Here is a 47,972-nt window from a genome sequence, read left to right as displayed (position 1 = left end):
AGCTTCCCCGCGGGGAAGCTTTTCTTTTTATAGGACTCAGCATCTGAAATCCGGAATCTGAGATCTGAAATTATTCGGCGCTGGCGCGGGCTTTCTGCTCCTTGCGCACTTCGTTCCATTTGCGGTAGGTATCGGCGCCCATGATCTCCTTGAGGCGGGTATTCTTGTCGTCGCTGATTTTCTTCTTGGCTTCCACCTTTTGGTCTTCGGTGAGGGCCGTGTTGGCTTTCAGCTCTTTGCTGGCCTTACTGGCGGTTTCGAGTACCTCGCGTACGGAGCTGACCTGCGAATCGGTGAGGCCGGTGGCCTTGAAGGCATCGTTCAGGTCTTGCTCCTGACGGGCTTTCTGGCGGGCTTTTTCTTCCTTGGACACGGGTGCATCGGTGGGGCCCGACTGCGCAAAAGAGGTGGCGCCGAGCACGGCAAAGCAGCAAACGAGCAGTATCTTTTTCATGGCAACTTGTTTCACTAAAAATAAGCGCTCCGCCGCAAATCGGCCGCTCCAACTATGCAAACGTTGCCATGATAAAGGGAAAGCCGGCGCTTTCGCTGCCTGCTTTCGTTCCGAATGCTTTGTGATACATTATTCAGTACGCATTATTCACTATTCATTTTCCACTGCTTACCAGTCGCCGCTGGCGCCGCCGCCGCCGCCCGAGCCGCCGCCGAAGCCACCGAAGCCGCCTCCGCCGCCGCCGCCGAAGCCGCCAAAACCGCCGCCGCCGCCACCGCCGCCGAAGGAGCCGGGGAAGAACATGCCGCCGCCGCCGAAGCCGCGGTAGCCACGGCGCGACATATAGCCACCGCCGCCGCCGCCGCCGCACAGGCCCGAAAAAAGGACCAGCACCACGACAAAAATGATGATCGTGAGCAGCCGGTTGCTGCCGCGGCTTTGCCCGCCGCTGTACCCGCCGTCGGCAGGCTCGCGCGAGCTGTAGCCATCCGGGGCCTTGTATTCACCGGCTGCCGCCTTGAACAGCGACGTCGTGGCATTGTCGAAGCCGCGGTAGTAATTACCGGCTTTGAATGCCGGGATCACATCGGTTTCGATGATGTTCTTGGTGGTGATATCGGGCACGGAGCCTTCCAGGCCGTAGCCCACCTCGATGCGCAGTTTGCGGTCGTTGATGGAGGCCAGGAACACGATGCCGTTGTCTTTGCCCTTCTGGCCAACGCCCCACTGCCGCAGGAATTCGAGCGCCACCTCCTCGCGCGGCAGGTCGCCGATCGTGGGCACGGTGATGATGGCGATCTGGGTCGTGGTGCTGTCGGCATAGTCGAGCAGCTTCGACTCGAGGGCCGATTTCTGTTCGGGCGAAAGCACGTTGGCAAAATCGTTGACCAGGTGCGGGGGCGTCGGGCGGGGGTATTGTTCGCGAACAAACTTCTCCACGCTTTGTCCGAACCCAAAGAGTACGGCCAGCAGCAGGCTGAGGGATAGCAGGAATTTCTTCATGGGCTATTTTCCGAACACGATATCGTCCGGCAGTTCATTCTTATCGGTGGAAGCGTCGTAGGGGAAGTAGGCCTGCAGGGCTTCGCCGAGGCGGCTGATACCCACGCAGATGCCGTCGGCAAGGTGCTCGGCGCGAAATTCGCGCAGCATACCGCCGATGGTTTCCTGCCAGTAGTGCGGCCCCACCTTTTCGTGGATGCCGGCGTCGCCGAAAACGGCGGCCTGCCGGTCTTTCACCGCAATGTAAACCAGCGTGGCGTTGCGCAGCTCCGTTTCGTACATCTTCAGGCTGGCGAAGACTTCCTTCGCCCGGTCGATGGCGTCTACGTACGAGCAATGGCTTTCCACGTACACGCGCACCTCACCCGAAGTGCGCCGCTCGGCCGACTGGATGGCCTGCACGAGCTGCGCTTTCTGGGCGTCGGTGAAAAAGTCTTCCTTGCGGCGGAAGCGGGAGAACCAACCCATGGTTATTGTTTTTGCGGTTGCGCCTGCGGGGCGGTATTGGTGCCCGGAACCGGCGCGGTGGAGGAGCCCGGTGCGGGTGCCGAATTGGTACCGGAGGGAGCCGTGCCGCTGTTGTTGTCGAAATTGACGTTGGGCGCGTTCTTCGCGCCGGGGTCGGCTTCAAAGTAGCCCTTCTGGCTGAATCCGAACCAGCCCGAGTAGATGTTGTTCGGGAACGCGCGGATGGAGGTGTTGTATTGCTGCACGGCTTCGTTGTAATCCTTGCGGGCTACGGCGATGCGGTTCTCGGTGCCTTCGAGCTGCGTTTGCAGGTTGCGGAAGGCGTCGTTGGCGCGCAGGTTGGGGTATTGCTCCGACACGACAAGAAGGCGGCTGAGCGCGCCCGAGAGCTGGGCCTGGGCCTGCTGGAAGCGCTGGATGTTCTCGGGGGTCAGGTTTTCGGGTGAGATCTGCATCGAGGTGGCCTTCGCACGGGCGTTGATCACGTCGGTAAGCGTTCCGCGCTCGAAATTGGCTTCGCCCTTAACGGTATTCACGAGGTTGGGAATGAGGTCCGAACGGCGCTGGTATTGCGTCTGCACATTACCCCATTGCCCGCGTACGTTCTCTTCCAGGCCTACGGTGCGCTTCTGGAAGCCGATGGCGCCGCAGCCGACGCAGCCGCCGAGTACGAGCACGATGCCCAAAATGATCACCAGGACCAAGGTTGAAGTCTTCATTGTCTGTTTGTTTGTTTTAAAGTTAGTTGTTCCAATCAAATAACGAACCACGGCTGCAGAGCTGCAGTTTTGGCAGGTGAGCCGGTCACCGATAGGTAGGCCCTTGCTCACTCGTTCAAACGCTCAGTAGCTCACCAGGGTCACGCTTTCACTGCCGCGATACCCGGCAGTTCCTTGCCTTCGAAGTATTCGAGCATCGCACCGCCGCCGGTGGATACGTAGCTTACCTTGTCGTGGTAGCCAAACTGGTTGACGGCCGCTACGGAGTCGCCGCCGCCCACGAGCGAGAAGGCGCCATTGGCGGTCGCTTCGGCTACGGCCTTGGCTACGGCCTTGGTTCCGTGCTGGAACTTTTCCATTTCGAACACGCCCATCGGGCCGTTCCAGAGGATCGTTTTGGAAGCATGGAGCACCTTGGTAAACATATCGCAGGCCAGCGGGCCGATGTCGAGGCCCATCCAGCCATCGGGAATGGTGTTGCTCAGCGCGGACGAGATGTCGGCATCGGCGGCAAACTTATCGGCGATGATGGAGTCGGAAGGCAGGTGCAGGGTCACGCCCTTTTCTTCCGCTTTTTTAAGCAGTTCGCGGGCCGTGTCGATTCGGTCGTTCTCGCAGAGCGAGGAGCCGATCTTGCCGTCCATCGCTTTGACGAAGGTATAGGCCATACCACCGCCGATGATGATGTCGGTAGCGCGGTCGAGCAGGTTCTCGATGATCAGGATCTTGTCGCTCACCTTGGCGCCGCCAATGATGGCGGTGAAGGGCTTCTCGCTGCTGTGCAGCACTTTCTCGGCGCTCTGCACTTCGCCTTCCATCACGGTGCCGAACAGCCGGTTGGCGGGCTCGAAGTACTGCGCGATGACGGCCGTGGAGGCGTGCGCGCGGTGGGCCGTGCCGAAGGCGTCATTTACATAAACGTCGCCGAGGCGGGCGAGCTTCTGCGCAAAGTCGGGATCGCCTTTTTCCTCTTCTTTATAAAAGCGCAGGTTTTCCAGCAACAGCACCTGGCCGGGCTGCAGGGCGGCGGCCTTTTTCACCGCCTCCTCGCCGATGGAGTCGGCGGCGAAGTCCACTTTACGTCCGAGCAGTTCCGACAGGTGGTCAACGACGTGCTTCAGCGAATATTTATCCGTCGGACCTTCCTTGGGGCGGCCCAGGTGCGACATCAGGATCACCGAGCCGCCGTCGGCCAGGATCTTCTGGATCGTGGGAATGGTGGCGCGGATGCGGGTGTCGTCGGTAATGTCGAAGGATGCATCGAGCGGAACGTTGAAATCCACCCGGACAAGGGCTTTCCGGCCCGAGAAGTTATACGAGGAAAAGTTGGCCATAACAAAGGATGCATTAGTGCGCTCCAAATGTAAGGCCGGGGGCAACAAAAAACCCCGGCGCTTTGGCCGGGGTTGCTATAACGGTAATAAGTTTACTTGCTGATGAGGCCGGCGAAATGCTTCACCGTGCGCACCAGCTGCGATACGTAGCTCATTTCGTTGTCGTACCAGCTAACGGTCTTCACCAGTTGCACGTCGCCATTGGTAAGCACCTTTGTTTGCGTGGCGTCGAACAGCGAGCCGAAGTGCATGCCGATGATGTCGGTGGAAGTGATTTCATCTTCGGTGTACCCGTAGCTTTCGTTAGCGGCGGCTTTCATCGCGGCGTTGATCTCTTCTACGGTCACTTTCTTGTTCAGCACGGTCACGAGCTCGGTGAGCGAGCCGGTGATGGTGGGAACGCGCTGGGCGGTGCCGTCGAGTTTACCCTTCAGCTCGGGGAGCACGAGACCGATGGCCTTGGCGGCGCCGGTGCTGTTGGGAACGATGTTGGCGGCGGCGGCGCGGGCGCGGCGCAGGTCGCCTTTGGGGTGCGGGGCGTCGAGCGTATTCTGGTCGTTGGTATACGCGTGGATGGTGGTCATGATGCCCGACAGGATGCCGTAGCTATCGTTGAGCACCTTGGCCATCGGGGCGAGGCAGTTGGTGGTGCAGGAAGCGCAGGAGATGATCGTTTCGGAGCCGTCGAGGATGGCGTGGTTCACGTTGAACACAACGGTCTTCAGGTCGCCGGTACCGGGTGCCGAGATCACCACGCGCTTGGCGCCGGCGGTGATGTGGGCTTCGGCCTTGGCCTTATCGGTAAAGAAGCCGGTGGATTCGATCACCACGTCTACGTCGTGCTGGCCCCAGGGAATCTGGGCGGGATCTTTCTGGGCGTAGATCTTCACTTCGTGACCATTCACCACGATGGCGTTGTCGGTTGCCTTCACGTCTTCGTTGAAGCGGCCCTGGGCGGAGTCGTACTTGAGCAGGTGGGCCAGTACGGCGGGGCTGGTCAGGTCGTTGATGGCCACCACATCAATGCCTTCCATGTTGTGAATCTGGCGGAATACCAGGCGTCCGATGCGTCCAAAGCCGTTGATGGCAACTTTTACTGACATATTCTAAGCGATTTTTTTGATGAATAATGCGGGGCGAAGGTATTGAATTGCCGGAAATGGGAGCGGTACAGTTGAAGCCGCCCGGAGGTACACAGTGAGCGGTGTGCGTTGGGGCAGGGAAACCCACGGCGGCGTTGCGCGGTCGCTCCCGACAGGGCACAAAAAAGCCCCGCACCTGGTGCGAGGCTGTCTCTGTACCGCGTACGGGATTCGAACCCGTATCGCCTCCGTGAAAGGGAGGTGTCCTAGCCCTTAGACGAACGCGGCATTTTTAAGAACTGTCCCGTTGTTTTCGGGAGTGCAAAGATAAGGGCGTCAGTCATTTCTCCAAAAATATTTCAAAAAAAATCCCATCTCTTTTTAGGGACGGGATTCTTCGCATTGATTCTGAGCGAACCGATGTTAGCGACTCGCGACGTCAAACTTACGGAAGATGCTGCGTATGGCCGACTGGACTTCTTTCGAAGTCAGGTTGCGGCTGTTCACATCGCCGGTGGTCCAGCCCTGCCATACCGTCTTGTCCGTCTTCGCATCCACCAGGCGTACGGTCATCGTGGCCTCACGCACGGCTTCTTCGGTGCGGTCGTAGCCGAGGAACTGCGAGGGGTAATACACCGGGATGTAGCGGCGCGAATAAGGATTGTAATAATACCGGGTGTAGGGCTGTGAATAAACCGGGTTGTTGTTCTCACGCACCGATTTCTCCACCAGCACGTCGTAGGTGATCAGCACATCGGGACGGGCCGTATTTTCCACCCAACCTTCCTTCTGCAGCTCGCTGTTCACGGCGGCCTTGATGTTGCGCTCGGTCAGGTCGGATACCGGCGTCTTCACGGTATCGCGGGCATCCCGGGTTTCCACCCAGGCAAATGAATGATAGCGGCTCAGGTTGGCCGCCGGGTCTTTCTCCACATGGGCTGCACTGCCGCACCCCGCGAAGAAAAGTGCGGATAAGGCCAGCAAGCCGAGTGTTTGTAAACGTTTCATAGGTTGATACTCCTTTGCTTTTAGCTCAACCTATTAACGGCAAAAAGTATGCTTTCGTTTGCAAGGGAATGTGAAATCGTGAGCTGTAAGCCGTGAGCCGTCGCCGTGAGCCGTCAGCCGTGAGCCGTGAGCCGTGAGCCGTGAGCGCTAACGGCTACTACTAAAGAACGGATGCCTTTGGCATCCGTTCTTTTTAGCGCGCATCGCGGGCTGACGGCTGATGGCTCACGCCTCACGAACCCTACGGTTTCTACCCGATGCCGACTTCGAAGTGGCGCTCGGGGATCTGCACATCGCGGAAGCCCTTGGATACGAGGCGACGCTTCAGTTCCTGCTGCACTTCGTATTCTCCGTGCACCAGGAAGAACTTCTGCACCTCGCGCGGCTCCTGGCCGTGGAGCCACTGCATCAGGTCTTCGTAGTCGCCATGGGCACTCATGCTGCGGATGGCGCCCACCTCGGCGTGCACCTCGTGCCGGATGCCATAAATACCCACCTCCTTCTCCCCCGCCATCAGCCGGCCGCCGAGCGAATGCGGCTCGCAATAGCCGGTCAGGAGAATACTGTTGTGCGAGTTCTCAATATTGTTGCTGATGTGGTGCTTCACGCGCCCTGCTTCGGCCATGCCGGAGGCGGAGATGATCACGCAGGGCTTGTCGAGGTAGTTAAGCATCTTCGAGTCTTCCACCGACTTCGTAAAACGCAGCCCCTTGAAGTGAAACGGATCGTCGTCGGTCTGCATCACCCGCTGGATCGTCTTGTTGAAATATTGCGGGAAGCGCTTGATGACGGCGGTAATGTCGGTACTGAGTGGGCTGTCTACGAAATAGTCGAGCGCGGGCAGGCGGTTTTCGAGCTCCAGCTGGTTGAGCGCATAGAGGAGCTCCTGTGTGCGTCCGAGGCTGAAGGCCGGCACAATGAGCTTACCGCCCTTTTCGATACAGGTATGCTCGATCCAATGCAGCAGCTGGTCCACCGACGTCGACACGTTCTCGTGCAGCTTGTCGCCATAGGTCGACTCCATGATGATACAGTCGGCCTGGTCGAAGTCGCCGGGCGAGCGCAGGATGACGTCGCGGTAGCGGCCGACGTCGCCACTGAAGGTAATGCGGTAGGGCTTTCCTTTTTCCTGCACGCGCAGGTGCACGCAGGCGGAGCCGAGGATGTGCCCCGCGTCGGTAAAGCGGCATTCTACGCCTTCCAGCACCGGGAACCATTCGTTGTAGGGACGCGCCACAAAACGGCCGGCGCAGGCCTTGGCATCGTCTACCGTATACAGCGGCTCCAGCAGCGGTTTACCCTGGGCCTTGCTGCTTTTGTTGTGCGCGCGAACGTCGTTTTCCTGGATCTCGGCCGAATCTTCGAGCAGCAGCGTTGCCAGCGCCTCCGTGGCATCGGTGCAGAAGATCTTGCCGCCGAAGCCTTCCTTAACCAGCTTCGGGATAAGGCCGCTGTGGTCGATATGGGCGTGCGAGAGAATGAGCACGTCTACCTCCGATGGCTCGAAGCCCCAGGTGCGGTTCATCGCGTCAGTATCGCGGCCCATGCCCTGGAACAACCCGCAGTCGAGCAGGACCTTTTTGCCGTTGGACAGTGTCAGCAGGTGCTTGGAGCCGGTAACGGTGCGGGCCGCACCGTGGAATGCAATCTTCATGGAAGGGTGTTTAGAACAGAAAGATAAGCACGGTACGTTATCCTACCCGGGCCTTGAAGCTCCACGTAAAGGAAAACGCCGCCACCAGCTCGCCCTGCTCGTTCCGGCCGGTACTGCGCGCGGTAAATATCTGGCCCTCGCCGGTAGCCATGGCCTCGTCGATAGCGGCGGCAATGGCTGCGCCGTCGGCACAGGTAAACTGCGTGATACCGGTAGCTTTTTTAAAGAACTGCGCCTCCATGGCGGTTACCAGCATCGACACCGCCGGCTTGCGGCCGTAGATGTATTGCATGCAAAGCGCGCCGGTGCTCAGTTCGGCTCCCATGGCGAGGCAGGCGAAATAGGTGGAGCGGAAGGGATTTTTGGTAAACCAGCGGAAGGGCACCTCCACCACGCATTCAGTGTCGGTGCAGGCACGCAACTGCAGCCCCGCGAAATACGCCGAGGGTAGCCGCGTGAGCAGGAACATCCGGAAGCGGGTCTTGCTCCGCACGAGTTTCTGAAAGGCATCGTTGACGGGCATGGGCTTAGTTTTCTTGGTACCAGATGGGATCGAGCGCCGCCGGGGCCCAGCCGCGCAGGAAGCCGGTGACTTTCTCGGTATCGTAGCCGTTGCCTTTTTCGAGCTGGGAGCTGTCCTGCGTGTGCAGGCGCTTGCCGGTGGCGTCGAGCACGAGCAGCACCGGGAAGCCAAAGCGCTGCGGGTAGCCGAGTTCGGCCAGCAGGTCGAGGTTCTTGTTTTCCTTACTGTAATTGAGGTGGTACACGACGTAATTGTCGCGCAGCAGGTTGCGGATGGACGTATCGAGCTGGGTAAAGGCGTTGAAGCGGTAGCACCACACGCACCAGTTGCCGCCCACCTGCACCAGCACGTGCTTTTTCCCGGCTTTGGCCCGCAGCAGGGCGGCCGCCAGGTCTTTGCGGGCATTGGCCGCGGGATTGTACAACCGGGTGGTATCGCCCGCCGAAGCCGTCAGCGAGCCCAGGAGCAGGAGGAGAAACAGGAAGCGCATGACGCAGGTTATTTGGAGCAAAATAGCGAAATGCCGCTTTTCGGCGGGCGGCTGCGGGCGTTTGTCCTACCAAACAGCCAATTTCGTAAAGCAGGCAAACCATTTCGTGTAACTTCCCGTCCTGGAAAAAACGAATTTTGAATCTTCGTTCAAACAACTCAAAAAAAATCCCGCAATGAAACAATTTTTTCTCTTTGCCGGCCTTGCCTTCAGCCTGAACGGCTTTGCCCAGAAAGTGACGGTGAAGCCCACCTTTCAGAAGGGTCAGAAAATCGAGGTCCTCTCCAAAATCAACTCCAACGTATCTATGGAGATGATGGGCCAAAGCATGGAAACGAAGGTGGAAGCCACGGTGAACCGCTCTTTCGACGTAGAGAACGTGCAGAACGGAAGCACCACGCTGGAGCACAAGATCAAGCGCTTCCAGATGAACATCGAAGCACCCGGCGGCAACAGCCAGTCTTTCGACAGCGAAAAGCCCGAAGATTTGAAGGGTGAAGGTGGCGAGACGATGGGAAAAGCCATCAAAAGCAAATTCTCGATGCAGGTGGATCCCATGGGTAAGGTAACTTCGGTGAAGGCCGACGACGACTACCCCGGTGCCGACCAGAGCAACCCGATGTCGGGCGCAATGAGCAATATCGGCGAACTGCCCAAAGTAGGCAGCTCGATGGAGCTCGTGATCCTGCCGGCAGCCGGCGTGGAGAAAGGCACTACCTGGACCGATACCACCGGCGGCCACCAGCTGGCCTACACGGTAACCGACGTCACCGGCGACGAGATCGCCCTCAGCTTCACCGACCAGACCAAGACCGACAAGAAGCAGGAGATGAACGGTATGGAGCTTGCCATCAGCACCACCGACAAAACAACCGGTACCGTACGGATCGACCGCAAGAGCGGCCTCGTGAAAGAGCGCGCCAGCAACACCACTTCGGAAGGCACCATGGAAATGATGGGCCAGAGCATCCCGATGACCACGAAGACGACGACTACGATGACCGTTAAGTAATACGCGTGAACAGTAAGAAAAAAGCCCTCCGCATGGAGGGCTTTCTCATTTATAGTACTTCGAGCTGGTTGCGCAGCAGGTCTTCGAATTCATCGCGCTTGCGGATCAGGTGCGGCTCGCCATCGAGCACCAGCACTTCGGCGGGCTTCAGCCGTGAGTTGAAGTTGGACGACATCTCGAAGCCGTACGCCCCCGCGTTGTAAAAAACGAGGTAATCGCCTTCGCGCACTTCCGGCAGCGTGCGGTCCCAGGCAAAGGTGTCGGTCTCGCAGATGTTCCCTACTACCGTATATATACGGGACGCGCCATCCGGGTTGCTCAGGTTGCCGATACGGTGGTAGGCTTCATACATCATCGGGCGGATCAGGTGGTTGAACCCGCTGTTGACCCCCGCGAACACGGTGGCCGTGGTTTGTTTGATCACGTTGCACTTCACTACGAAATAACCGCACTCGCTCACCAGGAACTTGCCCGGCTCGAACCACACCTCCAGGCTGCGGCCCTGCTCCTGCTCGTATTGGCGGAAGGCTTCGGCCACCTTTTCGCCGAGGGCGGCCACATCGGTGCGCACGTCGTCTTCATGGTAGGGCACCTTGAAGCCCGAGCCGAGGTCGATGAAGTCGAGAGCGGGGAAATGCTCGGCGATCCCGAACATCACTTCGAGGCCGGCGAGAAACACGTTGATGTCCTTGATGTCGGAGCCCGTGTGCATGTGCAGCCCCTTCACGTGCAGGCCGGTGGTCTTCACCACCCGCTCGATGTGGCGCAGCTGGTGCACCGAGATGCCGAACTTGGAGTCGATATGCCCGGTGGAGATCTTGTAGTTGCCGCCGCCCATGATGTGCGGGTTGATGCGGATGCAGATCGGGTACGAGCCGCCGTAGCGGTTGCCGAACTGCTCCAGGATGGAAATATTGTCGATGTTGAGCGTTACGCCCAGGGCGCGGCCGGCATCGATTTCATCGAAGTCCACGCAGTTGGGCGTAAACAGGATGCGGTCGGGGGTGAAGCCGGCGCGGAGGCCCAACTGCACCTCGTTGATCGACACGCAGTCGAGCCCGGCGCCGAGGCGGTTGATGTATTTAAGGATGTTGATGTTGGTGAGTGCCTTGCAGGCATAAAAGAAGCGGGCCTTCACCTGTGAAAAAGCGCCGGAAAGGGTTTCGTACTGCTCCTTGATCTTTTCGGCATGGTATACATACAAGGGCGTACCGAATTGCTCGGCCAGGGATACCAGCTGCTGGCGGGATAGGGTCTGGGACATAAGAGTGCAAAAATAGCGTCGGGAAGATGGTGGCGGAAGTTAAAGAAGGCTCGGAACCACGAAGGAAAGAAGAAAAGAAGTCAATACGCTAAGCAGGGACCCATGATATGCGTCTCTTTTAAATACAAACGGCCCCAGCATTGGCGGGGCCGTTAACGTATCTCTTTGCGAAACCCTTATTCACTTCTTTACTTAGTGAAAAAGATGCTTCTCTTTCCAAATTCCTCAGGGCGCGTCGGGCGTGTTTTTATCCGACGGGGAATCATCGTCTGAAAGCGGATCTTCTTCTTCCGTGGATGACGAAGCGCTGTCGCCGGCGGAAGTATCGAGCTCGTCGGGGGTGAACTCCACTTCGTCGCTGGTCTCCTCGATACGGATCTCCTGCTGCTCGTCGTCGGGGAAGTCGGCTTCAGAGAGCTCCTCTCCTTCCGCGTCGTCGGCGTCGGCGACCTCGTTCCCGTTATCGTCGCCTTTGTCGCCGTCAGCCGCTTCGGGCGCAGGTGCGCCGGCGACCGGGTCGCCTTCGGGCTCGGCGCCCGCTTCCGGGGCTGTATTCAGCACTTCGCCGGTTTCCGGGTCCACGGCCTGGCCGTTGACGACGGTGGTACCGGGCGCCGCTTCGGCGGTGGAGCCCGTTACATCCTGCTCTTCCACCAGTTCGCCGTCGTCGGTCACGAGCAGGCCGGAGGTTTGGAAGTCTTCGGGGTTGACGAGCGTACCCTGCACCATCTGGTCGGCCAGCACCTCTCGGATCTTGGGCAGGTCTTCGGGCGAGTTAATGCCGAAGTAGTCCATAAAGCCCTTGGAGGTGGCGTATACCAGCGGGTGGCCGGGCATTTTTTCGTTGCGGCCGGAGATGATAATGAGCTCCTTCTCGAGCAGCTTCTGCACACTGTAGTCGGAAGAAACGCCGCGGATGGATTCGATCTCACCCTTGGTGATGGGCTGTTTATAGGCGATGATGGCCAGCGTTTCGAGGGCAGCGGCCGACAAGCGCTTGAGGAACTTCTCGCCATTGAGCTGCGCCACCGTTTTATGAAATTCCTTTTTGGTCAGAAACTGCCAGCCGCCACCGCTCTGGCGCACCTCGAAGGGATAGAACTCCGAACCGTATTTCTCCACGATCCCTTCCAGGGCGGCACCCACCTGCTCTTCGAGCACCTTGTCTTCCATAAAGCCGAAAGCCTGGTTGATCAGCTCGGTGAGCTCGGCCGGCGTCAGGGGCTTGTCCGATGCAAAGATCAGCGACTCGATATGCGGAATAAGGCTTGAAATCTCCATAATAAAAAAGCCCGCTCCTTACGAAACGGGCAGCTAAAATAACCCTTTTTGGGAAAAGGCCGCAGGCGGCCTTTGAGTGCAACGGCACGACGGCACGACGACACGACGCTTAAATACAAGTACGTTGGCCGTTGACGTAGCATCGTTGCGTAGCCGTGCCTTCGTGGTTATTGGCCACCTGCGGCCAATAAAAAGCCCCGCAGGGCGGGGCTTTGAAAAAAGGTAAAGCGACTCTTAGCCTTGCAGGGCGGCGGCGCCGGATACGATCTCGGTAAGTTCCGTAGTGATCGCGGCCTGGCGGGCGCGGTTGTAGGAAATCTTGAGGTTCTTCAGCAGCTCGTTTGCGTTCTCGGAAGCCTTGTCCATGGCGGTCATACGGGCACCGTGCTCGGAGGCGTGGGCGTCGAGGACGGCCTTGAACAACTGGGTGTTGAGGATCTTCGGCATCAGCTCGGCGATGAGTTCCTCCTTATTGGGATCGAAGATGAAGTCGGCGCGGGCGGCGGAAGCCCCTTCCGTCTTCTCCGCCTTGGCGATCGGCAGGAAACGCTCGGTGGCGAAGCGTTGGGTAGCGGCGTTTTTGAACTCGCTGTACACCACTTCCACGGCGTCGAACTCGCGGTTCAGGTAGGCCTGGATGGCGGCCTGGGCCGCGGCCTGCACGCCTTCGAACGACAGGTTCAGGAACACGTCCTTGAAACGGTCGCTCACGTTGTAGCCGTTCTTGGCGAAGTGCTCGTAACCTTTCTTGCCCATGCTCCAGATGGTGACCTGCTTGCCCTGGTATTTCTCACGAATGAGCTGCTTGGCCATCTTGATCACGTTGGCGTTGTAGGCGCCGGCAAGGCCACGGTCGGAAGTGATCGCGAAGATCAGCACACGCTCCACGGGGCGCTCCTGGGCAAGGGCGTTGCCGCCTTCCACCTCGGTGTTGCTCACGATGTTGGAAAGCATTTCCTGCAGTTTGCGGGCGTAGGGGCGCATCTGCTGGATAGCGTCCTGGGCGCGGCGCAGCTTGGCGGCGCTCACCATCTTCATGGCCTTCGTGATCTGCTGGGTGCTTTGAACGGATTTGATGCGGTTACGGACTTCTTTAAGTTGACCTGCCATTTCCGGTTTGGAGTTTGGGGTTTGGAGTTTGCAGCCGGCCGTCGGGCCACCTGCGTAATTCGGGCGCAAAAGTAAGGCAAGAAGGGCGGAATTCCATACCAGCTTGCGAAATAAGCGGGGCCGCTTCCTTCACCCTACCACAGGGTCCAGTCCATCCGCTCGTTCTCTTCGCGCGCCGTCGGCACCTGCAGGCCCCGCGTCAGCTCGGGCACCCGCCGGTTGACCCATTTCTTCAGGGCCTCCACGGACGGCGCCGCCGGGTGGGCCTGCAGAAACTCGAGCAGCGCCCAGGTAAACACGCCGTTCCGCAGGTCGCCGCGCTCCAGGGCAAACTGGGTGCCCGCCGCTGCAGAGATCACCGTAGCCCCGGTGCTCCGGCCCACGTTCACAAACAGTTGCTGCATGAGCTCAAAGGAATTGTAGGTGCCGATGCGCCGGTCGGTAGACACGACCTTTATTTCGATGCCTTTCGCCAGGCTGTCGGTTCCGCCTTTATCGGCATAGGCCAGCAGGTCTTCCTTGTCCACCTCGCCACTGTGGCAGGCGTCGATGAGCATCAGCTTCCGGCGAGCCGGAATGGAGTCCAGCAGGCGCTCCAGCGCCTCGTAAGGGATGCCCCCCTGCGCCGGGTTGCTGAATTGGACGTCGTAGGCCGACAGGTAATAGTCGAAGTCGCTGCTCAGGAGCCCATGGCCCGAATAGGCCACCAGCACCCGGTCGTTAACGCCCGTTGCGGCGAGCTTTCCGCGCAGGGCTGCCACCGCCCCGGGCGTCACCCGTTCGTTGAGCAGCGTGTCGATCTGCAGCGCCGCACCCAGCTTCTGTCGCAATTTCCCGGCGAGGTCGCGAATGTCTTTGGCGCTCCAGCGCAGGTCGTGCCCCGGCTCACGAAAGCGGTCGATGCCGATCCCCACGAAGTAAAGCTTCGGGGCCGCCGCCGCATACTGCGCCTGCACGAGCACTTTCCCCCGCGTGCTGCGCACACCGTTGGACAGCACGGCTTCCACCTCGATCTCGTTGCGGCCCTGTTGCAAGGGCACCCGGAGCACGGTGTCGAGCCGGCTCAGGTGGCGGTTGCCGAGCGGCAAACCGGCAACGCCGTAAAGGGGCACCCCGTTGACCAGCACCGAAACAGCGTGCAGGGCGCCGAACCCCGACTCGAAGCGCACGGGAAGGTCTACCTGCCGGTCCTTCACGCTCGCTTTCAGCAGCTGCGCATTGGTCACCACGGCCTGCGGAAAGCCCTGGATAAGGCTTACCTCGCCTTCGTCCACGCCGAGACGGCGCAGGCGCTTCTGGTAGGCGCGGCGGTATACGTCGAGCACCGCGCGGCTGGACTGGCCCATGGCCTGCATCACGAGATCGGGGCGGTTGAATTTCAGGTCGGCGTTCGAAACCGGGTAGCAGCGGTTGCCGGTGCGGATGCCGATGGCGGCCACCTGTCTTTTGCTGGCGGCGTAATAACCCGCGGGCGTGGTGGCGATAAAGCCCGCCCCGTCGAATGTGAGGCGCGCCGCTTCGGTTTTTTTCTGCACGTCGACCACCGACACCCAGCCGTCTTCGAGCACGGCGTACAGGAAGCGGCCGTCTTTGGAAAAACGCAGCTCGTGCACTTTACCGTTGCCGCAGCGCAGGTCGGCGGCCAGCTCCAGGCCGGGAAAACGGTACAGGCGCACCATCCCGCTCGTAGCCGTCCCCGCAGCCAGAAAATCGTCTTTCGGGCTGAAGGCAAAAATCCGGGCGTTGGCTTCCACCTTTTGAGCCGGCATCGACTTCTGCAGCAGCTTCACAAAAAAGTTACCTCCCTCGGGATAGGAATAGCAGACATACGCACCGCTGTTGGATATTTCGAAGCTGCGGAAGGGCAGGTTGGACTCAAACTGCTCGTACAGCACCGGCTGCAGGCCGGAGCCGGTACGCACGATCCCATACCGGTGCGGGGCGAGCTCCGCCAGTGTCACATACGTATCGGACGCATCATTGGCGAAGCGGATGTCGAAGACGCGCGCCTGCGTTTTCATCGAATGCTGCACCGAACCATCGGCAAGGCTCAGCTCCATCAGCATATTCCAGCCACAGGAAACGAGCAGCCGGCTGCCTGCACGGTTGGCCGACAACCCGGAGATGCGCTCCCCATCTTTTCCAAAACCCGCCTTCCATACGAGCGCGCCGTTGCTGTAGCGCAGGCAGTAGATCGAATCGGGCTGGCCTTCGGCGCGCGTTTGTACGATGACCCGGTCGTTGCGCTCGAGCAGTAGCGTGTTGTAAACGGGCGACGGCAAGGTGGCGATCGTTCGGCCGGCGCTGGCGAAGCGCGTCCGGAATTCATAAAGGCCCTTGCCCTGGGCGTAGACCAGCACTCCATTGTCGGCAGGCGCCGTACCGTAAGGCGGCGACACCTGGTTGAAGGCCGGCTCCGAAACGGTGCCCGCGGTCAGCCCGAAAGTTACCGGGCCGTTGGGGGTCATGGCGCCGCGCACGCCGGGGCCATAGTCGTACCAGGCATAGCTCCAGGTCTGCGTGCCGGTAAAATTGGAAAAAGCGGTCACGGCGCCGGTTTTGAGCAGCAGCAGGTGCAGCTTGCGGTCACCGGCCTGGTACAGCAGCGAGTCGGACCCGATAAAGGCGGCGCTGAACACGTTTTGCACCGTGCGCCTGCGCTTGCCGCTGCGTGTGTCGAACAGCTGCAGCTCCTGCTCCTTGTTGATCACCGACAGCCAGGCCCTGTCGTCGGACCATCCGAAGCGCGGGTCGTTGAAGCGGTCTACATGGAGCGAGTCGTTCACGAAGGGTGTCCAAAGACCGCTCGTAAGGTGCATGCGGGCAATGCCCTGCTCCCCGGCGGCGATCAATTGACCGGAGGCGGCGTCCCAGGAAAGGGCCAGCGGCAGCTTGTCGACCGTACCGATGGCACGCTCGCGGCGCAGGGGAATGGAATATAATGAGAGCTGCACACTTTTGTCGGAGCGCTCGGCCTTCGTCACGATATCGCCGGCGGGGTTCGCTTTCGGCAGGGTAATGCTTCCGGTGTAGCGTGCAAACACGAATTCATCACGGCTCACAAACACCACGGGCATGCGCTCCATGATCACCACGCCGTATTCGCCCGCATGCACCGCCGCATCGAAGCTGCGGTGCACCTCGAGATTTTCGCTGTTGACCACCGACACCTGGCCGTTTTCAGCGCAGGCCACGAACCAGGCTCCATCCGGCGATACGGCGAGGTCTACCACCGGCGCGCTGAGGTTGAGGGTATGCACCTTGAGACCGCTGCGCGCATCCCAGAAGGCCAGGCGCGGCACGCGGTATTCGGCTACGGCAATGAGCTGTTGACGGGGGTTATAGACCGTCGTCGTTACATAATTCTGGCTGCTCACCTGCGGCACAATCGTGAGCTGGGCCGGTAGGCGTGCCGACAGGAGCATCAGGAGGAAAAGTAAGATCCGGTTCATAAGCAGGGCGTTGCTGAAAGATACCGCAAATGTGCGAAGCGATGCAGCGAAGTGAACCGGCCGCCTGTCTCGCTTGTAGAAATACCGTCTATGGGTCGCCTCCTGAACCTACACATCCCCGAGCCTTGTCCCGAAAGCTGGGACGCCATGCGCCCCGAAGCGGCCGGCCGGCATTGCCTTTCGTGCCGGAAGACCGTCACCGATTTCACCCACATGACCGACGCGCAACTGGCTGAATGGTTTCGCAACGACGCCGGCAATACCTGCGGCCGCTTTTACCCCGACCAGCTGCAACGCGCCCTCGACGTGCCGCGGCGCCCCCTCCCCGGGCTGCGCGCCTTCTTTACGATCACGCTACCGGCCTTCCTGCTGTCGCTCAAAGCCAGCGCCCAAACGGCCCCGCCGGCCGTGGAAGTGGCGCCCGCCGCTGCCGATGCCCCGGTCATGGGCCGCGCCCTGCAACTGCCGAAGCGCGATTCGGTCGTCGGCACCGTCAGCGCCGAAGGATACCCCGTACCCTTTGCCACGGTGACCCTGAAAGGAACGCGGCAGGCCGTAGCCTGCGATGCGAGCGGAATGTTCAAAATGGACGGGGTGCGCTTTCCCTGCACCCTGCTGGTAAGCTCGGTGGGCTACAAAGGCACCGAAGTGCGCGTGGAAAGCGCCGACACGACGCACATCTTTTTGAAGCGGGATGAAACCATGGCCCTCGGCGGTGCCGTGGTGGTGACCTATACTAAAAAGCCCCGCAAGTTCAAGAGCCTCTTCAAGCCGAAGGCAGCCCCCGCGCCCCTGCCTCCTTCCATCAGCATTTACCCCAACCCGGTAGCCGCCGGCAGCGACCTCCACATCGAAGGCCGCCACCTCGAGCCCGGCGCTTACCACCTTGAATTATACAACCTCGCCGGCCAGCTGCTGCGGAAAAGCGCGGCTGCCTGCAACGCTAAATCCGACCGGATGACGCTGCCCACCGGTGGCGTCGCGGCCGGCCAATACATCGTGCGGGTGGTGAACGACAAAACGGGAAAGGTGCTGAGCGCGCAGGCTGTGCTGTATTGATACACGGCACGCTGTTCCGAAAAAATGCCGCCCTTTCCGGGGCGGCATTTTTGTTTTGCAGGGCGATGGGTCAGGCGGATGCCCGTGGCGCGCTTTCCGTCTTTGCTTCCGCACGCCCGCGGCGCTGGCGCGCCAGCTTGCGGTATTCGCTGCCCAGCATGTTCATTTTATCGATCAGCGCTTTGACGGCTTCGGCGCCTTCCATTTCGTAGAGCGCGTTGATCTTCCGCACCACGGCTTCGTAGGCGATGGTTCCTTCACTGCGTTTGTTTTTCATGGTGAAGGCAAACTCCCGTAACACCTTTTCGTCGTTGCGGTCGAGGAATCGTTTTTTGAATAGATCATTCACGACTTTCAGCGGCGTGATCCACATCGTGGCGCCCGAACGAGCCGCGGCGGCGGCCACATCGGGGCGCGCGAGGTCGGCGAGCAGCGAATCGATATCGGTGCTTTCGGCTACATAAGGCTGCCGGGTCACTTTTTCCGAATCACCGTACACGCCGATCGTATGGCGAAGTAGGATGCCGTCGGCGCCAATGCCCACGTCGTTGTGGTAATCGAGGTTGCGGCAGTGGCCGAGCAGGCCGGTGTAGAGATCGTCGCGCGTTTCATCGAGTGCCACCAGTTCTTCGGTAATGAGCGAGGCCGGATCTTCTTTGTGCAGCGCTTCCAGTTCATCGCACAGGCGCTGCAGCGACTGCACGGTCTCCTGCACGAGGGCGGGCAGGTCGACGGCGGTAAGCAGCACGAGCAGCTGGGTAAGAAACTGAATGACTTCGGCGTTGCGCAGGCGGAGGAAGGAAATTTTAGTAAGCATCGTATAAAGGTTTTGGTGGCTTTAAATTACAGATTCGACGCGAATCTTTCACCGGACAGCCGCGCTTTTTGCAACGTATTGATTTCGATTGAAAAAAAACGTTGCGCCGGGTGCGGCACGCCGGCTTCCGCGGAGGAAAGGCAGTCGCGGCGGGCGCGGGACGGTCACGTCCTGGGACAATGGCTGTTCCGCCGGGCGCCGCGCGGCAGCATCCCGGCACAAGACCCTGTTGCGGCGGGCGGGGCCGGGTAGCATCCGGGTACAAAAACGTGTTGCGCCTGGCGCCGGGTGCGGGGTACCGGTACAAATGGGTGCCGCGCCCGACGCCATGGGATTCGGTCCCGGAAGCCGGGCGGGCGTCATCCCTGTTTGCGCAGCATCTGTCACGCGCCCTACCGGTCCCGGCAGCCGGGCCTATCGTGTGGACACATTTCGATCTTTCGATGAATCGCGCGGGGGATCCCATTGAATGCACGAACGATGCGCCGCGTAGCGGTGCCGTGTAGCTGGCCCCGGGCGCAAGCCCGGGGTCCAGGATAGCCCCACCCGCTTCTGCGCTCCGAAGGAGCGCCGTGCTGCCGTCTTTTGAAGGGGCAGAGCGCATTTTTTGGGGAGCAGGAGACACACGGCACCACTTCGTGGTGCATCCACACGCTGACTCTTGCTTCCCCGGGCTTGCGCCCGGGGCCAGTGACACGGTGCTCCTTCGGAGCATTGATTTTCACCTCCTTATGGATCGGAACAGCTGGGAAGAAGAAGGCATGGCCAGGAAATGTGTCCACATGAGGCAGCCGGGCGGAGGACGACCCACCCTGTTCCCCAAAGCCCCCGGGGCCCCATCCGCCTGCAGCCCGGTAAGAGGGGCCTGCCCGTATGGGGCCCTTGTACCATTAAAGTCACAGCCGTCATCCCGTTCCCTTGCGAACGGGATCTCATGCCCGGCAAGGCCCTCCGCAGCCTTTGCCCGCATAGACCTTCAACGCCAATCACTCATCCCCTTCCCTTCAGCCTCCGCGCCAAAGGCTTCGGCCGACGGCGGGCGAACGGGATCTATTCACACCGCGCGGACGCCTGCCGCAAGGACGCCCGCTCACCGTCCACCGCTGCGCTGCCCCTCCAGCCACTTCACGGCGGCCCTGATCTTGGCGTCCTTCGTGCGATCGGTAAAATCGTCGCCGCCCGTCACCTCGATGCCGGGGCGCACATCCTCCGTAAACAACTTTCCCTTCGTATTGCGCGTGAGCGATTCGGCCACCACGATGCCGTTGCCGGCGCCGGGCAGCTCGAAGCCATTGTTGCCCGTTACATAGCCTGCCGTGCGCTCGCCGATGAGCACCGTGCGCGGCCGCGAGGTGAAGGCGATGGCCAGCTGCTCGGCCGACGAGCCGGAGGCGGGGCTGATGAGCACGGCCACCGGCAGGGCCGACAGGTCGCGGCACATCCGCTCCAGGCGCAACACGATCGAATCGTTGTGGTTTCCGTGAAGCACCACCCGGTTGTTGCGGATGCGGTTGTCGTCCTGCACGCGGCCGCGACCGTCCACCGAAGCGCCGAAGTCGCGGTTGCCCAGCACGTTCACGATGCCCTGGTACATGGGGAAGGAGTTGCCGCCGCCGTTGAGGCGCAGGTCGATGATGATGCCCTTCGTACGGGCATCCACGTTTTTACAAAGCGAATCCTGGAGGCGCTGCGCATAGGCGTTCATCGCAGCCTCCGTCTGCCCCATGAAGAAATGAATGCTGATATAGGCGTACCGGCCGGCTACGCGGCCATTGTAGATATACGGGCCCTTCTGCAACGCCGCTTTGATGCCGGCGCTGAGCGTCCGCTGCTCGCGGTGCACGGCCGTATTGTAGTGCGTGGAGTCGGCGATGGTGATCCAGCCGTGCTTGTCCTGCAGCTGGTCGAATGCCCAGAACAGCGCCGGTGCGGCGTCGGCATCGCTGCGGGCTCCGGCGGCCTTGCGGGCCACCGAGTCGCGCAGGGCGGCCCAGTTGATCCGGGAGCTGTTGTAGGCGTGCTGTTCCATCACGCGCAGGGTGCTGTCGATGAGGAGGCGCACGGAATCGGTCTGTTGGGCGGTGGCGCGAAGGGAACCGAGGAGGGTCAGTAGAAGGACAAGTCGGCGCATGGTTGTGATTTTGATGCAAGATGCGGCGGGCGCGACGCCTCGTATCGCGGATTTCGCCCAACGTGCTGGCCGCCGTGCCCAACGCAGGCGGGTGCGTTGGGCCAGAAAAAGGAGGCGTTGGGCCAGAAAAGCGTTCGCTGCAGCGGCCGGCATCCGTATTTTGCCGCATGCTTTCCGCTCCCCGGCAATGGACCCTGCGGCAAAAGGACCTGGCCGCCGAAGCCGTTTTCCTCGGGCTGCTTTCGGTGGTCATTCCCCTGTCGATCGGCTTCCAGATCTTTCCCCGCTTTTCGTGGACGCTCAGCCTTGTGCTCGTCAATTGCCTGCAGGTGCCGGCCATCGTGCTGCTGTACCGCTGGTACCTGCCGCAAACGCTGCTGCGCCGGCGCTTCGCGCTGTTCTTTCTCCTGCTACCCGTATATATACTGCTGTACGAGCTCAACGTGCGGGCCGTTTCGCTGTTGCTGCAGCAGCTGCCGTTTATCCCGCAGCAATACCGCTACAACCTGTCGCTGGGGCACCCCGGGAGCGTGCCGCCGCTGTTTGTGCAGAACCTCGACTACACGTTGCTGATCCTGCTGGCCGCCACGGGCTTCGTGTATATCCGCGAATGGTTTCGCCGGCAAACCGAGCTGGAGCGCCTGCAGGCCGACAAGTGGCGCCTCGAGCTCGAAGGGCTGAAGGCGCAGGTGCAGCCGCACTTTTTCTTCAACACGCTCAACAACCTCTATGCCCTCAGCCTGCAGGGCTCGCCGCGCACGCCGGTGATGATCGACCACCTCTCGGGCATCATGCGCTACGTACTCTACGAGGCGCAGAGCGCGCAGGTGCCGCTGTCGAAAGAGATCGCCTTTCTCCACAGCTTTATCGACCTCGAAAAGATCCGCCACAGCAACGAAGACGACATCCGCTTCGCCGTGCAGGGGCAGCCTGAAGGCCGGCTGATCGAGCCGCTGCTGCTGCTGCCTCTGGTGGAGAATTGCTTCAAGCACTCGCTGCAGCAGCGCATCCCCGGCAACCGCGTGGAACTGCTTTTGCAGGTGACGGAGGGCGAGCTCGTGTTCCAGACCTCGAACCTGAAAGCCGCGCCCCCGGCCCCTTCCGGCACCGGCGGCATCGGGCTGCAGAATGTGCGCAAGCGCCTCGGGCTGCTCTACCCCGGCCGCCATCACCTCGATGTGCTCGACGAATCCGGCCGATTTACCGTAACCTTGACCCTGCAATGGTAACCCCGCTACGCTGTCTTATTGTGGATGACGAGCCCCTCGCCCGCGGGCTGCTGGAGGCGCACCTGCGGCTGGTGCCCGGCCTGGTGCTGGCCGGCACCTGCGAAACCGCGGTGGAGGCCTTTACCTTTTTGCAGCATGCGCCCGTAGATCTACTGTTTCTCGACATCAGCATGCCCGGCATCGACGGCGTGTCTTTTCTCCGCTCGCTGAAGCACCCGCCGCGCACCATCTTCACCACCGCTTACGCGGAGCACGCCGTGGAGGCCTTTGAGCTCAACGCGGCCGACTACCTGCTGAAGCCGGTCACCTTCGAGCGCTTTCTGAAGGCCGTACAAAAGGTGCTGCCGGCGGACGCCGTGCCGTTGCCCACCCCAGCCCCTCCGGCACCTGCCGACGAAGCCTTTTTTCTAAAGGTGAATAAGCGCCTGCTACGCATCCCGTACGACGAGATCCTGTACCTCGAGGGGCTGGGCGACTATATCAAACTATATACGGCGAAGGAAGTGCACGTGTCGTACCTCACGTTGTCGAAAGCGGAAGAATTGTTGCCGCCGGCTCTGTTTATGCGGGTGCACAAATCCTACCTCATTCACCTGCGAAAGCTCCGGTTCGTGGAAGGAACCACCGTGCGGATCGGCGAGGCGGATGTGCCCGTGGGCGCTACGTACCGCGAGGCGTTGCTGCAGAAGCTGGGCCTGCGGGAATAGCGAGTTTATAGTTTGTAGTTTGAAGTTTGTAGTTTGAAGTTTGTGGTTCCCGGTGCGCGGCGATGCATTGGAATCGAAACGGGCCTGTAGTTCTACGGTTTGTCCGATGGCGGTGCAGCATACGTAAGGGTGTGGATGTCTTACTTTCAAATACACCTTATGGGTCGTCGCCTGAACCTCCAAATTCCAGAGCCCTGTTCCGAAAACTGGGACGCTATGCGCCCCGATGCGGGCGGACGCCACTGCGCTTCCTGTGCGCGCACCATTGCCGATTTCACCCAAATGAGTGATGCCCGGCTGCTGGCCTTTGTACGGGAACACGGCCATGCGTGCGGCCGCTTCCGTGCCGACCAGCTGGATCGCGACGTAGTACTGCCGCGCCGGGCGTTGCCGGGACTGCGTGCGTTCTTCACGATAACCATCCCGGCCTTCCTGCTGTCGTTGAAAGCAGGGGCGCAGAACGCAGCAACCGCCTTCCCGGCCAGTATCCAGCTTCCTCACGATACGAAAGATCTCCCGGTCGATGTACCGCGGAGCGATACGCCCCGGAGCGACACCGGCCGAACCGTCACGGGCCAGGTGACCGACAGCAGCGGCAACGTTGTTCCCTTTGCGACCGTCGGCATCTGGGGCACCAAAACGATGGTCTCGGCCGATGTGGAGGGCCGTTTCAGCCTGAAGCACGTACCCGCCGGAGCGCTGATAAGTGTCTCCGCAACCGGCTATAACGCGACACAATTCCCGGTAGGTGCGCAGGTGAACGGCTTGCAGCTGGTACTTTCCATGCGGGAGATGATGGGTGAATATATCGTCGTCCGCTCCGTGCGCAAAAAGCCACGTCCGTTCAAGAGCCTGTTCCAACCCAAAGCAGCCCCTGCCCCGATTCCACCTTCGGTCAGCATCTATCCCAACCCGGTAGCCGCCGGCAGCGACCTCCACATCCAGGGCCGCCACCTCGAGCCCGGCGCCTACCACATTGAATTATACAACCTCGCCGGCCAGCTGCTGGCGAAGGGTACCGCCAGCTGCAGCGCGAAATCCGAACGGATGACGCTGACCACCGCGGGTGTGCCGGCGGGTAATTACCTCGTACGTGTGGTGAACGAAAAGACGGGCAAGGCCCTGAGTGCGCAGGCGGTGCTGCGCTAGCGGAGGTCCGGGCTGCAGCCTGATCCCGCCATTCTGCCAGCGCCCGGGCGGGCGGCCCGCCATTCCGCCGGGGGACGCGGAGGGTCTTTCCAGCTGTTATCGCCGGGGCCGCCTTCGTTAAAACTCCCCCGCCGGGCCCCGCTTTCCCCCTTTCCATCGGCCTTCCTAGGCCAAAAAAGGCTATCTTTGGCACCCTGTCAAATTGGCCTCTGCACCCGCTTAGCACCCTTTTTGACCGGAACTGCGTTCCGAACAACGTCCGCTGCAGCCTTGGCAAAGGCGGACCGCGCCGGGAACGCAACCAAAAAAACCTCTAGAAACGCTATTATGATCGGTTTCCTTTCGAAAATCTTCGGTGGCAGCAAGTCGGAAAAAGACGTGAAAGCCATTCAGCCGCTCGTGACCAAGGTCAACGAGCATTTCGCTTCTTTCGCATCGCTGACCAACGACGAGCTGCGCGGCAAGACAGCCCAGTTCCGTACCCGCATTGCCGACTACCTCAAGGATATGGACGCCCGCATCGCCGAAACGACGGCCGAGGCGGACGCCCTCCCCCACAGCGACCTCACCGGCAAAGACGCTATTTACCAGGAAGTGGACAAGCTCAAAAAAGAGCGCGACGCCAAAACCGAGGAGATCCTTAAAGAGCTGACCCCCGAAGCCTTCGCCGTGGTGAAGGAAACGGCCCGCCGCTTCAAGGAAAACACGGAGATCACGGCCACCGCCACCGACCTCGACCGCGCCCTCGCCGCCGAAGGAAAAAATTACATCCGCATCGTGGGCGACCAGTCCGTTTTCGCCAACTCCTGGACGGCCGCCGGCGGTACCGTTACCTGGAACATGCTCCACTACGACGTGCAGCTGATCGGCGGTGCCGTACTGCACTCGGGCAAGATCGCCGAAATGGCCACGGGTGAAGGTAAGACCCTCGTGTCGACCCTCCCCGCCTACACCAATGCCCTCGCCGGGCAAGGCGTGCACATCGTGACGGTGAACGACTACCTCGCCCGCCGCGACTCCGAGTGGAACGGCCCCATCTTCGAATGGCTCGGTCTCCGCGTGGATTGCATCGACAAGCACCAGCCCAACTCCGAAGCGCGCCGCAAGGCCTACCTCGCCGATATCACCTACGGCACCAACAACGAATTCGGCTTCGACTACCTCCGCGACAACATGGTGCACTCCCCCGAGGAGATGGTGCAACGCAAGCACCACTTTGCCATGGTGGATGAGGTCGACTCCGTACTGATCGACGACGCCCGTACGCCGCTGATCATCTCGGGCCCTGTTCCCAAGGGCGACCAGCAGGAATACCTGGCGCTGAAGCCCCGCGTGGCCACCCTGGTGGAAGCGCAGGAGCGTCTCGTGCGCGGCTTCCTCAACGAAGCCAAGAAGCGCATCGCCGCCAACGACGACGACCCGAAAGCGGGTGGCGGCCTCTTCCTGTTCCGCGCCTACCGCGGCCTGCCCAAGTACGGCCCCCTGATCAAGTTCCTCTCCGAGCCCGGCATCCGCGTAAAGCTCCAGAAAGCCGAGAGCTACTACCTCGCCGACCAACAGCGCCACATGCACATCGTGGACGAAGAGCTCCTCTTCCACATCGATGAAAAGCAGAAGTCGGTAGATCTCACCGACAAGGGCATCAACACGATGACCCGCGCCGGCGAAGACCCCGAGTTCTTCATCCTCCCCGATATCAACATGCGCCTCGCCGAGATCGAGGAAGGCAGCGCGCCGCTCGACGAGAAGCTGCAGCAGAAGGAAGTACTTATCAACGACTACGCCGCCAAGAGCGACCGTATCCACTCGGTGCAGCAGCTCCTGAAAGCCTATACCCTCTTCGACCGCGACGTGGAATACATCGTGACCGACGACCGCCAGGTGAAGCTCGTGGACGAGCAGACCGGCCGTATCATGGAAGGCCGCCGCTACTCCGACGGCTTGCACCAGGCCCTCGAAGCCAAGGAGGGCGTGAAGATCGAAGACGCCACGCAGACCTACGCCACGGTGACCCTCCAGAACTACTTCCGTATGTACCACAAGCTGGCCGGTATGACCGGTACGGCCGAAACGGAAGCCGCCGAATTCTGGAGCATCTACAAGCTCGACGTGGTGAACATCCCCACCAATATCCCCATCTCCCGCCAGGATGCGCAGGACCTCGTGTACAAGACGAAGCGCGAGAAGTTCAAGGCCGTCATCGACGAGGTGATCAAGCTGCGCGAGGCCGGACGCCCCGTGCTGGTGGGTACCACCTCGGTGGAAATTTCCGAATTACTGAGCCGCGCGCTCACTGCCAATAAGATCCCGCACAACGTGCTCAACGCCAAGCAGCACGCCCGGGAAGCCCAGATCGTAGCCGAGGCCGGATTCCCCGGCGCCGTGACCATCGCCACCAACATGGCCGGTCGCGGTACCGACATCAAGCTCGGACCCGGCGTGAAAGAAGCGGGTGGCCTGGCCATCATCGGCACCGAGCGCCACGAGAGCCGTCGTGTGGACCGCCAGCTGCGCGGCCGCGCCGGCCGCCAGGGCGACCCCGGCACCTCGCAGTTCTTCGTGGCCCTCGAAGACGACCTGATGCGTATGTTCGGCTCCGAGCGCATCGCCGGACTCATGGACCGCTTCGGCTATAAAGAAGGCGAAGTGATCCAGCACTCGATGATCACCAAGAGCATCGAACGCGCCCAGCGCAAAGTGGAAGAAAACAACTTCGGCATCCGGAAGCGCCTCCTCGAATACGACGACGTGATGAACATGCAGCGTAACGCCGTGTACGACCGCCGCAACCATGCCCTCTTCGGAGACCGCCTCGCCCTCGATATCGACAATGCTTTCATGGCCGTGGCCGAAGACCTGGTGCAGACCTACCGCGACGGCGACGACTTCGAAGGCTTCCGAATGGCGACCATCCTTCACCTCGCCACCGAAACGTCGATCAGCGAGGAGACCTTCAAGAACACGCCCGCCGGCGCCGTTGCCGAGCAGCTCTATAACGAAGCCATCACGGCGTATGAAGCCCACAAGTCGCTCATGCAGGAAACGGCCGCGCGCCAGTTCCAGGTGATCCGCGACCGCGAAGGTCCGCACGTGGAAATGGTGCAGGTGCCGTTCAGCGACGGCCGCAAGGTGATGACCATCTACATGCCGATGAGCAAGGTGCTCGAAACGGGTGGCCGCTTCCTCACCGACACCATGGAGCGCAACATGACCCTGGCCATCATCGACGATGCCTGGAAGGAGCACCTCCGCGCGATGGACGACCTGAAGCAGAGCGTTCAGACCGTATACCTCGAGCAGAAGGATCCGCTGGTGGTGTACAAGGTGGAAGCCTTCAACCTGTTCCGCCAGATGAGCACCGCGATGAACCGCGACATCGTATCGTTCCTCAGCCACGCCCAACTGCCCTCCGAAGAAGGCGATCAGCCGCAGGCACCACGCATTCTCGAAGGCCGTCCCATGCCGACCGACATGAGTCAGCTCCACGAGAACAAGGCCGAGATCGACGCCGCCGGACAGGACTATGCCGCCAACGAGCAGGACTACTACGATCCCACTCATGACGACGTGCATGTAAAGCAGGAGCCCGTGCGCGTTGGACCCAAAGTGGGCCGCAACGACCCCTGCCCCTGCGGCAGCGGTAAGAAGTACAAAGCCTGCCACGGCAAAGACGAAGCATAACCCGTAACCGGTTAATTAATTGACCGGTTAATTGATTAATAAAGAAAATGCCGCCCGGTGGGCGGCATTTTCTTTTGGCAACAGCCGGGCCGGTTTGCGAAATAAATTAGTAATTTACCGACGCAACCGGCGTGTCTGCGCCCGCAAACGAAAACGCATTTTATGCTCCATGTATCGATCCTGATCCCCGAAGGCGATTGCAGCCTGACCCATATCGAAGCTTCGTACCAGATCCTCAACGAAGTCAATAACTTTCTTCGTGCCGAAGAGCGGGAACCGTTGTTCCAGGTGCAGCTGATCGGGCTCAGCGCCCAGAGCGGCCTGCGCAAAGGCCTCTTCGTGGTGCATCCGCACGCGCTGATGAACGATACGAAGCGCACCGACCTGGTGCTCATCCCGGCATTGCAGGGCAGCGATATCAGCGCAGCGCTGGACCTCAACGAGGCTTGGGTGCCCTGGCTGCAGGAGCAGCATTCGCAGGGAGCCTGCCTTGCGTCGTTCTGCCTCGGTTCCTTCCTGCTGGCACAGACCGGCCTGCTCGACGGCCGCCCCTGCACCACCCACTGGAGCGCTGCCGGGGCCTTCCGCGCCCGCTTCCCGGAGGCACTGCTGTTGCCCGACAAGATCCTCACCGACGAAGGCGGCATCTGCACCAGCGGCGGCGCGCTCACCTTCACCAACCTGTTGCTGTACCTCATCGGCAAATACGCAGGCCGCGCCATCGCCATCCAAACTGCCAAGGTGTTCATGATCGATATGGACCGCGACACGCAATCGCCCTTCATCATCTTCCGCGGGCAGAAGATCCACGAGGACGAAGAGATCCGGCAGGCGCAGGATTTCATCGAGAAGAACTACACCGAGCGCCTCAGCGTGGACGACCTCGCCAGCCACTTCGCCATCGGTCGCCGCAACCTCGAGCGCCGTTTTAAGAAAGCCACCTCTAATACCATCGTCGAATACATCCAGCGCGTGCGCATCGAAGCCGCCAAGCAACAACTGGAATCGAGCCGCGACACGGTGAATGAAGTGATGTACAAAGTCGGTTATACCGACCCGAAAGCCTTTCGCGCCATCTTCAAAAAAGTGACTGGCCTCGCTCCGCAGCAATACCGCGGCAAGTACAGCCGGCATAGCATTGCGCAGGTGGGCGAAGTGGCAGCCTGAGGTGCCGATTTTTAGATGCGGTTACGTTGCTGAAGGCCGCTGCTTTTGTTGATGGGAAAAATCCCATAAAATACTGGTGAAAAACCCATGGCGCCCTGCCCGGTGATGGCCAGATTTGTATCAAAAGCCAAAATATGGGACTTTCCATTTATTACAAGGGCCGGTTGAAAGACCGCGCCCTGTTGCCGCACCTGGTAGACGCCGTTTCGGATATATGCAAGGAGCTGGGCTGGCCGCACGAGCGGTTGCACGAAGAGCGCGCCGAGGGCATGTACTTCGCGCCCGAAGGCAGTGAGCCTCTCAGCCTCACCTTCGACTCCGAAGGGAACCTCACCGACTTCCGCTACATCCTCCTCCGCATCGAGCTCGACGAGCCGATCCAGGGTGTGATCGTCAAAACCCAGTACGCAGGCGCGGATGCGCACAAGGCCATCATCGACCTGTTTCGCTGGATCGCCCGGGAATATTTTGACGACTTCGAGCTATCAGACGAAAGCCGATACTGGGAAACCGGCGACGAGGCCGTGCTCCGCGAAAGCTTCGAACGCTACGAGCTCCTGCTCAACGCCGTGGCCCGCGCGCTGGAAACCTTCCCGTCGCAGGACGGCGAGCGCTCCGAAGACACGGCCAACCGCCTCGAGCGCTTTCTTGTAGAACGCTTTGGCGCCGTCATTCACCGCGTTGACCCATGACTCTTCTTCCTATTCGTGCAGTGCCCCGCACCGCTGCGCCACTTACCGGTAAAACCCCGCCACTTACCGGTAAAAAGGGCGCTACTCCCCTATTCGGGCTTGCCCGGGGTCCCATGGAATGCTTTCTTTGAGGAAAAGAAACAATCATGGACCAACACGAATTTCAAAAGGAAGTGCGCAGCCGGAGCGAAGCCTGGAAGAGCCGCTGGGAACAGGGATCTGCGCGCCGCCGTGCGGGGCGCGTATGGACGGGCCTCTTCCTGCTGGCCATCGGCGGCTTACTCTTTGCGCGGCAGGCCGGCGTGCTCTTTCCGCAATGGCTCTTTACGTGGCCCGTGCTGCTGATCGCCATCGGCCTCTGGATCGGCGTGCGCCATCGCTTCCGCGGCTTTGGCTGGCTCATTCCCATCGCCATCGGCGGCCTCAACCTGATGGGCACCTTCGAAGACCTGCGCTGGGTGCGTCCCTATGTGGGACCGGCGATCCTTGTGCTGCTGGGTCTTCTGTTCATCTTCAAGCCGCGCCGCCGCCGCTTCTGGGAGGAAGGCGATGCCCCTTTCGTGCCGGGCGGGCCTGCTGAAGCGCCCGCCGTTACCGACGACATCACCGGCACTGCCGACCGGAGCGACCGCATCGACATCACTGCCGTCTTCGGCGGGGTTAAAAAGAATGTGCTCAGCAAAACCTTCCGCGGCGGCGACATCGTCACATTTATGGGCGGGGCCGAGATCAACCTCTCGCAGGCCGACTTCGAGCAGCGCATCACCATCGACTGCACCAATGTATTCGGCGGCACCAAGCTGATCATCCCTCCGGACTGGGAAGTGCAAAGCGACATCGCGGCCGTGTTTGGCGGCGTGGACGACAAGCGCCCTCCATCGCCCAACCCCACGCCGGGCAAGGTGATCTTTCTCGACGGCACCTGCCTCTTCGGTGGGGTGGAAATCCGCAGCTATTATTAAGGCCATACCCGCCCTTTTCGAAGGAAAGGGATCACGACCGGTTCCACTGAATCAACGGGTTCATCATTCACGATTGCCGATTCGTAAATCCCAATGCCTACTTCATCAAACCAACAACCATGAACTGGTATTTAGCCAAGATCGTTTACCGCATCACCTGCGGCTCCGGCACCCACCAGCCCCAGTTTGACGAGCAACTGCGCCTCGTGCAGGCCGGCAGCGCCGCGGAAGCACTCGGGCGCGCGACGGAGCTGGGGCAGCGCGGCGAAGATCACTTTCCCAACCGCGACGCGCAGCTCGTTACCTGGACCTTCGTGAACGTGCCGGAGCTGTACCCCCTGCAAACGCAGCTCGACGGGGCGGAGCTGTATTCGCAGGTGCGCGAGGCCGACGATGCCTCTGCCTACATTAATTTCGTGCACTACAAGGCGCACTGCCTCCGTGAGCGCGCCGGACTTATTACAAACGACACCATTGCCTACCTCCCTTTATAGATCAGTCCGTTCGCGCGTGTTTTTCGGGATCGGCTGGTGGGCCATCGCGCAATTCCAGTTCATGCTGGAGCTGCACTTCGACCTTCCTTTCGGGGCGGCGCTAACCGACAGCCTCGCGGGAACGCTGCTGCTCGCCAGCGTTTGCTGGCTGCTCGACCTGAAGCTACGCTTTTACATCCCCGAGCGGCAAAAGGCACTGCACCTCATTGCGCTGTGCGCCGTCCTTACAGGAGTATGGCTGTTCGTGCTCCGCTGGCTGCTGGCCTTGCTGTTGCCGGCTTCTTTCGGCGATTTCTTCTATGCGTCCATCTGGTTCCGTGGCGCCTTCGGGCTGCTTATCACCGGCTTCATGGCCCTGCTGAGCGTACTTTGGTACACCCTCCAGGAACGAGCGGCTACGGAGCGCCGGCGCAGCGAAACCGAAGCCCTCTCACGCGATGCCGAGCTGGCCAACCTGCGCCAGCAACTGCAGCCGCACTTTCTTTTCAACAGCCTCAACTCCATCAATACCCTCATCGGAATGCAGCCCGACAAAGCCCGGCGTATGGTGCAGCAGCTCTCCGACTTCCTGCGGGGCACATTGAAGCAGGACCAGCGCCAGTGGGTGCCTTTCGAAGAAGAACTCACGCACCTGTCACTTTACCTTGACATCGAAAAAGTGCGCTTCGGCCACCGCCTGCAAACCGAGGTGGTCAACGAAAGCAACGGCATGTCCATACCCGTATTATTACTGCAACCCGTGGTAGAAAACGCCATCAAGTTCGGGCTCTACGACACCACCGATGACATCACTATCGACATACGCGCCTGGCCGGAAGAGGGTGCGCTGATCATCGAAGTGCGCAACCCCTTCGATCCCGCAACGAGCGCGCCGCGCAAGGGTACCGGCTTTGGGCTCAGCTCAGTGCAGCGTCGCCTCTTCCTGCTCTTTGCGCGCAACGACCTGCTCCGGACAGAAACCGAGAACGACCGCTTTACCACCCGCATCAAAATTCCACAGCCATGACAGCACTCATCATCGACGACGAACCCCTCGCCCGCGCCTTTGTGCGTGAATGCCTGCAGGCCTACCCGCAGGTGGCCATCGCCGGCGAATGCGACAACGGCTTCGAAGGCGCCAAAGCCATCCAGCAACTGCAGCCCGACCTGGTGTTCCTGGACATACAAATGCCGAAGATCAACGGCTTTGAATTACTGGAATTGCTCGAGCAGCGACCCTCGGTAATCTTTACTACGGCCTACGACGAATATGCCCTTCAGGCCTTCGAGGCACATGCCGTAGACTACCTGCTGAAACCTTTCAGCACCGAGCGCTTTGCCAAGGCGATGGAAAAGTTTCTCGACAACCGGGGCCGCGAGCAGCAACAAAAAGCCGTGACCGGCCTCCTTCAACAGCCGGCGGACGGTGCCCACGCCGATCGCATCGTTGTAAAGACCGGTGGCAAGATCCGCATCATCCCCTGGACCGATATCCGCTACCTGGAAGCCGCCGACGACTACGTGAAAGTGCATACCGCCGACGGCGTCCATCTCAAAAACAAAACGCTGGGCTATTATGAGCAGGCGCTGCCCGCCTCGCAGTTTGTGCGCGTACACCGTTCCTACCTCGCCAATGTGCAGGAAATCACCCGCATCGAGCCCTACGAAAAAGACAGCCACCTCGCCCTCCTGAAATCGGGCGCCCGCATCCCCGTCAGCCGCAGCGGCTACACGCGGCTGCGGGAAGTGTTGGGGCTATAGGGGACATCGAAAACCGGTTACCCCGGAGCAGCCAAAAAGAATTGTCACGCGTTACTGGCGCGTGTAGGTTTCATCGATGGTGTAGGTCTGGCCGTTGAATGGGAACGTCGAGCGAACCGTCAGGCTGCTGCCGTTGAAACCAACGATCGCGAAGGGAATCCCTTCGAGGGTAAGCGTGCTCCCGGCAACGCTCCAGGTGCCGGTACCGCCGCCGCTGGGCGTGCAAACAATACCTGCGTCGGTCACCACAAGGCTGTTGTCTGCATTCAGGGCATAAGTATCATCCAGTTCGCAGGCATCATACCCCCCGGTAGTGCCGTTCCAGGTATCCTGCCCGTTGGTCATTTCCGCAGTCTTGCGGTATGTTCCTACCAGTTGTTCTTTACTTGGAGTGGTGGTATTGATGACTTCCTCGTCCTTTTTCTTCTTGCAGCTGAACAGAGCGAGCACAAGCGCGGCATACAGGAACTGTTTCATTGTTGGTGTATTTGGTTATCCCGAATGTATCCACGGATAGCCGAAATTCATACCGCACAGCTTCAAATTCCGGAAGGCTATCCGACATTCTCCTTCATCTGCATGATCTGCTCCATCGTTCCGAGCACGATCACCTTCATGCCGGGGCTGATCACCGTCGTATCGGGCGGATTGATGATGAAACGGCCGTCCTCGTCCTTAATACCGATGCAGTTGACGCCGGTTCGTTTCCAGGCCATGATCTCGCGGAGCGTGTGGTCGCGGATGGGCGCGGGCAGCTTATCGTAGCCCACGGATTCGATGTGGATCGCTTCACCGTCTTCGCCGGAAAGAAAGTCGATGAACTCCAGCACGTCGGGCTTCGACACGAGTGTTGCCATGTGGGTGCCGCCGATGAGGTCGGGCATGATCACATTGTTGGCGCCGGCTTTATACAGTTTGGGCGCAGCGCCCGGGTTGGAGGCGCGGCTGATGATCTGCAGGCCGTTGTTAAGCGAGCGCGCCGACAGTACGATGAACACATTATCGGCATCGCTGGGAAGCGTGATAAGCAGGGCCCGGGCGCGGCGCACCCCGGCCAGCTCCAGCACGTCGTCTTCGATGGCATCGTCCTGGATATAGAGCAGGTGCGGGTCTTCGCTGACCCCGTCCTGCAAAGCTTCAGCGCTTTTTTCGATCACCAGGAATGGCACCTTGTGGGCGCGAAGCGTGCGGGCGGCCTGCTGCCCGTTGCGGCCAAAGCCGCAGATCACCACATGCTGCTCGAGCTGTGCGAGTGCTTTCATGAGGTTGCGTTTTTTAAAGTAGGCACCCATCTCGCCGCTGGCCACATATTGGGTCAAGCGAGCGAGCGAATAGGTGAACATGGTAAATGACGAAAGGATGAGCACAATATTGAAGACCTTGCCGGCAGCCGAGAGGGGCCGTACTTCATAATAACCAATGGTAGTGATGGTGATCACCACCATGTACAGCGCATCCAGAAAACTGTAGCCCTCGATGAGCATGAAACCGCTCACACCCACCGCCAGGATGCACGCGATAATCAGGATCCAGAGACGCAGTGGTATGGGGCGGTAATAAAACATGGCTTTCTCAAATTTCGGGTAGCGCCGCCGGACCTCCAATTTTCCGGTTACCTGCTATCACGAAAAAACAACACCGCAGATGAGTTGAACACCAGTAACAACTGTTTGATAAAGTAAAGGACCGGCGCACCGCCGGTCCTTTACTTTATGGCAACCCGTACTTGCTTTTGTAGCGATCATAGAGCTGCGTTTGCTTATTCACCAGCGGAACGACCCGCCCCTGGATGATGGCGCTCGTAACGATGTTGCTGCGCATGTCGAGGATGTCGCCGGTGCAAAGCACGAGGTTGGCGTCCTTCCCCACCTCAATGGAGCCGGTGCGGTCGTCGATGCCCAGCAGGCGCGCGGCGTTGAGCGTGACGGCACTGAGTGCCTGTTCCTTGCTGAGGCCGTAGGCCGCGGCAGTTCCGGCGTTAAAGGGCAGGTTGCGGCCGCGGGTCTGGCCGTCTTCGTCATTGATGGCGAAGAGAACGCCCGCCTTTTGCAACTGCGCCGGTGTTTTGTACGGCTGATCCACATCATCGTCTTCAAGCGTCGGGAGGCTATGCATCTGGTTGAGGATAACGCCCACTTTGTTTTGCGCGAGGATGTCCGCGATCTGCCAGGAGTCAGCGCCTCCCACGATCACCAGGTCGAAGCCGAATTCGCGTACGAAGTCGAGGGCCACCAGCATTTGTCGTACTGTATTGGCGCGAACGTATAGCTTCTTGGTCTTGTTGAACAGTCCCTGCACCGACTCGAATCCGAGGTTGCTTTCCTCGTGTGCGGCGGCATAGGCTTTGGCGCTGCGGAAGAAGGTCTTCATGCCTTCCACCTGCTCCAGGCCTTGCTTCACCGGGTCCACTTCGGGTGTGGCACCGGGCGCCGCGGGACGAACGCCGCGCGGCCGGGCAATCATCGGCGGCATGGTGATGAAGATGCCGTTGTCGGTTTTGTAGGCGGCGTCTTCCCAGTTCCAGGCATCGAGCTGTACTACGGAAGAATTCCCAGAGATCCAGCCACCTTGCGGCACTACGTGCGCGAGCAGGATACCGTTGGGACGCAGCGTGTTGATCACTTTCGAATCGGTATTGTAGGCCACCAGCGCGTGCACGCTGGCGTTGTTCTCGCCGATCTCCTGTGCGTCGGAAGAAGCCCGCACCGAGGGCACCTCCACGAGGCCGAGGTTGGAGTTGCTGAGGATCAGCCCGGGGTAAAGATGCTTGCCGCTGCCGTCGATCATACGTTTCGCCTTGGAGTTTTCGCCGATCACGACGATCCCGCTTGTGTCGATTGAAATGATTTTCCCACTACCGAAAGTAACATCTGCCTGTTGCAAAACACGACCGTTGCCCACGTGTACGGTCACCCGTTGAATGGTCACCGTGTCCTGCTGCTTGGGTACGGGGTATATGTTCTCCTGCGCCAGACCGGTAAGCGCGCAGGATAGAGTGATCGAGAAAGAAAGTAGCTTTTTCATTTAAAAAGATTGAGAAATGAAGGGGCCTGTGTCGGATCAATTTCAAACTACAAACCCAACAAACTGTTTACTGGGCCCCGTCTTCGCCCACCTGGTCGTCGAGCGTGAGCAGGCCGTGGCTGTGGTTGTGCTCACCGCAGGTGAGCAGCACCTGGTAACTGGGTTGCGCCGGCACAACCGGTGCGCCGCTGCGCTTTTCGCCCGTCATCTTGCGGATGAGGCGGGCGCGCTCCGCGGTTACGGCACGTTGCAGTTGTGCGTCCTTTTCCCGGTCGAAATACACGGTGCCGTCCACGATCGTATACAGAGAACGGGCGTAGATGCTGAGCGGGTTATCGCTCCACAGCACGAGGTCAGCGTCCTTGCCTACCTTGATGGATCCCGTTTGCTTGTCGATGTGGAGCATTTTCGCCGGGTTGATGGTCACCATCTTCAGGGCCTCCACTTCGCTCATACCGCCATACTTGACGCTCTTCGCGGCTTCCTGGTTGAGGCGGCGGGCCATCTCGGCATCGTCGGAATTGATGGCCACATTCAGCCCCACGCGTTGCATGAGCGAGGCGTTGTAGGGAATGGCATCCACCACTTCCATCTTGTAGTTCCACCAGTCCGAGAAGGTCGACGCATTGGCGCCATGCGCCTTCATCTTGTCGGCCACCTTGTAGCCCTCCAGGATGTGGGTGAACGTATTGTATTTATACCCGAGCCGCTCGGCCACGTGCATGGCGGCGTTGATCTCACTCTGCACATAGCTGTGGCAGGTGATGAAGCGCTTGCTGTTCAGAATTTCCACAAGGGCATCCAGTTCCAGGTCGCGGCGGGGCTCTGTGAGGCCCTTCTTCTTTTTCGCGCTGTTCCAGACCTTCCAGGCGTTCTCGTACTCGTGAGCACGTGTAAACGCGTCGGTCAGCACCTGCTCTACGCCCATGCGCGTATCGGGATAACGATTGTTGTTGGAGCCATTGTTAAGCGTGGAAGCAGAGCGCTTCACGTTCTCGCCGAGGGCAAACTTGATAAACGGGTCGGCGCCTTTGAACTTCAGACCTTCATCGTCGGCACCCCAGCGCAGCTTGATCAGTTGTGTTTGTCCGCCGATGGTGTTGGCCGATCCGTGCAGGATGTGCGAGGTGGTTACGCCGCCACTCAGCTGGCGGTAAATGTTGATGTCGTCGGGCTGCAGGTTGTCGGCGATCCGCACTTCAGAGGTCACGCTCTGGCCGCCTTCGTTGATGGAGGCTGCGGCGATGTGGGAGTGTTCGTCGATAACGCCGGGCGACAGGTGCTTGCCCGTGCCGTCGATGACGCGCGCACCGGCCGGCGCCGGCAGTCCCTTGCCAACGGCGGCGATCTTTCCACCCGCCAGCAGCACGTCGGTGTTTTGCAGCACGCCCTGCTCTTCCGAGGTCCATACCGTAGTATTACGGATCAGGATGACCTCCTGCTTCGGGCGCGTGCTGTCGCTCCAGCCAAAGGGCAGGAAAGGATAGGTCACTGCCCCGAGCGGGCCCTGCGGGCGTTTGGCGCGGGCACTGTCGGCCCTGGAGGGCAGCGCGCCCTGGTAGGTGGCGGTCCAGGTAAGCCGGTTGCCCTCGGCATCGGAGCCGGTACCGCTCCAGGCGTCTTCGTTCACAATACCCGAGAGGGCCAGGCTGAAACCCGGGCGGCGCTCCGGCGACACGTTGATGCGCACCTGGCGGCCATCGTAATAGAAACGCGAGGTCACGGTATCTTTCCCGATCAGCGAAGCACTGTTGGCCTCATTGAAGTTGAGCGTGTATTCCTGCGGACCGGCAGTCGTATTCACTACGAGCTTGTAGGCCCCGCGGCGGTCGGTCCAGCTGTCGTCGCGGACGATGTACTTCGCGCCCTGCACCCAGTTCTGGTACAGCACGGTCTTTTCAGCAAAGGGTGAACCCGAGGTGACGAGGAAGTTGGCCCATTTGCCCGGCTCGAGCGAGCCCACCTGGTCGTATACGCCGAGCACCTGCGCGGGCGTTTTCGTCAGCGCGCTGAGCGCCGCGGTTTCGCTGAGCCCATAGTTGATGGCCGTGCGTACCGAAGCCCAGAACGTCTTCGGGTCGCGCAGGTCGGAGGCGGTAAGACAGAAGGGAATGCCGGCTTTTTCAAAAGAAGCGGGGTTGGTGGGCGCCAGCTCCCAGTGCTTCATATCGGCGAGCGACACGAAGCGGGCGTCGGCCGGGTCTTCCACATCCTGCGCCTGCGGAAAGTTGAGCGACAGGATGTACGTGGCTTTGGTGCCGGCGATCTCCCGGAGCCGCTGGTATTCATTACCCCCGCCCTTGATGATGAATTGTACGCCAAACTCATCCCCAACGCGGTCGGCGCGGATGTCGTTCCATTTGTCGTTGGCCTCGAAGATCTGCGGCAGCGCCTGCTGGTCGTTCCAGGCCTGAAGGCTGAGGTTCACTCCTTCTTTCGCCGGCTTGCCTTTGTACCATTTTGCGTCGAGGTAGGTCTGGCGCAGCAGGGCGATGGAGCCCATGAGCGAGGAGGGATAGGCCTGCGTGGACGAGCCTTTGCTGAAAGAATAGTGGGCCGAGGCGCGCTCGCGCAGCAACACCTTGTTGTCCTTGTCGCTCTTTAACGTAACGAGCGCGCCGGTGCCGCGGGCGATACCGTCTTTGACGTGTGTGAGCACGGTGCCGAAGCCGAGATCGCGGAGGCCTTTCGCGGCGGCGTCATTCACCGAAAACTGGCGGTAGGCTTCCTGTTCGGGGTGTACGGCTCCATTCCAGCCATAAGCGCCTTTGACGCTGCTGTTGTATTGGGCGCGGGCGAAGAAGTCGAAATTACCGGTGGGTCGCTGGATGGCGGGCAGGCCGTAGTCGCTGTACAGGTCGATAAAGGACGGGTACAGGAATTTGCCTTTGCAGTCGATCACGACGGCGCCGGCGGGCGGGGTGGCGCTGGGACCTACCGACACGATGCGGCCGTCTTTGACCACCAGCATGGCGTCGGTGAGCACGGTGGTCGCGTCTTTGTAGATGGTGGCATGGGTAAGGGCGTAGTGCTCGCTCTTCGGATCGGCGACGCCGGCGACCGGGAAGGTTTCCTGGGCACGAAGGGAGCCGCCGGCCGCGAGCGCAAGCGCCCAGAGCAGGGGTAGTTTTCTCATGTAACGGGGTTTGGTTTAACTTGTGCACGCCTCGGCGAGCCGTGCTCAAGATAAAGGAAGTGCGTTGAAAATAGTTCGCGTGACGGGCATGCGACGCAATGACGGCCTCCGGCCGCCGCCAACCACAAACAACAAACTACAAACAACAAACTTCCCTCATGTCCTTAGCGAAATACATCGACCACACCATCCTGAAGCCGACCACCACCCTTGCCGACATTGAAACCGTTTGCGCCGAAGCGATTGAGTTCGGCTTCGCAGCTGTGTGCGTGCCTCCCTATTACGTAGCCGAAGCGGCAGCGCGCCTGCGTGGGCAGTCGCCCAAGGTGGCGACCGTAATCGGCTTCCCCTTTGGCTACAGCCATTACAACGCCAAGATCGCCGAGACCGAGCAGGCCATCGCCGACGGCGCCGAAGAAATCGACCTAGTGATGCACCTGGCGGCTCTTAAAAGCAACGACATCGCCTACCTCGAAACCGAAATCTCCTCCATCCTCGTGGCGAAAAAAGACGCAAAGCTGAAGGTGATCGTCGAAAGCGGCATCCTCAGCCATGAAGAGCTGCTCCGCGTGATCGACCTGTACCGGCACTACCCCATCGACTTCATGAAGACCTCTACCGGCTACGCCGAAAAAGGCGCCACCCTCGAAGCCGTGCAGATCATGCGCGTAGGCCTTCCCGAATCGGTCCAGATAAAGGCGTCGGGCGGCATCCGCGACCACGTATTTGCACAGCAACTCGTTGACGCCGGCGCCACCCGCCTCGGCTGCAGCGCGAGTGTGGCGATTGTGAAAGGTGAAACGGGCGGGCAACCGGAGGGCTACTGAGCCGCGAAGAGAAAGAACGCAGATCCCGCAAGCGGGATACGCGGATTTTTTATGATTAGTTATGAATTTAGAAAACGTATATCCGCGTTAATCATAAGAATCATAAAAATCTGTGTGCCTTCTCTCCGCCCCGAAGGGGCCTATCTTTGGAATCATTCTTGCTAAAGCCGCCCTTATGAAATACCTCGCCCTCCTCCTGACGCTTTTCACTTTCAGTGCCGCTTCGGCGCAGTCCTCGGTCGTGGTGCACAAAGACCCGCGCGTAGACCTGCTGGCAAAGCGCCAGGGCCAGATCAACGTGGCGGTGCGCAAGGCTTCGTCACGCACGGCGCAAGGGTTCCGCCTGCTCATTATCAGCACCACCGACCGGCAGGCAGCCATCGATGCGAAGTCGAAGATCTATACCCTCTACCCCGAGCTCAAAGCCTACCTCTCCTACCAATCGCCCTACTACAAGCTGAAGGCCGGCAACTTCAAGACGCGCGCCGAGGCCGACAGCTACCGCAAGTCGCTCAACGCCCAGTTTCCGAAGGGGGTGTTCGTCATCAACGACGTGGTGGAGCTGAAGGCGGAAAAGGAAACGGTGGAAATCGAGGACTGATCCCTTAAAGAGAGATAGAACGCAGATTTTCTATGATTTTTACGACTAACACAGATGTAATGCGTGCGTCAGCAAATCATAATCAATCATAAGAAATCTGCGTATCCCGCTTGCGGGATCTGCGTTCTTTCTCCCTGCTCCGAAGGAGCCTATCTTTGGGCTATGTTGCAAAACATCATCCGTTCCAAGGCCTCCCAATACGCCCCCGAATACATCGACGTGCGCCGCCACCTGCACGCGCATCCCGAACTGAGCTACGAGGAATTCGAAACCTCCGCCTTCGTGCAGGAAAAGCTCAAGTCGCTCGGCATTCCGTTCACCATCATGGCCGAGACCGGTGTCATCGGCGTCATCGAGGGAAAGAACCCGACGAGCCGCGTGGTGGCCCTGCGCGCCGATATGGACGCGCTGCCCATTACCGAAGAGAACGACATTCCCTATAAATCGACGAAGCCCGGCGTGATGCACGCCTGCGGCCACGACGTTCACACCACTTGCCTGCTCGGTGCGGCGCGCATCCTGGCCGAGACCAAAGACCAGTGGGAAGGCACTGTAAAACTACTGTTCCAGCCCGGCGAGGAGCGCAACCCCGGCGGCGCCTCGCTGCTCATCAAAGAAGGCGCGCTGCAAAACCCGGCGCCGGCCCGCATCTTCGGGCTGCATGTGAACCCGCAGCTGGAGGTGGGCCTCGTGTCGTTCCGCGGCGGGAAAGTGATGGCCTCGGCCGATGAATTGTACATCACGATCAAAGGACCCGGCGGCCATGCGGCTGCGCCCAACTGGACGGTCGACACGATCCTGGTGGCGTCGCACATCGTGGTGGCGCTGCAGCAGGTGATCAGCCGGAACAATCATCCCCTGTCGCCCTCGGTGCTCACCATATCGGCCTTCAACGGGGGCTATACCACGAACGTCATTCCTTCGGAAGTTAAGCTGATGGGCACTTTCCGCGCCATGGATGAAGAGTGGCGCTTCAAGGCACACGAGATCATCCGCCGTGTTGTTACGGGAACCGCCGAAGCTATGGGCGCGCAGGCCGACGTGCACATTGATGAGGGCTATCCTACGGTTTACAACAACGAAGCCTTGAGCCTGGAAGCGCGCCACCTTGCCGAGGGCTTCCTGGGCGCCGAGCGCGTGCAGGAGACCGAGATCCGCATGGGCGCCGAAGATTTCGGCTACTACTCGCAGGTGGTGCCCGGCTGCTTCTACCGCCTCGGTACGGCCAACAAAGCCAAAGGCATTACGGCCGGCGTGCACACACCCAACTTCAACATCGACGAAAGCGCCATCGAGACGGGCGTGGGGCTGATGGCGTTGTTCGGGGCCATGGGGTAGCCCCATCCCCCGGCCCCTTCCCAAGGGGAAAGGGAGTCGACCTCTCCCCTAACTCTCTGCAAAGGAGAGGGAAGGCATCGCTCCATCCCTTAGGACGTCATTGCGAGCGTAGCGAAGCCCGTCCGACTGGCGTCAGCCGGGCGGGCAAACTCCTGCGTGACGCTGAGTTACTGAAAAGTGTAGAAAGCCTCCGCTAAATTATGCCGCCCAGAAAAAATCCACCTAGGAAAACAACTCCCGCAAAAACGACGGCACGCGCTCCGCGTGCGGCCAAATCGGCGCCGCGCAAGCCGCTGCGCCGCGGCAAGAAGAAGCCGCTCAACTGGAAGCGCCTGCTCCTCCCCGGCATCAGCCTGCTCCTTGTTGTATTTGCCGTGATCCGTGTGCTCGGTTATTACTCCGACGAGCAGCGCCGCGCCCTGCATGGTCCTATCGACAAGCATCCCGCCGCGGCGCGTGCACGTGTACTGGCCAGCAGCGGCCGCAAGAGCAAGCGCGTACAGTACGAATTCGTATACAAAGGCACGGCGTATCAAAACTGGCAAAGCGATTACAACGAGGCGTTCCGCGTATCGCGTTGCTACAGCGTGCGGTTGGATAGTACGAACCCGATGCGGTCGTATTTGGTAGAAGGAAGCGAGGGGGCGTGTGAGTGAGGGAGCAGGGAGGGGAGAATGAAGGGGAGATTACATGAATACATGATTACATGAGTACATGAGGGATGCGTTCAAGCCGCTGTGCGCTGTCGGCACGGGAGAGGGCACTCTCAACTGTATAAAATTTCGCGCTTTCTGCGTTTTCCGCGTGCCCTTGCCTCAGCGCACTCGGTCCTCCATCCACCGCCACAGCGCGTCGTCCGTCTCCCCGGGATCCAGGGCAAGAATGGGCTTCCCACCCGGCAGTTGCGGCGCGTGTACCGGCAGTCCTGCGGCGAGCAGTAGTGCCACAACTTCCCGCGAGCCTTTCCCGCCACCCTCGGTCACGGAGCGCGGGCCGGTAAGGGCGAAGTAGAGCAACCCTTCGCCACTGCGGGTGCGCGCGTGCACGTCGGCGCCCCTGGCGATCATCCGCTGCAGCAGCGCAGGCTGGTTGCGGTACGCGGCCCACATGAGTGCCGTATGCCCCGCGCGGTCGGTCAGCGAGAGGTCGGGATCCGCATCGAGCAGCAGGGAAGCCGCTTCGTATTGCCAGGCCTGCAGGGCGGCCATGAGGGCCGTGCGGCCCTCGGCGTCCGGACTGTCGATGGGAGCGCCGCGCCGGAGGAGGCGCTGCAGCTTTTGCAGGTCGCCGGCACGGGCGGCGCGGTGGAGCGGCTGCCCGTTGGCGACCTTCTTCGCCGCGCGCTGCCCCGCGATCCAGGTGCTGAAAAGGGGCGCTCCGGCAACAGGCGTTGCCCCCTGCCCTACTTCCTCTGAGGCGAGGTTCACCCAGAACTCGCCCTGCGCATCCCGGGCGATCGGAAGCCGGAGCGGATCGCCCCCGGCAGCTACTTCCTCCCGGTAGCGCTCGAGTACCCAGGAACGGCCGTAGAAATACAGGTCGCCGAAGGCATTGCCTTGCGGACGCCGCGCGAGGAAGCGCCGCAACACCGGCGGCAACGGCGCGGGGAGCAAAGATTCGAGTTCGAGCAGGGCCTTTGGAAGAAACATGAGGAGAGAACAAGAGAACGTGAGAACGAGAGAACGAGAGAACGAGAGAACAAGAGAACGAGAGAACGAGAGAACAAGAGAACAAGAGAACGAGATGGGCAGGGAGGCTAGCCTTTGGGCTTGCGGGCGGCGGACCTGGCGGGCGCCTTTTGGCGCGGCTTTGCGGGCACGCCTGACCTCGCCGAGGCTCCGGCGGGCGGAGGCTGAAAGTCGATGCGAACGCTGGTATCGGGTGGGGCGTCGCCGGGCACCGTATTCCAGTCGTTGTCGAAGGCGGTTTGTTGCAGCACCCGGCGTTGCAACAGTGCCGGGTCATGTACGAAACCCATGATACCCGTGCCGCCCGCTTTCCAGCGTCCGTCGATCCAGAGGGCATTGATGTCGAGCTGCTGCAACGCGTCGCGCACCTGGAAGTATATGGTGCCGCGCAGGGAAGGGTAGGCGATGCGCGGATCGCGCCGCAGGTCGTAGCGGTAGTCGAACCAGGTGGCGCTGTCGTAGGCCGTAGCGGGGAAATACGGGAGCCCGGGCATCATGACCTGCGCGGCCCGGAACGCGGAACTGTTCGTATCGGCGGCCGGTCCTTCGATGGGCTGAAACCAGCTCGTATCCGGCCCCCACACCCCGACCTGCTCGGCGTCGGTGAGGAACAGCCGCTTCAGGGCGGCGCTGTCGCGGGCTTTAAGTGCGTTGAAGAAACCACGGAAAAAGGGCTCAGGATCCGACTGGGCAAGGAGGGCGGAAGGAAACAAAAGACAGAGGAAAAGCAGGCGCATAGGTGCAGGAAAAATGGATGGGGAAATTACAGGTTAAAAGTAGGAAATGGGAGCAGCGACTTCGGAACCGGGGTTTAATCCACGTGCTCCCCTCCAAAAAAATGGGGCCCGTAGGTCGGGCAGTTTACCGACGCCAAAGCGACAGGCGCAGGTGCGTTCCGACGCTGTGTTTTGTAGAAGGGTGCCCGTGGCAGCCTAACTCCTGCAGCAACCGGAAATTCGTCCCGCTACCGGCCTGCTGGGTAACGGCCTGCCCACTTATAAAAAAGGCCTCCGCCCACCCCCGATTTTGTGGCACCTTTGCGGCACCTACTATGGAAAATCACCCTGTCCCGGAAATTCAACCCGGCGGCCTGCCCGAGCAGCCCCTTTCCGTGCCGTTACGCCTGAAGCGAATGCGCCTGGCGGTCTCGGCGTTTTACTTCGGCCAGGGCATTGCCTTCGCCTCCTGGGCCAGCCGTATCCCCGACATCAAGGGCCACCTGCACCTATCGGATGCAGGCCTCGGCTCCATCCTGCTGGCCCTCCCGCTGGGACAATTGTGCACCATGCCCGTGTCCGGGCGCCTCGTGCACCGCTTCGGTTCCCGCAAGGTGCTTACGGCGGCGGCGCCCTTTTACGTGGTGGCGCTGACGCTCATCGGCCTCGTGCAGGCGCCCTGGCAACTGGCGCTTTGCCTGTTCTTCTTCGGCGTGACGGGCAACCTGGCCAACATCGCGGTCAACACGCAGGGGGTGGAGGCCGAGAAGCTCTACCCGAAGCCCATCATGACCTCCTTTCACGGCGCCTGGAGCCTCGCGGGATTCGCCGGCGCGCTCGTGGGCCTCTTGATGACCAACCTGCACTGGGCGCCCCTGCCCCACTTCGCGGTCATCGCGGCGCTCATCTGGGTCAACACAGCGCTGCACAACGGCCACCTCGTGCGCGGTAAGACGCCCGCCGGCAAGCCGGAAAAGAAGCCCTTTTTCCGGAAGCCCTCGGGCACGCTGCTGCAGCTGGGCTGCATCGCCTTCTGCTGCATGGCCACCGAAGGCTGCATGTTTGACTGGAGCGGTGTGTACTTCCGCGACGTGGTGCAGTCGGGGCCGCGCCTGGCCGTGCTGGGCTACGCGAGCTTCATGGTGATGATGGCCACGGGCCGCTTCCTCGGCGACCGCGTGATCAGCCGCCTCGGCCGCCGCCGCATCCTGCGGGCCAACGGCCTCATCATCAGCACCGGCATGGCCACCGCCGTCGCTTTCCCGCAGCTGATCCCCGCCGCGCTGGGCTTTATGCTCGTGGGCGTCGGCGTGAGCACGGTGATCCCTTCGCTGTACAGCATCGCCGGCCGCAGCGCCGAAGGCTCCGCTGCCGGCATGGCCATCGCCACGGTGTCGAGCGTCGGCTACCTGGGCTTCCTGATGGGCCCGCCGCTGATCGGGTATATCTCGGCGCTGTCGAGCCTCCGGGTGAGCCTGAGTGTGATCGGGTGCTTCGGGCTGGTGGTGTTCGTGCTGGTGAGCAAGCTAAAGGCCGTAGAGTAGCGCGTGCGCGGAATGGAAGGGCACGCGGAAAACGCGGAAGACGCGGAATGAACGTAGGCCGTGCTTTCTTGTCTTTCAGAAAACTATCCTCTCTTGAAAACCTTGGCAACGGAAGCCTCCTCTAAAACCGGAAGCCGGACAAAGGTTGAAGCTTCCGGTAAAAACGCGGAAAAATCAGAAGCCGGCGACAAGGCGGACAAGGCTCTTCCGGTCTTTGAGGAAAGGAACATTGAAGTTGACCAGAAAGCCGACTTTGACCTTTGCCAGGCGCATGTACGAGGTGGTTTGCTTGAAGAAAACGGGATGCAGTTCCTCCACCGATTTGAGCTCGATGACCACTTTATCTTCGACCAGCAAGTCCAGCCTGAAATCTACGTCAAGTTTATGCCCTTTGTACCAAACGGGTAAAGGTCGCTGCCGGTGCACCTGTAAGCCGCGACTTTGCAATTCGATGATCAGTGCGGCCTCGTAAATGCTTTCCAGCAACCCCGGGCCCAACTCCTTAAAAACTTCGAAAAATGCACCGCGTATCAGGTAACAAATGCGGTTCAGCTCCTGGCGCTCGGCCGTTTCGTTCTCCAGCATCTTTTTTTACTAAAGGAATGCGATTAGAGAAACAGTGCCCGGTGAAAAACCCCACGATTTCCTGTTGTTTTTCCCAGCACATTTTTCCGCGTTTTTTACTGGAAACAGCAGCCCGCCAGCCCTTTCGTTTTTTAGAAACGACCCTACCGAGAAGGTTTTCCAAAAAAGACTGCTCCAGTATACGTAGTGCAGGTTGCTAGAAGAAAATTCCGCGTCTTCCGCGTTTTCCGCGTGCCCACTCCCGCCCTGTGGGCCAAACCCTTACCCGTGGCATAAGATTGGCATCTGTCTCCCCAAACCCGACCGTCATGAAACGCCTGTGGATGATCCTGATCCTGGTGCAAAGCGCCTTTTGGGCCGCCTCCCAGAATTACTACGACTTTTACTATACCAACCTGCCGGTGCAGCGGCTGCCGCTCTATGCGCAGGCCTTCCGCGCCTCCTTCGACCGGCTCTACCTCGCCGGCTACAACGATACCTGCACGGCCTGCCCGCCGCTGGCGACGCTGCCCAAGGACGGCCTCCCGGAGCTCCGCCAGCAACTGCTCCAGCACCTTTCGCCCGACCTCTACCAGAAGTTCCAGGTGCCCGGCTCCTACTACCACATCGTGGGTACCAAAACAGCTCCCTACATCATCCGCACGCTCTACAGCATCAACAACGACCGCATCGAGCCGCAATACCAGGTGAAGATCACCTTCACCAACGATCCCGTGCCGGCCGTGGCCGACATCCAGGTGTTCGCGCCGAAAGAAGGCAAGCGCTTCAGCAGCAAGCTGGTGCTGACCAGTTACAAACGGATGGTGCACCTGAAGTAATCAATTAACCGGTAAATTGATTAACCGGTTGATAAATGGACGTACTAAAAAAGGCCTGTTGCACAGGCCTTTTCATTATTCAATTGCCCCGTCCTAAAATAAGTTGACACATCTGAGACTTATGTATGTCAACATCAGGACAGTCAAGGAAACGGAAGAGTCAGAAGGATTATACACTATCCTTCAAATTGCAGGTAGTTGCCCAGATCGAGAAAGGGGAGTTTACCTACCTGCAGGCCCAGCGTCATTACGGAATTCAAGGCAAGACAACGGTGTTGGTCTGGCTACGCAAACTGGGTACCTTACAGTGGAAAACCCGTTCGCGTATGGAAAAAGCAGAAAAGACCCCGGAGCAGCGCATCAAAGAACTGGAAGCTGCACTTCAATGGGAGCGCGACAAGAACCTGCTGCTGGAAACCACCATCGAGGTAGCGGAAAAGCAGTTCGGAATCGTGTTGCCAAAAAAGTTGCGCGCCAAGCTGCCCAAACCCTCCAAACGCAAGGACGGCTGAGCCTGAGCCGCGCCTGCAGGCTGCTTGGCATCTCACGGCAAGCCTTTTACCAGCAGCGCAGCCGCAATGAAGTGCGCGCCCTTCGGCTGGCGCCTGTACGCCACCTGGTGCAGGAAAAGCGACAGCTCATGCCCCGTCTTGGTACCCGCAAGCTTCATTACCTGCTTGCCCCCGAACTAAAGACCCGGGGCTTGAAGCTGGGGCGCGACGCCCTGTTCGACTACCTGCGGGGCGAGCACCTGTTGGTGCAACCGCGTAAGTGCTATACGAAAACGACAAACTCCAAACACTGGTTGCGCAAGCATCCCAACCGCACCGAAGGCCTGGAGCTGACGCGTCCGGAACAACTCTGGGTGGCCGACATCACTTACGTCACAACCAAGGAAAATACCGCCTACCTGTCGCTGATCACCGACGCCTACTCGCGCAAGATTGTAGGGCACTTCGTATCCGATAGCCTGGCAACAGAAGGTGTTGCCTGTGCCCTGAAAACGGCCTTGAA

General features: G+C 60.3%; 43 protein-coding genes and 1 tRNA gene. 20 read left to right on the top strand and 24 right to left on the bottom strand.

The window, feature by feature from the left end; translation table 11 throughout:
* Nucleotides 1-70 precede the first annotated feature (70 nt).
* The 11 genes from E0486_RS13855 to E0486_RS13805 all read right to left on the bottom strand — a co-directional run bounded on the left by E0486_RS13855 (nt 71) and on the right by E0486_RS13805 (nt 8,734).
* Nucleotides 71-454 carry a hypothetical protein gene (locus tag E0486_RS13855; protein WP_131852797.1) on the bottom strand — a complete coding sequence of 128 codons (384 nt, stop codon included), beginning with the start codon at nt 452-454 and terminating at the stop codon, nt 71-73.
* A 168-nt stretch (nt 455-622) separates the two neighbouring features.
* On the bottom strand, nt 623-1,456 hold the full coding sequence (locus tag E0486_RS13850) for a TPM domain-containing protein (protein ID WP_131852795.1): 834 nt from the start codon (nt 1,454-1,456) through the stop codon (nt 623-625).
* Nucleotides 1,457-1,459: 3 nt separating this feature from the next.
* Nucleotides 1,460-1,924 (bottom strand): TPM domain-containing protein, encoded by a 465-nt coding sequence (locus E0486_RS13845; protein WP_131852793.1) that lies wholly within the window; start codon nt 1,922-1,924, stop codon nt 1,460-1,462.
* Nucleotides 1,925-1,926: 2 nt separating this feature from the next.
* Nucleotides 1,927-2,643, bottom strand: a complete 717-nt coding sequence (locus tag E0486_RS13840; RefSeq protein WP_131852791.1) for a LemA family protein — start codon at nt 2,641-2,643, stop codon at nt 1,927-1,929.
* A gap of 140 nt (nt 2,644-2,783) precedes the next feature.
* On the bottom strand, nt 2,784-3,977 hold the full coding sequence (locus E0486_RS13835; protein WP_131852789.1) for a phosphoglycerate kinase: 1,194 nt from the start codon (nt 3,975-3,977) through the stop codon (nt 2,784-2,786).
* A 92-nt stretch (nt 3,978-4,069) separates the two neighbouring features.
* Nucleotides 4,070-5,080: a type I glyceraldehyde-3-phosphate dehydrogenase gene (gap, locus tag E0486_RS13830; protein WP_131852787.1), complete on the bottom strand. Its 1,011-nt coding sequence runs from the start codon at nt 5,078-5,080 to the stop codon at nt 4,070-4,072.
* Between the two features lie 195 nt (nt 5,081-5,275).
* Nucleotides 5,276-5,347, bottom strand: a tRNA-Glu gene (locus tag E0486_RS13825).
* 135 nt (nt 5,348-5,482) lie between these two features.
* Nucleotides 5,483-6,067: a DUF4136 domain-containing protein gene (locus E0486_RS13820; protein ID WP_131852785.1), complete on the bottom strand. Its 585-nt coding sequence runs from the start codon at nt 6,065-6,067 to the stop codon at nt 5,483-5,485.
* Nucleotides 6,068-6,317: 250 nt separating this feature from the next.
* A complete protein-coding gene (locus E0486_RS13815; RefSeq protein ID WP_131852783.1) occupies nt 6,318-7,721 on the bottom strand; it encodes an MBL fold metallo-hydrolase RNA specificity domain-containing protein in 1,404 nt (467 codons plus the stop codon).
* Nucleotides 7,722-7,758: 37 nt separating this feature from the next.
* Complete coding sequence (locus tag E0486_RS13810) at nt 7,759-8,244, bottom strand: DUF4442 domain-containing protein (protein WP_131852781.1); 486 nt, start codon at nt 8,242-8,244, stop codon at nt 7,759-7,761.
* Nucleotides 8,245-8,248: 4 nt separating this feature from the next.
* Entirely contained in the window at nt 8,249-8,734 is a 486-nt protein-coding gene (locus E0486_RS13805) for a thioredoxin family protein (RefSeq protein ID WP_131852779.1), read from the bottom strand.
* 175 nt (nt 8,735-8,909) lie between these two features.
* Between E0486_RS13805 and E0486_RS13800 the strand changes: the two genes are divergently transcribed.
* Entirely contained in the window at nt 8,910-9,746 is an 837-nt protein-coding gene (locus E0486_RS13800) for a DUF6263 family protein (RefSeq protein ID WP_131852777.1), read from the top strand.
* Nucleotides 9,747-9,795: 49 nt separating this feature from the next.
* Here the strand turns inward: E0486_RS13800 and lysA are convergent, their stop codons facing one another.
* From lysA to E0486_RS13780, 4 genes are all read right to left on the bottom strand, one after another.
* Nucleotides 9,796-11,010 carry a diaminopimelate decarboxylase gene (lysA, locus tag E0486_RS13795; protein ID WP_131852775.1) on the bottom strand — a complete coding sequence of 405 codons (1,215 nt, stop codon included), beginning with the start codon at nt 11,008-11,010 and terminating at the stop codon, nt 9,796-9,798.
* Nucleotides 11,011-11,235: 225 nt separating this feature from the next.
* The gene (scpB, locus tag E0486_RS13790; protein WP_131852773.1) at nt 11,236-12,291 is read right to left on the bottom strand and encodes an SMC-Scp complex subunit ScpB; all 1,056 of its coding nucleotides are present in this window, start codon (nt 12,289-12,291) and stop codon (nt 11,236-11,238) included.
* 234 nt (nt 12,292-12,525) lie between these two features.
* Nucleotides 12,526-13,401: an ATP synthase F1 subunit gamma gene (gene atpG / locus E0486_RS13785; protein WP_131852771.1), complete on the bottom strand. Its 876-nt coding sequence runs from the start codon at nt 13,399-13,401 to the stop codon at nt 12,526-12,528.
* Nucleotides 13,402-13,535: 134 nt separating this feature from the next.
* Nucleotides 13,536-16,853 carry a WD40 domain-containing protein gene (locus tag E0486_RS13780; RefSeq protein ID WP_131852769.1) on the bottom strand — a complete coding sequence of 1,106 codons (3,318 nt, stop codon included), beginning with the start codon at nt 16,851-16,853 and terminating at the stop codon, nt 13,536-13,538.
* Nucleotides 16,854-16,943: 90 nt separating this feature from the next.
* Here E0486_RS13780 and E0486_RS13775 point away from each other — a divergent pair, with 90 nt between their 5' ends.
* A complete protein-coding gene (locus tag E0486_RS13775; protein WP_131852767.1) occupies nt 16,944-17,912 on the top strand; it encodes a carboxypeptidase-like regulatory domain-containing protein in 969 nt (322 codons plus the stop codon).
* A 70-nt stretch (nt 17,913-17,982) separates the two neighbouring features.
* On the opposite strand, the gene E0486_RS13770 is transcribed toward E0486_RS13775, so the two are convergent.
* Entirely contained in the window at nt 17,983-18,729 is a 747-nt protein-coding gene (locus E0486_RS13770; protein WP_131852765.1) for a DUF6261 family protein, read from the bottom strand.
* A 1,090-nt stretch (nt 18,730-19,819) separates the two neighbouring features.
* The gene (locus E0486_RS13765; protein ID WP_165917335.1) at nt 19,820-20,860 is read right to left on the bottom strand and encodes a S41 family peptidase; all 1,041 of its coding nucleotides are present in this window, start codon (nt 20,858-20,860) and stop codon (nt 19,820-19,822) included.
* Nucleotides 20,861-21,027: 167 nt separating this feature from the next.
* On the opposite strand from E0486_RS13765, the gene E0486_RS13760 reads away from it, so the two are divergent.
* The 10 genes from E0486_RS13760 (at nt 21,028) to E0486_RS13715 (ending at nt 32,681) form a co-directional block, all read left to right on the top strand.
* Entirely contained in the window at nt 21,028-22,089 is a 1,062-nt protein-coding gene (locus tag E0486_RS13760; RefSeq protein WP_165917334.1) for a sensor histidine kinase, read from the top strand.
* Nucleotides 22,083-22,796, top strand: coding sequence for a LytR/AlgR family response regulator transcription factor (locus E0486_RS13755; protein ID WP_131852759.1), 714 nt, complete (start codon nt 22,083-22,085; stop codon nt 22,794-22,796). The genes E0486_RS13760 and E0486_RS13755 overlap by 7 nt, the downstream gene beginning before the upstream one ends.
* Before the next feature lie 216 nt (nt 22,797-23,012).
* Complete coding sequence (locus E0486_RS13750; protein WP_165917333.1) at nt 23,013-23,945, top strand: carboxypeptidase-like regulatory domain-containing protein; 933 nt, start codon at nt 23,013-23,015, stop codon at nt 23,943-23,945.
* A gap of 327 nt (nt 23,946-24,272) precedes the next feature.
* Complete coding sequence (gene secA, locus E0486_RS13745) at nt 24,273-27,626, top strand: preprotein translocase subunit SecA (protein WP_131852755.1); 3,354 nt, start codon at nt 24,273-24,275, stop codon at nt 27,624-27,626.
* Between the two features lie 162 nt (nt 27,627-27,788).
* Nucleotides 27,789-28,793, top strand: coding sequence for a GlxA family transcriptional regulator (locus E0486_RS13740; RefSeq protein WP_131852754.1), 1,005 nt, complete (start codon nt 27,789-27,791; stop codon nt 28,791-28,793).
* A gap of 134 nt (nt 28,794-28,927) precedes the next feature.
* Complete coding sequence (locus E0486_RS13735; protein WP_131852753.1) at nt 28,928-29,485, top strand: hypothetical protein; 558 nt, start codon at nt 28,928-28,930, stop codon at nt 29,483-29,485.
* A 146-nt stretch (nt 29,486-29,631) separates the two neighbouring features.
* Nucleotides 29,632-30,447, top strand: a complete 816-nt coding sequence (locus E0486_RS13730; protein ID WP_131852752.1) for a LiaF transmembrane domain-containing protein — start codon at nt 29,632-29,634, stop codon at nt 30,445-30,447.
* A 119-nt stretch (nt 30,448-30,566) separates the two neighbouring features.
* On the top strand, nt 30,567-30,941 hold the full coding sequence (locus tag E0486_RS13725) for a DUF4288 domain-containing protein (RefSeq protein WP_131852751.1): 375 nt from the start codon (nt 30,567-30,569) through the stop codon (nt 30,939-30,941).
* Between the two features lie 16 nt (nt 30,942-30,957).
* The gene (locus tag E0486_RS13720; protein WP_207906259.1) at nt 30,958-31,947 is read left to right on the top strand and encodes a sensor histidine kinase; all 990 of its coding nucleotides are present in this window, start codon (nt 30,958-30,960) and stop codon (nt 31,945-31,947) included.
* Nucleotides 31,944-32,681 (top strand): LytR/AlgR family response regulator transcription factor, encoded by a 738-nt coding sequence (locus tag E0486_RS13715; protein WP_131852750.1) that lies wholly within the window; start codon nt 31,944-31,946, stop codon nt 32,679-32,681. Before E0486_RS13720 ends, E0486_RS13715 begins: the two co-directional genes overlap by 4 nt.
* Before the next feature lie 51 nt (nt 32,682-32,732).
* Here E0486_RS13715 and E0486_RS13710 read toward each other — a convergent pair whose 3' ends face one another.
* The 4 genes from E0486_RS13710 to E0486_RS13695 all read right to left on the bottom strand — a co-directional run bounded on the left by E0486_RS13710 (nt 32,733) and on the right by E0486_RS13695 (nt 38,841).
* Nucleotides 32,733-33,158 (bottom strand): lipocalin family protein, encoded by a 426-nt coding sequence (locus E0486_RS13710; RefSeq protein WP_131852749.1) that lies wholly within the window; start codon nt 33,156-33,158, stop codon nt 32,733-32,735.
* Nucleotides 33,159-33,235: 77 nt separating this feature from the next.
* Nucleotides 33,236-34,246 (bottom strand): potassium channel family protein, encoded by a 1,011-nt coding sequence (locus tag E0486_RS13705; protein ID WP_131852748.1) that lies wholly within the window; start codon nt 34,244-34,246, stop codon nt 33,236-33,238.
* A gap of 145 nt (nt 34,247-34,391) precedes the next feature.
* Entirely contained in the window at nt 34,392-35,705 is a 1,314-nt protein-coding gene (locus E0486_RS13700) for an amidohydrolase family protein (protein ID WP_131852747.1), read from the bottom strand.
* A gap of 67 nt (nt 35,706-35,772) precedes the next feature.
* Nucleotides 35,773-38,841, bottom strand: a complete 3,069-nt coding sequence (locus E0486_RS13695) for an amidohydrolase family protein (RefSeq protein WP_131852746.1) — start codon at nt 38,839-38,841, stop codon at nt 35,773-35,775.
* Between the two features lie 158 nt (nt 38,842-38,999).
* Here E0486_RS13695 and deoC point away from each other — a divergent pair, with 158 nt between their 5' ends.
* From deoC to E0486_RS13675, 4 genes are all read left to right on the top strand, one after another.
* Entirely contained in the window at nt 39,000-39,668 is a 669-nt protein-coding gene (gene deoC, locus E0486_RS13690; protein ID WP_131852745.1) for a deoxyribose-phosphate aldolase, read from the top strand.
* 175 nt (nt 39,669-39,843) lie between these two features.
* The gene (locus tag E0486_RS13685) at nt 39,844-40,269 is read left to right on the top strand and encodes an SPOR domain-containing protein (RefSeq protein ID WP_131852744.1); all 426 of its coding nucleotides are present in this window, start codon (nt 39,844-39,846) and stop codon (nt 40,267-40,269) included.
* Between the two features lie 162 nt (nt 40,270-40,431).
* Nucleotides 40,432-41,607 (top strand): M20 metallopeptidase family protein, encoded by a 1,176-nt coding sequence (locus E0486_RS13680; protein WP_131852743.1) that lies wholly within the window; start codon nt 40,432-40,434, stop codon nt 41,605-41,607.
* A 200-nt stretch (nt 41,608-41,807) separates the two neighbouring features.
* Complete coding sequence (locus E0486_RS13675) at nt 41,808-42,263, top strand: hypothetical protein (protein WP_131852742.1); 456 nt, start codon at nt 41,808-41,810, stop codon at nt 42,261-42,263.
* 159 nt (nt 42,264-42,422) lie between these two features.
* On the opposite strand, the gene E0486_RS13670 is transcribed toward E0486_RS13675, so the two are convergent.
* Both E0486_RS13670 and E0486_RS13665 read right to left on the bottom strand, forming a co-directional pair.
* On the bottom strand, nt 42,423-43,256 hold the full coding sequence (locus E0486_RS13670) for an ankyrin repeat domain-containing protein (RefSeq protein WP_131852741.1): 834 nt from the start codon (nt 43,254-43,256) through the stop codon (nt 42,423-42,425).
* Nucleotides 43,257-43,363: 107 nt separating this feature from the next.
* Nucleotides 43,364-44,032: a hypothetical protein gene (locus tag E0486_RS13665; protein WP_131852740.1), complete on the bottom strand. Its 669-nt coding sequence runs from the start codon at nt 44,030-44,032 to the stop codon at nt 43,364-43,366.
* A 314-nt stretch (nt 44,033-44,346) separates the two neighbouring features.
* On the opposite strand from E0486_RS13665, the gene E0486_RS13660 reads away from it, so the two are divergent.
* Nucleotides 44,347-45,555: an MFS transporter gene (locus E0486_RS13660; RefSeq protein ID WP_131852739.1), complete on the top strand. Its 1,209-nt coding sequence runs from the start codon at nt 44,347-44,349 to the stop codon at nt 45,553-45,555.
* Between the two features lie 174 nt (nt 45,556-45,729).
* Here the strand turns inward: E0486_RS13660 and E0486_RS13655 are convergent, their stop codons facing one another.
* A complete protein-coding gene (locus E0486_RS13655) occupies nt 45,730-46,140 on the bottom strand; it encodes a GxxExxY protein (protein WP_131852738.1) in 411 nt (136 codons plus the stop codon).
* 308 nt (nt 46,141-46,448) lie between these two features.
* Here E0486_RS13655 and E0486_RS13650 point away from each other — a divergent pair, with 308 nt between their 5' ends.
* From E0486_RS13650 to E0486_RS18940, 3 genes are all read left to right on the top strand, one after another.
* On the top strand, nt 46,449-46,958 hold the full coding sequence (locus E0486_RS13650; protein ID WP_131852737.1) for a hypothetical protein: 510 nt from the start codon (nt 46,449-46,451) through the stop codon (nt 46,956-46,958).
* A 326-nt stretch (nt 46,959-47,284) separates the two neighbouring features.
* On the top strand, nt 47,285-47,470 hold the full coding sequence (locus tag E0486_RS18945) for a hypothetical protein (RefSeq protein ID WP_165917166.1): 186 nt from the start codon (nt 47,285-47,287) through the stop codon (nt 47,468-47,470).
* Nucleotides 47,471-47,598: 128 nt separating this feature from the next.
* The coding region (locus E0486_RS18940; RefSeq protein WP_165917165.1) for a DDE-type integrase/transposase/recombinase at nt 47,599-47,972 on the top strand (374 nt) is incomplete at its 3' end.

The sequence above is a fragment of the Flaviaesturariibacter aridisoli genome (assembly GCF_004343705.1).
Classification (GTDB): domain Bacteria; phylum Bacteroidota; class Bacteroidia; order Chitinophagales; family Chitinophagaceae; genus Flavisolibacter; species Flavisolibacter aridisoli.
The sequence above is the reverse complement of the archived record's forward strand: the minus strand, read 5'-3'. Positions and strand labels throughout refer to the sequence as shown.

What these genes read in the sequence shown, in the direction of transcription:
- E0486_RS13655 (WP_131852738.1), bottom strand. Translation starts at nt 46,140, where the DNA reads ATGCTGGAGAACGAAACGGCCGAGCGCCAGGAGCTGAACCGCATTTGT.
- E0486_RS13850 (WP_131852795.1), bottom strand. Translation starts at nt 1,456, where the DNA reads ATGAAGAAATTCCTGCTATCCCTCAGCCTGCTGCTGGCCGTACTCTTT.
- E0486_RS13855 (WP_131852797.1), bottom strand. Translation starts at nt 454, where the DNA reads ATGAAAAAGATACTGCTCGTTTGCTGCTTTGCCGTGCTCGGCGCCACC.
- E0486_RS13685 (WP_131852744.1), top strand. Translation starts at nt 39,844, where the DNA reads ATGAAATACCTCGCCCTCCTCCTGACGCTTTTCACTTTCAGTGCCGCT.
- secA (WP_131852755.1), top strand. Translation starts at nt 24,273, where the DNA reads ATGATCGGTTTCCTTTCGAAAATCTTCGGTGGCAGCAAGTCGGAAAAA.
- E0486_RS13840 (WP_131852791.1), bottom strand. Translation starts at nt 2,643, where the DNA reads ATGAAGACTTCAACCTTGGTCCTGGTGATCATTTTGGGCATCGTGCTC.
- E0486_RS13650 (WP_131852737.1), top strand. Translation starts at nt 46,449, where the DNA reads ATGAAACGCCTGTGGATGATCCTGATCCTGGTGCAAAGCGCCTTTTGG.
- atpG (WP_131852771.1), bottom strand. Translation starts at nt 13,401, where the DNA reads ATGGCAGGTCAACTTAAAGAAGTCCGTAACCGCATCAAATCCGTTCAA.
- E0486_RS13700 (WP_131852747.1), bottom strand. Translation starts at nt 35,705, where the DNA reads ATGAAAAAGCTACTTTCTTTCTCGATCACTCTATCCTGCGCGCTTACC.
- E0486_RS13780 (WP_131852769.1), bottom strand. Translation starts at nt 16,853, where the DNA reads ATGAACCGGATCTTACTTTTCCTCCTGATGCTCCTGTCGGCACGCCTA.
- E0486_RS13835 (WP_131852789.1), bottom strand. Translation starts at nt 3,977, where the DNA reads ATGGCCAACTTTTCCTCGTATAACTTCTCGGGCCGGAAAGCCCTTGTC.
- E0486_RS13765 (WP_165917335.1), bottom strand. Translation starts at nt 20,860, where the DNA reads ATGCGCCGACTTGTCCTTCTACTGACCCTCCTCGGTTCCCTTCGCGCC.
- E0486_RS13675 (WP_131852742.1), top strand. Translation starts at nt 41,808, where the DNA reads ATGCCGCCCAGAAAAAATCCACCTAGGAAAACAACTCCCGCAAAAACG.
- E0486_RS13695 (WP_131852746.1), bottom strand. Translation starts at nt 38,841, where the DNA reads ATGAGAAAACTACCCCTGCTCTGGGCGCTTGCGCTCGCGGCCGGCGGC.
- scpB (WP_131852773.1), bottom strand. Translation starts at nt 12,291, where the DNA reads ATGGAGATTTCAAGCCTTATTCCGCATATCGAGTCGCTGATCTTTGCA.
- E0486_RS13705 (WP_131852748.1), bottom strand. Translation starts at nt 34,246, where the DNA reads ATGTTTTATTACCGCCCCATACCACTGCGTCTCTGGATCCTGATTATC.
- E0486_RS13845 (WP_131852793.1), bottom strand. Translation starts at nt 1,924, where the DNA reads ATGGGTTGGTTCTCCCGCTTCCGCCGCAAGGAAGACTTTTTCACCGAC.
- E0486_RS13815 (WP_131852783.1), bottom strand. Translation starts at nt 7,721, where the DNA reads ATGAAGATTGCATTCCACGGTGCGGCCCGCACCGTTACCGGCTCCAAG.
- E0486_RS13770 (WP_131852765.1), bottom strand. Translation starts at nt 18,729, where the DNA reads ATGCTTACTAAAATTTCCTTCCTCCGCCTGCGCAACGCCGAAGTCATT.
- E0486_RS13805 (WP_131852779.1), bottom strand. Translation starts at nt 8,734, where the DNA reads ATGCGCTTCCTGTTTCTCCTCCTGCTCCTGGGCTCGCTGACGGCTTCG.
- E0486_RS13680 (WP_131852743.1), top strand. Translation starts at nt 40,432, where the DNA reads ATGTTGCAAAACATCATCCGTTCCAAGGCCTCCCAATACGCCCCCGAA.
- E0486_RS13735 (WP_131852753.1), top strand. Translation starts at nt 28,928, where the DNA reads ATGGGACTTTCCATTTATTACAAGGGCCGGTTGAAAGACCGCGCCCTG.
- deoC (WP_131852745.1), top strand. Translation starts at nt 39,000, where the DNA reads ATGTCCTTAGCGAAATACATCGACCACACCATCCTGAAGCCGACCACC.
- E0486_RS13670 (WP_131852741.1), bottom strand. Translation starts at nt 43,256, where the DNA reads ATGTTTCTTCCAAAGGCCCTGCTCGAACTCGAATCTTTGCTCCCCGCG.
- gap (WP_131852787.1), bottom strand. Translation starts at nt 5,080, where the DNA reads ATGTCAGTAAAAGTTGCCATCAACGGCTTTGGACGCATCGGACGCCTG.
- E0486_RS13665 (WP_131852740.1), bottom strand. Translation starts at nt 44,032, where the DNA reads ATGCGCCTGCTTTTCCTCTGTCTTTTGTTTCCTTCCGCCCTCCTTGCC.
- E0486_RS13810 (WP_131852781.1), bottom strand. Translation starts at nt 8,244, where the DNA reads ATGCCCGTCAACGATGCCTTTCAGAAACTCGTGCGGAGCAAGACCCGC.
- E0486_RS13820 (WP_131852785.1), bottom strand. Translation starts at nt 6,067, where the DNA reads ATGAAACGTTTACAAACACTCGGCTTGCTGGCCTTATCCGCACTTTTC.
- E0486_RS13740 (WP_131852754.1), top strand. Translation starts at nt 27,789, where the DNA reads ATGCTCCATGTATCGATCCTGATCCCCGAAGGCGATTGCAGCCTGACC.
- E0486_RS13730 (WP_131852752.1), top strand. Translation starts at nt 29,632, where the DNA reads ATGGACCAACACGAATTTCAAAAGGAAGTGCGCAGCCGGAGCGAAGCC.
- E0486_RS13775 (WP_131852767.1), top strand. Translation starts at nt 16,944, where the DNA reads ATGGGTCGCCTCCTGAACCTACACATCCCCGAGCCTTGTCCCGAAAGC.
- E0486_RS13750 (WP_165917333.1), top strand. Translation starts at nt 23,013, where the DNA reads ATGCGCCCCGATGCGGGCGGACGCCACTGCGCTTCCTGTGCGCGCACC.
- E0486_RS13715 (WP_131852750.1), top strand. Translation starts at nt 31,944, where the DNA reads ATGACAGCACTCATCATCGACGACGAACCCCTCGCCCGCGCCTTTGTG.
- E0486_RS13760 (WP_165917334.1), top strand. Translation starts at nt 21,028, where the DNA reads ATGCTTTCCGCTCCCCGGCAATGGACCCTGCGGCAAAAGGACCTGGCC.
- E0486_RS13660 (WP_131852739.1), top strand. Translation starts at nt 44,347, where the DNA reads ATGGAAAATCACCCTGTCCCGGAAATTCAACCCGGCGGCCTGCCCGAG.
- lysA (WP_131852775.1), bottom strand. Translation starts at nt 11,010, where the DNA reads ATGTCCCAGACCCTATCCCGCCAGCAGCTGGTATCCCTGGCCGAGCAA.
- E0486_RS13800 (WP_131852777.1), top strand. Translation starts at nt 8,910, where the DNA reads ATGAAACAATTTTTTCTCTTTGCCGGCCTTGCCTTCAGCCTGAACGGC.
- E0486_RS13725 (WP_131852751.1), top strand. Translation starts at nt 30,567, where the DNA reads ATGAACTGGTATTTAGCCAAGATCGTTTACCGCATCACCTGCGGCTCC.
- E0486_RS18945 (WP_165917166.1), top strand. Translation starts at nt 47,285, where the DNA reads ATGGAAAAAGCAGAAAAGACCCCGGAGCAGCGCATCAAAGAACTGGAA.
- E0486_RS13710 (WP_131852749.1), bottom strand. Translation starts at nt 33,158, where the DNA reads ATGAAACAGTTCCTGTATGCCGCGCTTGTGCTCGCTCTGTTCAGCTGC.
- E0486_RS13755 (WP_131852759.1), top strand. Translation starts at nt 22,083, where the DNA reads ATGGTAACCCCGCTACGCTGTCTTATTGTGGATGACGAGCCCCTCGCC.